Origin of the sequence: Pseudothermotoga sp. U03pept (assembly GCF_051235805.1) — a bacterium.
Taxonomy (GTDB): domain Bacteria; phylum Thermotogota; class Thermotogae; order Thermotogales; family DSM-5069; genus Pseudothermotoga_B.
The window spans coordinates 460,200-517,870 of record NZ_JBPNXV010000001.1 but is presented as its reverse complement, the minus strand read 5'-3'; the positions used below and the strand labels follow the sequence as shown (position 1 = coordinate 517,870).

The window sequence follows — 57,671 nt, the reverse complement described above, 5'->3', positions numbered from 1 at the left end:
CAAACCTTTGATCTTCAGTAAAGGCACTCTCTCGAACATGAAAATTGGGTCAAGAACAACATTCAAAACAGCGCTTGTACCCATTATTACCATCGGCAGTCTTGATTCGCCAGTCATTCTTTGTGCGGTGTAAGTTGAGTACGTAGCAAAGAATATCGGCATGAAGAAACTTCTCCAGTATCCATAGTCAACCCCAGCTTTAACAACTTCAGGATCCTTGCTGAAAACAGTCATCAAAGGTTTGAGAAATACAATCATTAACGCAGAGGCAATTGCGGCAACAAAGATTTTGAAGACTATCGTTTGCTCAATCACTCTGTTCGTGCGCTCGTAATCCTTTGCTCCGTAATTCTGGGAAATCAACGAAGTAGAACTCATTCCAATGATTTCGTTGAGTACTTCGACGAGCCAGAAGATAGTAGAAAAAACAGTGACACCGGCGATTGCCTTCGCCGAAATCCGTCCTATCCAAAACATATCGACGATGTCGTACAATCCTTGTAAAGCAAAACCGCCCATAGTGGGCAGCGCCATGTAAAAAAGATTTTTAGTTAAACTGCCTTGCGTGAGGTCTCTACTCAACCACTTCACCCTTGCATTTCTGTTTTCTAACCGTAAAATTATAGCACTTTGCCCGAGATTTGCAAAAAACATCTTCTTGTGTACCTTTAGTTATATCACCGAGATTTTACCCGAATCCAAGAGCTTCACAGAGAAAATGGTAGAAAAAAGCATATAAATGTGAGTGGTAATACCATTTGCTTGATTATCAATAGACAAGGCGATTGTTTTCACTTGACAGAAACCACAAGATAATGTAATCTCAAGTTGACCATTCTCGGTAACGTTACCGGGAAGAACAGGGAGGTGCTCTCATGAGGCGGTTTCTCTTCATCTTTCTTGCACTGTTGATAGCGTTAACAACCATGGCGAAAGAAAAGATCATCGTAAACAGCTACATGTCTGATCCAGCACCCAGGAAAGCTTTTGCTGAACTTGTAGAAATCTTCATGCAGAAGTATCCAGACTACGAGATTGTGGTAAACACCTTCGCTCACGAGGATTTCAAAACCCTTCTTAGAACTTGGCTTGCCGCACCAAAGGGTACAGCAGACGTCGTTACATGGTTTGCCGGTGAACGAATGAGGTATTTCGCGCAGATGGGATTGATCGCACCAATTGAAGAAGTCTTTGCCGAAACGAAGTGGGAAGAATACTTCCCAGCCTCTTTCAAGAGTACTTGCTCTTACAACGACAAAATCTACTTTGTGCCGCAGAGTTGGTACTGGTGGGGCGTGTACTACCGAAAGTCCCTTTTCGAAAAACTGGGTTTAAAAGAGCCAAAGACCTGGGCTGAGTTCTTGGATCTTTGCGAGACTTTGAAGAAGAATGGTATCACACCTATTGCGATTGGTACTAAGTTCCCATGGACGGCAGCCGGATGGTTTGACATACTAAATCTCAGAGTCAACGGTTTGGAATATCACATCAAGCTGACTGCGGGGGAAGTACCATACAACGATCCAAAACTGATGAAGGTCTTTGAGTATTGGAAACAGCTCATAGACAGAGGTTACTTCCTTGCAAACAACGCTGCGTACGAGTGGCAGGAAGGTGCAACCTTTCTGTTCCGTGGACAAGCGGCTATGTACTACATGGGACAGTTCATCAAAGATGTTGCTCCTGCGGAAGTCAAAGACGATCTTGACTTTTTCAGATTTCCGATAATAGATCCTTCGGTACCGCTTTACGAAGAAACACCTATCGATGGTTTCATGATACCTGCCAACGCGCCCAATAAAAAGGGAGCTGTTCTATTTCTCAAATTCATAGCCTCCAAAGAAGCTCAAGAAAAGTTTGCCAAAGATCTGGGAAGACTCGCTGCAAATGTTGAAGTAACTCCACCAGATGATCATGCAAAGAAAGGACTTTCTATGATCGTGGCTTCTTCTGGCGTTGCACAATTCTACGACAGAGATACCAATCCAGAGATGGCAGAGGTTGGTATGAACGCGTTCATAGAGTTCATGCAAAATCCGACGAGAATCAGTTCAATACTCGACAGACTCGAGCAAGAAAGAAAGAGGATCTATTCTAAGTGATTCATTCCTGTGGGCATTTGCCCACAGGATTCATCCTTTGGGGGAAAACAAATGACTCGAAGTAAACTCACACCTTATCTATTCTTAGCAGTACCACTTTGCATGTATTCGATTTGGGTCATCTTTCCCATACTTCAAACCTTTGTTGTCAGTTTCATGAAATGGGATGGAATGACCAAAATGAGGTTCGTGGGCTTGGAGAATTTCAAAAGATTGATCACAGACAACTACTTTGGTCTATCTCTCATGAATAACATCAAATGGATGATAGGTTTTGTCGTACTCTCTATACCCATTGGATTGGCACTTGCCATGCTGATGGATCAAAAGTTTCCTGGTCACAAGATCTACAAGTCATTGGTCTATCTGCCGATGGCTCTGTCTTTTGTCGTGATTGGTCAGATCTGGTCATGGGTACTCGAACCAACAGGTGGCGTTGTTAACACATTCTTCAGATCTATAGGTTTAGAACAATTCGCAAAACCTTGGTTGAGCGATCCGAAGATAGTAACATATTCATTAATAGCGGCAGCTCTCTGGAGGCAGATCCCGTATGCAATGGTTTTATTTCTTGCCGGTTTGAAGAATGTCTCAAAGGAATTAGTCGAGGCAGCAACAGTCGATGGTGCAACCACAATTCAAAGATTTTGGTACGTCATCTTACCAGCACTCAGACCTGCTGTAGTAATAGCCACAACTGTGAACATCATAGATTCACTCAGAGCCTTTGACATAGTCTTTGTCATGACTCGTGGTGGTCCATTCTACTCTTCAAGTGTCATGGCAAATTACATGTACGTTCAAGCATTCCACAACTACCGAATGGGATACGGAGCTTCGATAGCAGTAGTGCAATTTGCTATAACCCTTGGTTTCATAATAAGTTATCTGCTGAACGTCCTCAAGAAGGAGGAAAAAGAGTGAAGAGAGTCTCGGCGATGATTGTTTTCTATACGCTCTGTACTCTGGTAGTTATCGTGTGGATGATTCCGCTGATGGTGGCATTTTTTACAGCTTTTAAGACAATGGATGAGATATTCATGCTCAGAAATTTCTGGTCTGCCCCAACAAAGTGGTCAGCAGAGAATTTTAAGACGGCATGGATCGAAGGAAGGATGCAGAGATACTTTGTCAATACCTTCATCGTAACCGTTTCGTCTGTGGCAGCGACTCTTTTTCTGTCAAGTTTGAGTGCCTTCGCACTTGCTTGGTACAATTTCAGAATGCGGAATTTGATCTTGATAATCTTCGTTGCGGGTATGCTCATACCTTTTCAGATGCTCTTAATACCAGTCTACAGATTCTCAGTTGTAACTGGTTTGTACGATTCACTCTTGGGAGTAATACTCTTTCACATTTCCTTTCAAATAGGTTTCTGCACTTTCTTTCTTCGCAATTTCATGGTAACTGTGCCCAAAAGTTTATTCGAAGCTGCAAAGATCGACGGTGCTAATGCCTTCACTATCTATTCTCGTGTCATAATGCCGTTGGTAAAACCTGCGATAGCTGCACTATTCATCTTAGAGTTCACCTGGATTTGGAATGATTACCTTTGGTCTCTGATACTGCTTCAAAGCGATGCGAAAAAAACTGTGACTATAGGGCTTACAGCCCTTCAGGGTCAATGGATCTCAAGCTGGAATATCATTGCCGCAGGTGCCCTTTTGGCAGCAGTTGTACCCGTTACGGTATTTCTGATCTTCCAGAGATACTTCATCGAAGGCTTGACCATCGGCAGTGTCAAAGGATAGAATATCTTCTAACAAAGATCTGAGCATTCTCACACATAAGGAGGCTTCTATCTTTGAAAAAATTCATTACTATCAAAGACATAGCACTCAGAGCAGGTGTCTCGATAAACACCGTCTCAAGGGCATTGAACAACAAACCAGATATAAGTCCCCAGACCAAGCAAAAAGTATTGCAGGCAGCAAAAGAACTTGGATACATAAGAGACTTGAATGCACTTTCACTCAAAAACAAGACTACAAGAACCATCGGTGTTGTTTTTGAAGATAGTTCAAACCCTTTTTACGCAGAGGTATTTAAAGGCATAGAGTACGGTGCGAGAAAATATGACTATCAAATAATACTCATGAACACAGAGCGCGATTACATCAACGAAATAGAAGCCATAAAGACACTGATAGAAAAGAGGGTAGACGGAATCATAATCTCTCCCACGCAATTTGACAATGAAGATATCGAGTATCTGACGACTCTGAATTATCCTTTTGTTATCCTCGGTGTTCATTTCGATAACTCTCAGCTCGATGAGGTCTACTCAGACGACTTCAAAGGTGGCTACATCGCTACAAAGTACCTGCTGCAGAAAGGTAGACGCAAGATTCTGATGCTCAACGGTTATATGTACAAATCAGTTGCAAGAATGCGTTATCTTGGTTATGTTAAGGCGTTACAAGAACACGGTCTGCCACCTTATCATATGGTAGAGATAGAAGAAGGCTACGAATCTGCCTTCAACAAAGTCGTTGAGTTGAAAGATCTTGATTTTGATGCAATCTTTTGCTTCAACGATGTCTTTGCAATTGCTGCCCTGAAGGCTTTAAGAACTCTCAAGAAAAATGTTCCAGAAGACCTGTCAATCGTCGGATATGACGATATATCTTATGCATCCTTTGTTCACCCGGCTCTCACTACTGTGAGGATCGACAAGTTTAAAGAAGGCAGTATCGCCTTTGAACTACTCTATGAAAAACTGAGTCAGATGAGAAACAATCCAAAACAGGTGGTCTTAGACGTCGAACTTGTGCCCAGAGAAAGCGCCTAAGACTTCAAATAATGGTACCTCATCTCTCGATTGAATGGTAATTCTAAGATTGCCATCAACACATCTTTCACTTGTTTGTATGATCTTGTCCTTGGATCTCTCAGAAGGATTTCCTCTAAGATACTAATGTCACCTGTCTTGAAAGCCTCAAGAGCCCATTTCATTTTCAGTATTCTTGGCATCAGGTACATTTCCTTGATCCTCAAAGTCAGATCTGGTTCTATTTTCTCGGGATGAATGCCGTCTTTGTCGACAGTTACTGGTATTTCTACGACAACATCGTCAGGTATTCCTTTGATCGCTCCTCTGTTTTCTATATTCAGCACCAATCGTGCCTTCTTGTTGTTGACTATCGCATTTATGAAGGGAATGTGTTGTTCCTTACTCTCGGTGTTCTTTGTGAAGACAGACGGCATGATTTGCGTAAGAGTTATTGAAGGATCTTGCCGTAACTGCTGAGCAACTTTGATCAGATTTTTTCTTGTCTGTCTCAACTGTTCGTAGAACTTTGGTCTCTCTATTTCGTTGTCTATGCCTCCGAATCTTCCATACCATCTCTTCTTCGTTTCAAGATTGTAGTGATATTTCCACGTACCACATCTGACGGTGTCACCTACAGGCAACATGCCGTAAAATCTGTACATATCTATCGCCGCTGGGGAAAGATCCACATCCCACGGATCTTTCGGTTGCCATTTTTGTGATTCTTCTCTAATCCATCTCTCAAGTATCTCATAACCATTTTGATCATCAGATTCGAATCTATTCAGCCATATTGCGTGGTTTACTCCAGCCACCTGCCATTGTATTCGATCGGGATTCAAACCTATTTTGCTTGCCAGATCGAAGATGTGAGCATAACCATGACACAATCCCACAACCTTTACTTTGGTAAGATCCTTTATCATTTGTGTGATTTCAAAAACTGGGTTTGATGTCTGCAGAAGCCATGCATTCGGGCAAATACTTTCAATAGCTCTTGCTATCTCAAGGTTCATCTTCAAATGGTTGTAATTGGTCAGAGTGTAATAATCCGAAACCATGTTGAACTCTTGGCTATCGATACCTCTGTAGTAACCGTGTCTCTCGCCGATCTCTCTTGTGATCTCATACTGCACATAACCATCCTCGTGTCCTTGAGATCTCGCAAGTGCCGTGTTAATAACAAAATCAGTTTTTTCCAACGCCTTACTTAAATCGGTCGTACTTTCGATCTGAAAGTTTCTCCCCAGTTCTGTTGTGTACTTTTCAATCAGCAAATGCGTTGCCTCGAGCCTTTCTTTATCTATGTCCATGAGAGATATCACAACATCCTTCAATTCTTCTGCATTTACAAGATCACTGATCAGCTTTATCGTGTATCTGACGCTCCCAGCACCTATAAGAGCTATCTTCACAGTACCTGACATATTTCTACTACCCTCCCAGTGTCTGCAGATTCTCTCGCCTTTAGAGCAATCTCAGTTGCGAGTATACTGTCTCTCGGTGTTACCATACAAGAGCCTGTACCTTTTATCTGAGAAAGGAACTCGGAGAATATCTGCTTTTCAGCAACCAGAGGTACCTCTCTTTCACCTTTGTCGTCAAGAACTATCACCTTGCCCCTGGTAACTTCGAGAATTCCCTTTGTCCCAACAACTCTCACTCTATCATCGTCGTGAGTGAGTGCCTGCTCTGGTCTCAGATAATCAATACTCACGCAAGCAAAAATCTCCTGATCAAGTACGAAGTGACAAAGAGCAGTCATTTCAAGATCTCCGTGATCTTTGTTGTCAATCTTTGAATGAGTTGCATAGACAGTCAAGAATTTCGTACCTGTAAACCAATTTATCCAATCTATAGCATGTATTCCAACCCAAGGAATGGTTCCACCGTAAGTAGATCTCTTTGTATAAAAACTGTGCCTCTTGCCCAGTTTGTAGGACTTCTGTGTGTTTAGGAGTCTTATCTTACCAATTTCACCCGAGTCTATCAGAACTTTTGCGGTTAGAAAATGAGCTTTGTACCTCAAACCAAACATTGCAGTGAAAAAAACGTCCTTCTGAACACTCTCGTACAGACTCTTTATCTGATTTAGATCCTCAAAGGAAATCGCTATTGGTTTTTCAACGAAGGAGTGAATCTTTCTTTGAAGCATTTCGATCAGAATCTTGGAGTTCACACCAAAGAAACTGTTTATGGCCACAGCATCTGGCTTTTCAATATCGATCATCTTTTCGTACTGCTCGTACTCCCTAACGTGCAAATCTAACTCTTTCAAAGCCTTCCTCAACGGTGTCATCTCTTCACCAGCAGACCCTGGTGCAATTGCAACAATTCTTGTGTCTTTGTGAAGACCTCTCAGAACGTACTGGTAATGTCCAGATGAACCTATTATGCAGATCCTCATCTGCCTTCATCCTCTGTACCTTGAAAATCATCAAGGTGAATGACCTTACCTTCTTGTGCCCATGGAAGACCAAGCTCCGAGAAAAGCTTGTTACTCTCAAAGGCTTCTTCTATAAGAGTATCTATCCCTTCGACGTAAACAAGTTCTTGCTCCGTCTTGATTATTTTTTCTGGAAAGTTGATTATCTTTGAAGATCTGTGCGCAGCATTTATAACCAGTGTGTGTGAAAGTGCAGATTCCAAAGAACAAATCACTACCTCTTTGCCTTTTGCAGTTTCTATTGCATGCCAGAGTTTTCCCATACTACCATGATCAACAGCACCATAGTTGTGAGTTTTGCCATCTTTGTAAAAGGCAACCAGCTTGTTGTCACTGACATTTGGGCTGCCGAAGACAATCTTTGCTTTCTCGAATTCGTAGACGAAGTATGGACCATTCCTCTGCTTACAAGCGTGTGTTGCGTAGAAAAGAATCTCCACATCTTTTACCAATATTCTCATACAACAGGTGTCGAAACTCTCTATCTTGTTTGCTCTGTACAGTTCAGCCTGCACTGTTTGTGGAGATGCTGCCTGCGATAGATGATTTCCAAGTACAAAGAGCATACCATGCAGGAAATGAGCAGTGGCGTTGTTCGCAACACTGTCTAATACCCATCTATCATTCACTTTAAGCCGCCCAGCCCACGATGATCTTGTATAATAAGTACTATCCCTTGGCCAGAGTACCATAGTTTTGAGCCGCACAGGCTTTCCAAACTTGCCATTTGATATATCTTCTTTCAATCTTAAAAACGTGGGATCATAAGCCCACTGGAAACCTATCATCACATGTCTTTTGAATCGATCTCTGTACTCAATCATTCTCTCAACTTCACTGACAGTAGCTGCCGCTGGTTTTTCGCACAAAACATTGCTACCCTGTTCCAACGACAAGCAGGTCTGTTCACAGTGAAAATGAATAGGAGATGATATTACAACCAGATCGGCTCTATGATGTGTATAAAAGTCATTCAAATCTTCAAAGACTGGGATTTTCATATTGATTAGGGTCTCGTGAAATTTGCTCCTGTTGGGCTGAGGATCGACTGCCCCTACTATCTGAGCTCCATGATCTATTCCTTCCTTCAGCAAGTATTCAACATACTTCGCCCCGTACCCACCTATGCCAACCAGAAGAACTGAGACGTACTTGCTCACCACGTTCATCCCTTCGAACCTCAGTATTTCAATCCACCAGCCATGATGCCCCTCATGAAGAATCGCTGGAAGAGTAGAAAGATAACCAGTGTAGGAATTATTGTAAGAGTGGAAAAGGCAAGTATTGTATTCCATGAAACGCCACCATATTCGCCTTGAATTACCGCTAATGCAAGCTGCAGTGTGTAAAGACTTCTCCTGTTGACAACGAGTAACGGCAGCACAAAATCATTCCATCGCCAGGTGAAGGAAAATATGGCAAGTGCAGCGACCAAAGGTTGCGAAAGCGGCATGACGATCTTCCAGAAGATCTGCCATTCGTTAGCTCCATCGATTTTTGCACTCTCAAGCATTTCGTCTGGGATATCCTTCATGTACTGTATTGCTGTGAACATGCCTGTTGGTGTATAAACGGCTGGCAGAATAAGACCCCAGAGATTGTTGATCAATCCAAGTCTCCTTATTATGACAAACAAAGGTACCATTATCACTTGGGCGCTGATGAACAAAGTCATCACTACCAATCTGTTGAGAGCGAATCTGCCAAGAAATGTTCCCTTTGCCAGACCATACCCTGCCATTACACACACCATTGTGGTGATTAATGTAGCAACCAACGATACGAAAAGTGTGTTTCGAAGATATGTTAAGAGCTCCTGATTTTTGATTGCCTCTTGATAACCTTGGAGTGTGGGAGACTTTGGAAAGACAGTGGGGGGATAACTGTACACCTCTTGCAAACTTTTGAAAGAAGAGGCTATCGAATAATAGACAGGCAACATGTAAAAAACAAGTGCTGTGATGAGAAAAATCCATTTTATGACTTTCGCCATTGAATAACCTCCTCAGATCACTTGGCTTCGCGTACCCTCAGAGTAAAGATTGCAATCACGAAAGATATGAGCAAGAACACCGTCGACATTGAATAGGCGTACCCAATCCTAAATTGTGTAAAAGCACTGTTGTATATGTACAACGGAGTCACCATAGTTGAATATCCCGGTCCACCACCGGTCAGCACATAGATACCCGCAAAATCTCTGAATACGTGCGCTATGGCAGTTGTCAGAACAAGCAAATTCGTGTTTTTCAGAAGCGGAAATGTTACATACCAAAAGATCTGCCATCTATTTGCTCCATCGATTTTTGCCGCTTCGTGATACTCTTCAGATACATTTTGAAGACCAGTGATGAACATCATCATCAGAAGCCCTGTCATTGCCCAGGTTCTGAGAATAGCTACTGCGAACAAAGCCGGCAAAGGTTTCAACAACCAGCCCACAGGGCTCATTCCCACAGATTTGAGAATGTGGTTGAACAACCCAAGATCGTAAGACAAAAGCCATTTCCACATAGTGGTTCCTGCCACGGCAGGCATCATGTAAGGCCAGTAGAAGAATGCTCTGAGAGTCTTTGAAGATTTTGTCTCTTTATAAAGAGCAACGGCGAGAGCCATTGGGATGAAGAAAGTCATCGGAACCGTTAGAATGAGCAACTTTATCGAAACCCATATGGAATTCCAGAACCATTTATCGGTCATCATCAATTTGAAGTTGTTCCAACCCACAAATTTTGGAGGTGTCAGCAAGTTCCAGTTGTAAAAACTCATCGTAAAGATACTGACGATAGGGATCAAAATGAAGATCAAGAGGAAAACAAGTGCTGGCAGAACAAAGATGAATCTACTTTTTACAAGATTCTTCAAAGTTCTCCTCCTCCATTAAATAACAAAGGGGACTGTCAGCCAGCCCCCTTGGTCATTTCTTGCTACCGAGCTCCGAAAGCAGCCTGTCGTACTCTTTTCTGAGGTTCTTTATCATCTCATCAACGCTGATCTGACCGGCAATGGCTGCGGAAGCTTGGTTTTGAATCGCTGTTTGCATGTTAGAGTAAAGCGTGGAATTTCTGATCGTTACAACCCATTCTGGTGTGACTTCTGCGAGCCTTCCACAAACGGCTTGAACCAAATCCATTATTGCATTATCATACTTAACCATATGTTCTTTGTAGGCTGACATGTGATAAGTCTTCTGCAGGTAGATGTCATAACCGAGTCCTTTCCATCCGAGCCAGAGTGCAAACTTCGCTGCGGCTTCTTCTCTGTCCTTCTTGCCTGTCTTGAATGCACCGAAGAATCTTCCGCCCTCTAAGCTTAACCACTCTGCATCCTTGGGCAAGTAGGCAGGAGCAAAATTCTTTCCAGCTTTGAGAAGATCCAGCGTGCTCCAACTTCCAGCCCAGAGTACCGCAGTCAACCCTCCGGTGAAAGCCATGTTTGGATCTTGGTTGGATATCCACTCTGCTGGCACCATGAGATTTTGTTTGAAGAGATCAACAAATTCTGCAAGCATCTGCTTTGCCTTCGGATCTTTGTCGAGTGTGAAGTCCAGATTCTCGTCAAGGATCTTTACTCCTCTGATGCCAAGATAATTGAACAATCTCTCGGCGGTGCGTTGCATCGACATGGCGTATGGAATATTGTTGGCTTGCTTAACCTTCTTGAGAACATCAATGAACTCAGCCCAAGTCCATGGATCAGCTCTACCTCCAAACGGTGGATAAGCAATGCCAGCTTTCTTAAAATAGTCAACATTCACCCACAGACACTGCATCGTGAAATGCAACGGAACGTATCTGACTGCGTCTCCCTCAGTAACACGTACTCTTACGACATCATACATGGCATTCTTGAACTGCTCAGGAGTCGTTCCAAGATATTTCTGCACATACTGAGTAAGATCAATCATGTACTGCATATAGCCAGGGGCGTACGGGTAGGTTATCGTCACAAGATCGGGAAGGTCGCCACTCATAATACCAAGTCTGACCTTTTGTTCATATTGAGCATACGGTACGTCAACAAGTTCAAAATCAACATCAGGATTCAGTTTCTTATACTCAGTTATGGCGGCCTGAATACCTTCCCTTTCCGTTCCGCCACCGCACCAGACAACAAGTTTGATAGCCCCCATACTTGAAGCAGCAAGAAGTGCAATCAAGAATGTAACAAACCAACGCTTCATAGAAACACCTCCCTCATGAAATGGTGAACTAAAAAAATTTTATCAAATTTCACCATAGATTTCAACCAAGGTTGTGAATCTTTACACCCACACAAAAAAACGAAATAAGTATCATCCAGAAAGACAATTAGCCTTAAAGACAAGTTGAAAAAACTACATGATCATCTGAATGAGTATTTCGCTATGACATAAAACTTTTTGCCACTTCAGAAGAATCACTGAGTTTTCTCTTTGTAGTTCTTTCAACAACAAAGATCTACAAACAGACGCGTTGTCCTTTCATAGACTGCATGAAGTGATCGAAATTCTGCACACAATCACTGTATCTTGATATAATTCGAAGATCTTAGTCATCTGCAAATATTCCAAGCAAGCTCCTTTTCTCTGCAGGTGTGGACTCAAGTTCATCAAACTGTACAGCATTTTCATCGTTTGAACTTGAAGCTGTGTGGTACAGTTTATCAGTGTTCAAGTCCAACCATTCGTGACCACTCTATAAGGAAATGCAATTTGTAGCTTCATTGTAAAATCACAACTGTAAATTGGTTTTTCAGTCAGATGATCAGCGTTAATTTGCTGTTAGGAGGTGAACTTCATGGATCTTGAAAGAATGATTCTGCAGGGAGTATCTCGACCTACGATACCAAAAAGAGAGTTTCTTCTCACAGAGTTTGGCGCTATTGCAGACGGCAAAAGTGATTGCACCGACGTCTTCAAAAGATTAATCAAGGTTGTATCGGACCTTGGTGGAGGAAGAATTGTGATACCAGCTGGAGAATATCTTACAGGTCCAATACATATCAAAAGCAACATTGAACTTCACCTACAAAGTGGTGCAATAATAAGGTTCATTCAAGATCCAGATAGATATCTGCCAGTGGTTCTGACAAGATTTGAGGGCATGGAGCTGTACAACTACTCACCCATGATATATGCAAATGATCAAGAAAACATAGCGATAACTGGTGAAGGCACACTCGATGGGCAATCTGACAACAATCATTGGTGGTTTTACAAGGGAAAAGTGGAATTTGGTTGGCGTGAGGGTCTGCCCGAACAGTCAGCCGACGTGAAGTTGTTGCATCGTATGGCAAGAGAACAAATCCCAGTGAAAGACAGAATCTTTGGACCGGGGCATTACTTAAGACCAAGCTTCATACAATTTTACAACTGCAGGAATGTAATGATAGAAGGAATCACAGTAGTACGCTCACCAATGTGGTGCATACATCCAGTGATGTGCAAGAATGTGATTGTCAGAAACGTCACGATTCAAAGCCGAGGACCCAACAACGATGGAATTAATCCAGAATCGTGCAGTTACGTGTTGATAGAAAACTGCCGCTTCGATACTGGTGACGATTCAATAGCTATAAAATCTGGAAAAAACGAAGATGGTAGAAGGATAAACATACCCTCTGAGTACATTCTCATAAGACACAACCTTGTACAAAGCAAGGACAGCCATGGTGGTATCGTAATAGGTAGCGAGATGTCCGGTGGTGTTAGAAATGTTCTGGCTTATGGGAATCTTCTCATCAACCCTGAAAGAGCCTTGAGAATCAAAACCAACACAACAAGAGGGGGAATAATAGAGAACATATTCTTCATCGACAACGTAGCTGTGAATCTCTCACAAGAAGCAGTGATCATAGATTCACTGTATGACAACGAAGTTGGTGATCATCCACCGATCATAAGAAAGATCAACGTGAAGCACTTCAAGTGTGTCAACGCGGAATGTGGCATTGTGGTAAGAGCAGCAAAGGAATGTAGGGTAGAATCCATCACATTGGAAGATTCACACTTTTTGTCGGTGAAAACTGCGTTGTGCCTTGAAAATGTCGAGCAAATGATCATTCATCAAAGTACTTTCAACAATTTCTCCATCAATCATCTTGTTGTCTCTGGTAATCTCAGTTCTCTGTGAATCTTTCAAGATTAAGACTTTCGGTACAAATTTGACACAGTCACGGTATCGTGGTATGATCATAGTACCAAACTCGGGAGGTGAAACCATGAGGCGGCTTTCTGTTGTACTTTTCTCAATCTTAGTGGGTGCAACGATCTTTGGGGCAATCACTCTTACGATGGTCGAGACAATCACAAGTCCTGCTCGCACCGAACTGCTCAGGCAATTGCTCGATGAATTCGAAGCCACACACCCTGGCATCAAGGTGGAACTGATCTCTCCACCGTACGAAAGTTCTGATCAAAAGCTTATCATGATGCTTAACACGAAGCAGAAGGTTGATGTCTTTGAAGTGCGAGACAACTTTCTTGCAATCCATGTGAACAACAAAAACTTGCTCGATCTCAATGAGTTCGTCAAGCAGTGGGATGGTTGGAACGATCTTCTCGATCTTACCAAAACTGCAGCAACAAAAGTTGAAGGCAAGACTTATTACATTCCTTACGGATTCTTCATCAAGGCTTTGTTCTACAGAAAGGACATTCTTGAGAAGAACAACATACCTGTACCACAAACGATGCAAGAGTTGTACGAGTACGCAAAGAAACTCACCAATCCAGCCGAAGGAAAGTACGGTTTTGCTTTCCGTGGTGGCGCGAGTGAACATTCTTTCTCTGAGATCGTCATAATGTCCTATGTTCCAAACATCGATCCAAGGGCCGACAGAGGTTATCTTACAACAGACGGTGTGCCATACCATGACACACCCGGTGCAGTAGAAGGATTGAAGATGTGGATAAAACTTTACAATGACTGCTCACCGAAAGATTCTTTGAACTGGGGTTGGGCAGAACAGGTCAACGGATTTGTCTCTGGCATGACACCTTTCTTGATTCAAGACCCAGACACAGTTCCAATAGTTGAAAGAAGACTTGGTGATCCAAATCTTTACGGTGTTGCACCTATGCCAGTCGGTCCCCACGGAAAGGTCTATTTGGACTACGGAAACGCAGGTTGGGGTATAGCCTCTTACTCAAAGTATAAGAACGAGGCTTGGGAATTGATCAAATTCCTCTCTTCACCTGAAGTGAATGCAAGATTCTCTCAACTCAACGGTACAATCCCAAATTGCAAATCTGCTTTCGCAGATCCTTACTACTCGACTGGTCCTTACAAAGCATGGTATGAAGAGCTCACCAATCCAGATAAGTACGTTTTCTACGAAAGACCCGTACACATGTCTGGCTTCCCAGCGTATGCTGAAAAACACAAGAACGATATACAGAACATAATCCTTGGCAAGAAAGATTTGAATCAAGCGGTGAAAGAATGGGCTGACTTTTGGAAAAAGGAATATAACATAACCAAATGAGCCATGCAGGGGCGTTAGCCCCTGCTTTTTGAGGAGAGAAGAATCTCATGGTTAAAGATAGAAAATTCATTTTCTTCATGATTTTGCCAAGCTTTTTGTTCATCTCACTTGTCATCTTCTTGCCGGCAGTTAGATCGGTTTTTATGGCATTTCAAGATTACAACATGTATTTCTTGACTAAGAAGTTCATTGGCTTTAAGAACTTCTCTGATGCCTTCAGTGATTCGGTGTTCATTCAGGCTTTGAAGAACACTTTGATTTGGGTTCTGTTGTCCTTGACCTTACAGTTCACCCTCGGTTTCTCATTGGCGCTGCTGCTGAGAAAACCATTCAGGGGCAGAGGTATATACACAGCACTGGTTTTCTATCCATGGGCTGTTTCTGGTTTCGTAATAGGTCTACAATGGCGGTGGATGTTTCATGGTTCTGCCGGCGTGATAAATGACCTTCTTCTTAAAGCTGGATTGATAAAAGAAAGAATTGCCTTTCTTTCAGATCCAAATTATGCACTTTATTCTGCCATTGTTGCCAATATATGGTATGGAGTGCCATTTTTTGCCATCATGTTACTCGCTGCACTTCAATCTGTCCCACAGGAACTCTACGAAGCTGCGAAGATCGATGGGGCAAACGCCTTCAAGCAGTTTGCCAATATAACGATCCCATATGTAAAACCGGTGATAATAAACACAACATTGATTAGATTCATATGGATTGTGAACTTTCCCGACATAATCTTTTCGATGACAAACGGTGGACCTGCTGGCAGTTCTCATATTCTTTCAACGCTCTTGATCAGTAAAGTCTATAACGAGTATAACTACGGAGTTGCCTCTGCAATAGGTGTCATCATAATGCTCATATTAGTAACATACGCATACATCTATCTGAAGGTCAACCGCAGCGAAGGTGGTTTTTGATGAAGAAATTACTCACTACGCTTAGATTTTTGGCTCTGAGTCTTTTTTTGATCTGTGCACTCTTTCCACTCTATTGGACCTTAGTAACTTCTCTCAAGGGACCAACGGAGATGTACACCTATCCCATTACTTATTGGCCTAAACACGTGACCTTTGAAAACTACAGGTATCTTTTGAAGTCTTTGAATTTCACTAAGTACACAATGAACAGTGTATTTGTCTCTTTGCTGTCTGCCCTTTTAGCCCTCATAGTCGCATCATTCAGTGGATATGTACTCGCCAGGAAAAGATTTTCTGGCAACAGGCTGTTCTTTTTTCTTCTGTTCATAACACAGATTATCCCAGGATTTATGCTGATGTCTTCGATATATGTAATGTTTGGTCCTCTTGGACTTGTTGACAAATTGCTTGTTTTGGTATTCCTTTACACCGGAATAATGGTGCCGTTTTCATCGATTATGATGAAAGGTTTTTTTGAGAGGATACCAGAGAGTATAGAAGAAGCAGCTTTGATAGACGGTTGTAGGAAATTACAGATGCTCTTCAAGGTCGTTTTTCCTGTCACAGCACCTGGACTCGCTGCAACCTTCTGCTTCGCTTTCGTCAATTGCTGGAACGAGTTGTTCTTGGCGATCATGCTGTTGAACAGCGAGTCGAGAAAGACCATTCCCGTTGGACTCAATTCCTTTGTTGGAAAGGCTGATATAGATTGGGGTGCCATGGCTGCAGGTGTCTTGATCGCTCTGCTGCCAGCCATGTTGATCTTCGCCTTTGCTCAGAAGTACATAGTTCAAGGATTGACGCAAGGTGCTGTCAAAGAATGAGAGGAGGAAGAGTAATGAACATCACCGAAATACTTCACAGCTATGGAGAAGAAGGTTTTTCTTACAACCCGGTTAGTGTTCCAATATATGAAACATCAATCTTTTCTTTCAAGAGCTTTGAAGAATTTCAAAACTCACTGCTCAATGAATTCGAAGCACACCTTTACAGCAGAGGAAAAAACCCAACAGCAGAAGTGGTAGAAAAGAAGATCGCCGCACTCGAAAAAGCTGAAGATGCAAAGTTGTTTGCTTCTGGCATAGCTGCTGTTAGTGCAGCAACGATGGCTTTTTTGAAGAGTGGTGACCACGTGATTTGCGTGAAAGATGCCTACGGATGGACAAACAAACTCTTTTCACAGTACTTGAAAAGATTTGAAGTTGAAGTCACGTTTGTTGAAGGAACAAACCTGGAAGACTTCACAAGAAACACCAAGCCTAACACGAAACTTTTCTTTCTCGAGAGTCCCACGACCTTTACCTTTCAACTACAAGACCTCTCAGCTATAACAAAATTCGCAAAAGAAAACAGAATTAAAACTGTAATCGACAACACTTGGGCAACTCCACTCTATCAAAATCCTATTGAGCTGGGTGTAGATATCGTCGTTCACTCAGCGAGCAAGTATATAGGTGGACACAGCGATGTAGTCGCAGGTGTTGTGGTTGGAAAAAGTGAAGATATAAGACACATCTTCAACACGGAATTTATGAACATAGGTGCTACCATAGGGCCATTCGAATCTTGGCTGTTACTGCGTGGGCTTCGCACGATCCACGTGAGAATGAAAAAACATATGGAAAACACTCTGAAGGTCATCGAATACCTTCAGACAGTTCCCCAGGTAGATGAGATATACTATCCGTTTTACGCCAAACATCCACAGTACGAGCTTGCCAAAAAACAGATGAAGGGTGGAAGTGGGCTATTCAGCATAAAGCTCAAAGCACAAAGTTTACAGCAGATAGTAGCCTTCACCAATGCATTCAGAATCTTCAGAAGAGCTGTGAGCTGGGGAGGATACGAGAGCCTTGTCATACCATATGCTGCAACAAACAGAGATGGACTTACAGAGAAAAACAAAATCGTGAGACTTCACATTGGTTTAGAAGATCCTGAATTGCTCATCGAAGATTTACAGAGGGCTTTTGAGGCTATGAAGAAAGCAAAACTTTGATATCTGTCTCGATTATCATTCTCACCAAAGATCTTGCTTTGGAAACATCCTTCTGTACAATGGCATCGAGCAACTTTACATGGTAGGGCAGACTCGCCCTACCAAAGGTTCTTTCTACGAAAGGTGGATGCCATATCGCACTCAAGAGATCGTAGAAAGCCTCAAAAAAATTCAACAAAACCGTGTTGCCAGACAACTCAAAAAACTTCTTATGAAAGGTCATATCCTCGTCTGGATCTATCAAATTCAAATCTTTCAGGGTATTTGCAAGAGCCATAAGTTCTTCTTGCGAAGAGTTTTTAATAGTTAACTCCACTGCTAATTCTTCCATAACTCCTCTGACTCTCAAAAGATCGATTATGAAATCTCGTGATGGTGTGAATTTCACTGACAAGGAAACATCAAAGGAAAGCTCGTGTAGATCACTTGCCACAAAAATCCCCTTTGGCGCATCGACCTTCACTACACCTCTTTCTTCCAACTTCTTGATCGCCTCTCGAACGGTTGTTCGACTCACCTGAAAGATTTGAGCAAACTCTCTCTCTGATGGAAGTCTGTCTTGTGGTCTGAGCCCCATTCTCACGATGTATCTGATTATCTCGTTTTTCAACCAGTCTGAAGAGGTCTTTCTCATTCACATCACCATGTGTACGCCATCGTTGCTTTGAATTCTTATCAATGAAGGTCTTTTCTTGAAGTTCCTCAGATAACTTTCTTCAAGCCTTTCGAAGACACCCCCCAAATAACCCTTTCTGGCGAGCACCAAGATGCTCCCACCAAATCCTCCACCGACCATCCTCGCCCCGAGTATTCCGAGTTCTCCTTTCAAGAAACCAACTATAAAATCTGTTTCATCACAAGATACTTCATACAGATCTCTCAAACTCACATGTGATTCAAAGAGCAAAGACCCGAGCAAAGCAAATTCCGACCTTTTCAGCGCTCTGACGGCAAGAGAGACACGCTTGTTTTCATCAAGTACATGTCGTGCCCTCCTACGGAGGACATCATCAAGTTTCGGGAGATCTTCATATGTAACCTGCCTGAAAGAGCCTTTGCCAAGTTTATTCAGAACTGCTTCGCATTCCTCACGCCTTTTGTTGTATTCAGATGAAGAAAGTTCGTGTTTTGTGTTGGAATCGACCAAAGCCAATTCGAAATCTTTCAATTCCAACGGTACGTACTCATAATTCAATGTTGAAGTATCCAAGAAGATGGCGTGATCCTTCTTTCCAAAGACTGCCGTGAACTGATCCATCACTCCGCATCTGACCCCAACAAACTCTCTCTCAGCCTTCACGCCCACTTCGACTAATTTCATTTTGTCCAACTTCAAATTGAACACTTCATTCAGACCGTAAGCCAGTGCTATCTCTAAGGCTGCTGAGCTTGAAAGACCAGCCCCTATAGGAAGATTTGAAGAAACATTGACCTCAACGGGCTCAGTTTTGTAACCCAGTTTCTCTAAAGCCCATATCACTCCCATTAGGTAATCTGTCCATTTGCCAAGTCTCTCATACTTCTGCAGTCTAACTTGTTCTTTCATCTTTTCAGAGGTGAAGACATATTGACTACTTCGATTGATCTCAACTTCCACATACTTGTCGATGGCAAAGGGAAGGACGAACCCATCGTTGTAATCTGTGTGTTCACCGATGATGTTCACTCTACCTGGTGCTCTGAATTTAGGCATCGAACCCCTCCACTTCGATTTCTCTCAACATCTTTGCAGCTTGCTCGGGTACAACAGGGTTTATGAAGGTCCACGTACCTGTCTCGACACTCGCCATCCATTTGATTTTGTCTTTATCTCTTTTCGGTGGATTGAACTCAACATGAAAATGAAACAATTCATCATCTGCAGGGATATTGAAAGGTTTTTGGAAGAACATCATCATGTATGGAAACTCTTGATCAAAGAGCTTGTCGTATTTCGAGGTAATGACCTTCAAAACCTGTGCAAACTCGGTTCTTTCTTTTGCAGAAAATTCAAACAGAGCCGTAACGTGACGCTTCGGATAGACGTGTACCTCGAATGGAAAACGCGCATAGAATGGTACAAGTACTAAAAAGGAATCCGTTTCGTAAACAATCCTCTGTTGTTTTTGCAGTTCTTTCTCAACGATTTCGCATATGAGACAGTGATTTTTTTCTTTGTACCAGTTTTTCATCGCCTCAATCTTTGCCAAGATTCTCTTTGGAAGAAATGGAAAGGCGTATATCTGACCATGTGGATGAGGTAAACTTGCACCAACTTCCTTTCCTCTGTTCTCGAATATGAAGATGTACTTTACAAAGTCGTGTTTTGAGAGTTCAACGGTCCTATCTATCCACATTTCGATCAATTTTTCGATCTGTCTGATCGGCATACCCGGTAAGGCTGTATCGTGATCCTTGGTGTAGACTACAACTTCACAAACTCCGAAGGATCTCGCTTTCTGAAAAAAATCATCCTCTTCAGCGATCTTTGGAGGTTCTTTCTTGAGCGCAGGGAATCTGTTTTCAAAGCTGACAAGATCGTAATCTTCAGGCAGTTCGATCCCTCCAACACAGATCGGACAACTCTGCTGAGAAGGCTGTACAGGTCTTTTTTGAGTTTCCGCTGAAACTATTATCCATTCATCGGTCAACGGATTGTATCTGAGTTCAAGCAACTTTATCACCCTTCACTGTAGAAACTGAAAGATCTTCCGTCTTCACGAATCTTGACCTTCTTCACAAGGCGAACTGTTGGTTCAGATTCAACTTCAAGTAATTCGTTGCTCAAAATCAGTTTTCTGTAGATGTTGTCTCTGTCAAGATAAAAGATCTCAAAGGCGTTCTCAGAGATTCTCTTTATCGAAGAAAACCTTGCATAATCGACTTTTTCAAAGTTTCCATCGAAGATCACACCGATCTTCAAAGCACCACAGAGCTTTAGAAGCTTCTCATCAAAGGTGAGCAACTCCACATAAGGACGCACGGCACGGCAAATTGAACTGTAAGTGACAAACTCTCTGAGCTCAGCAGGTTTCTCAACAATCAAGCCATCAACCAGTCCAGCCGCGCTGAGAATCGACAAGCCTTTTGCAACAAGGACAGACCCTCCCAAGTTCTTTCTAACCTGTTCGACTAAAGATCTGCAGTCTCTTTCAAAAGAGACCACAAAGAATTCAAAGCCCATCTTTCGAAGTCTTTGAAGTTCTTGTAAGTCATATGAAATTGCAATACCTGGTACAAGACCTTTCCTTCTACAAATCTCCAAGAAGCTTTCTGCCATCTGTTGATCTTTCAAAACTACAACCAGAGACCTTTCCTTATCAATTTGATCTGCTTTATTCAGATCTACATAAACTCCCGCAAATGGCTCAGAGACAACCTTCACTTTGTTTTCCAAACCAACAAGCCTCAAATAGTTTTCGACCAGAAACTGTTCGGACTGACCCTTCAAAACAACAAAAGAATCAAGGTCAACACACTCTGAATCTCTTTCGTAAAGATCAATGTACCCAACATACTCATCTTCTTCTTTTTCAATTCTTACCTGTCCACTCTTCTGTGAGAGAAAACCTACAAGAGTGTTCTCGTTGAAGATGTAGATACCACCAAAAACTTTCATACCTGCTGAACTGATCCTGAAAGCCTCTACTGTTTGCGTATCACCACAAAGCCGGGCATCCACCTTCTTGCCAAAATCAATTTCCTGAACAGAAAGAAAAAGTTCATACAATTCCTTCTTCTGAAAGATCATTCCATCGAGAAAACTCAGTCCGTAGACCTGCACAATTCATCGCCTCTTCGACTAAAAACTCTACACTAACAATATATCGAAAGTTTTTAGCGTGTGTTTCAATAGCGATCAAAAAACCTCGAATTCTGCCAACAGGTTTATATCATCATTATCAAAGAGTGTACATATCACTTGGTACTTTCCTGGTTCAAAGGCTTCATTAATCTCAACGAGTACAGCTGGGTAGGTTATTGCCTGCGTTACTGGTGTGGAAGCAGACGGAGAGACAAGGTGTGCCTTAATCTGAAGAACTCTTCCAAGTATATCTACCGAGTCTACAACAACCTTATAACCACCTGTTTTTCTCATGCCGGCAGAGATCTTCACCAAAATCTTCTCGCCCGGTTTGAAAACAGCCGTTGGCTTGCCATCTTCATTCAACAGGGTCAGAGAGATCGAATCATCACCATGGGTTGTTTTAACAGTGTAACTGAGAGCCGTCAGCTTAATTTCGAACCCATTCACCAAGATCTTCGTGATCTCTTTTGGAAGAACAAAGAGATGTTGCATCATGTATGTGTAGATGCCGCTTTTCTTTGCCGGTAAGTCAACTTCATAGTTTATACCCGAACCAACGATCCTCACCTTGAATGGTTCAACGTCTCCGACTTGGATCGGTGAAAACAACCAACCTTTCAGAATAAGAACTATTTGCTCTGACTTTGAAAGAACTATATATTGAAAACTGGCAGACTTGGTGCCTACTGCTTGATACAGATTCTCAGGAAAAACAAACTCAACGGGTGTGTAATAGATCATGCCAGCCAAAAGACTCACTCCAAAGAAGAGCAACAAAAAGATGAGCACGCGCATATGACTCGCCTCACAGTTCGATTGTTTCTCCAGGTCTCATTATCTGACAGCTTACTTGGAGCTTTTCTACCTCTTCTTTGAATTTCTCTGGATCTGATTTGATCACTTCCCAAGTGTCGAAGTGTATTGGTACGACCAATTTTGGTTGTATCATCTTAACAGCCTCTACAGCATCCCAGAGATCCATGACGAAGTTGCCGCCTATCGGGATGAATGCAAGATCTACCCTTTCTTTCTGCAGTAATTCCATATCTTTTGTCAAACCCGTGTCTCCAGCGTGATAGACTTTCTTGCCTTCAGCTTCGATCAAGAAACCACAGGGATTACCTGCATAAACAGGAAGATCTTTTTCGATCAAGCTCGAACCATGCAGAGCTGGTGTCAACTTAACAGCTCCAAACTCAAAGACATACCTTCCTCCAATGTGCATCGGATGAGTTTGAATTCCATGTCTGGATATGTAGCTGCAAAGTTCGTAATTTGCAATAACCGTAGCTTTATCACTCTTTGCAATCTTTATCGTGTCTCCAAGATGATCTGCATGACCATGCGTGACTAAGATATAATGTATTCTTGGTAGATCTTCCAACTTAACAGGACAGCAAGGGTTTTCGCTTATGAATGGGTCGATTATCAGATTCTTTTCCTTGAGCTGTATGAGCACCGCCGAATGACCAAGGTAACGTACTTTCATTCTGACACCTCCCACCCTCTATTTTATATTTATTTTACACCAATCGTGCAGATAGGTTGTTCGTCACACAAATGATCTGTTGACATGGACTGAAACAATGGTATAATTCATTCGGAAAGCGAATATGCGCATAAATCTTTTGGTATGGTGGAGAATAGGAGAGGACCATATCTTTGTATGAGGTATGGTCCTTTATTTTTGCAGAATGCGAGGGAGGTGTATCTATGCGGAAGAGTCTCAGCTGGGTTATCTTCTCACTACTCATTGTTTTCATCGGCGCTCTGATTGCGTTCTTGGTACAAACTGACTTCGGAAGGGTTCAAGTCAAAGAACTGAGAATCGCAAGTAGTGACGGGAAAGTTCTCAGTGCATTGCTCTTTGTTCCAAAAGGTGTCAGTGCAGAGAAACCAGCTCCTGCTGTTCTGACGATGCACGGTTACATCAACTCAAGGGAAACACAAAGCGGTTTCAACATCGAATTTGCCAGGCGAGGTTATGTTGTGATGGCAATGGATATGGCTGGTCACGGCTACTCCGAACAAATCAAAGGTGGCCTTGCAAATCCAGCTCGCGGTGCGGCAGATGGATTGCTCTATCTGGCAAGTTTACCGTTTGTCGATAAAAAGAACATAGCTGTTGAAGGGCACTCAATGGGTGGTTGGTCTGTTTTAAGTGCTGCAGGAAAGTATCCTGATCTTGTGAGAACAGTAATTCTGGAAGGTTCATCATCTGAAACCTACGGTTCACCGAAGGTCACTGCTGAAACACCGTTCAACTTTGCAGTCGTTTTTAGCAAATACGATGAGTTCAGCAGACTCATGTGGGGAGTGGAAATTCCATCGGACATAGTTAAAACGCAGAAGCTGAAGACAGCCTTTGGTACCGACGAGGACGTGATTCCAAAGAAACTCTATGGTTCTTTCGAAAACGAAACAGCCAGAAAACTCTACATCCCGAACTGTACACACCCAGGAGATCACCTGTCGAAGGAAGCAATCGGCTACGCAATAGAGTTCCTGCAAGAGTCGATAACTCCACCCAAGTTCATCGATCCCAACAATCAAATCTGGCAATGGAAAGAATTTGGAACTCTCTTAGCACTCATAGGCGGTATCATCTTCATGCTCAGCTATGGATATTATTTGCTGAACAGTGGTTACTTTTCCAGTTTGAAAGGAAAACCCGCTGGTTTTCAAAAAACAACCAAGCCTTTGAGCATCATCGTATGGCTGATTGGCTTTGCATTGGTGACAGCGATCCCAGCCTTCACCTTTTTCAAGTTTCAACAACCTGGAGGAAAGACCCCTGTACCAAACGCATTCTGGCCACAGAGTTTAACGATAGGCTTTGCCAGATGGGCAGCCTTCAACTCTCTCATTGCAATTGGTTTGTTCATCGTCTGGCACTTTGTCTACCACCGCAGAATTGGCGGAAATCTCGTAACTTATGGACTTGCAACAAACTCTGAAAAACCCAGATTTTCTCTAAAACAGTTGTGGAAGGCATTTGCACTCGCAGTTTGTGTTGTTTTTGCAACTCATATTGTTCTTTCAATAGTTCAGTGGGCTTTCAAAGTAGATTTCAGATGGTGGGTTCTGGCTCTGAAACCAATGGATATAGCAAGATTTTGGATATTCATAAAATTCTTGCCTCCATTTGCCTTGTTTGCGTTTGTGAACGCGCTCGTGCTCAACGGACAGCTCAAAGCGATAGAGTTAAAGAACGAGGCGCAAACAACAGCAATATGGATGATCAGCTCAGCTCTTGCAAACTGTCTTGGTATATCCATACTCGTGATGCTTCAAGTTGGAAAACTTTTCTCAACTCAGACACTCTTTTTCCCAACACAGTCATTACTCGGCATAGTTGCATATCAATTTGTCTTTTTGACTGCCGTTGTGGGAACTGTTTCTTCCTTTTTCTATCGCAGAACTGGTAGCATATATGTAGGAGCCTTTGTCAATGCATTGTTTGTAACTTGGTACATCGTAGCAGGCCAAGCGATACAATTTGTCGCATAAGGAGGTATTGAAGGTGGCTGGGAGGTATCTTCTTGCACTCGATCAAGGGACGACCAGTTCAAGGGCTATAATTTTTGATCATAACGGCAAAGTCGTTCACATGGTAAATCAAGAATTTCCCCAAATATACCCAAGAGCTGGATGGGTGGAACATGATCCAATGGATATCCTTGAATCACAGATAAGTGTTGCAAGAAAAGCTCTGAGAAACGCAGGAATAGAACCAGAACAGATCGCTGCAATAGGAGTTACCAACCAGAGAGAAACAACGATACTGTGGGACAGAAAGACAACTAAACCTGTTCACAACGCAATAGTCTGGCAGTGCAGGAGGACTGCAAATATCTGTGATGAGCTCAAGAACAAAGGCTATGCTCAAAAGATAAAGGAAAAGACAGGTCTTGTTATCGATGCTTACTTCTCAGCCACCAAGTTGAAATGGCTTTTGGACAACGTAGAAGGAGCAAGAGAGAAGGCAAAAAAGGGTGAACTGCTCTTCGGTAACGTTGATACCTGGCTCATATGGAATTTAACGGGCGGAAAGGTTCACGTGACAGATTACTCGAATGCATCGAGAACGATGCTTTTCAACATACACACGTTGAGCTGGGATGAAGAACTGCTTGAACTCTTTGACATACCAAAGGCTGTGCTTCCCGAAGTGAAACCATCGAGTTTTGTCTATGGCTACACAGCCGAAGAAATCTTTGGAAAAAAGATCCCAATCTCTGGCGATGCAGGTGATCAACAAGCTGCATTATTTGGACAAGTGTGCTGTGAGCCAGGTATGGTGAAGAATACCTATGGCACAGGTTGCTTCATACTCATGAACACAGGAGAAAAGCCTATAGACTCCCATTCGGGGCTTTTGACGACCATTGCTTGGGGTTTGAAAGAAAAGAAGGTCTGTTACGCACTTGAAGGTAGTGTCTTCGTTGCAGGTGCAGCAGTCCAGTGGCTCAGAGATGGCATAAAGCTGATTGAGAAAGCCTCTGACACGGAATACCTCGCTTCGAGTGTACCTGACTCCAACGGTGTGTATTTCGTGCCAGCCTTCGTAGGACTTGGAGCGCCTTACTGGGATATGTACGCACGTGGAACGATCGTTGGCATAACAAGAGGCACTTTGAAAGAACACATAGTGAGAGCAACCCTTGAAGCCATAGCTTATCAAACCAGGGATGTCGTAGACGTCATGTCGAGTGAGTCAAAGATAAAGCTCCGTTCACTCAGAGTCGACGGCGGTGCATCTGTGAACAACTTTTTGATGCAGTTTCAATCAGATATCTTGGGAGTACCTGTCGAAAGACCTGAGGTGAACGAGACCACGGCACTCGGTGCAGCGTACCTTGCAGGGCTTGCAACCGGGTATTGGAAAGATCATGAAGAGATCAAAAGACAGTGGCAGATCGATAGGAGATTCGAACCAAAGATGAACCAGGACGAAAGGGAGAAACTGTACTCAGGTTGGAAAAGAGCTGTCAAGAGAGCCACCAAGTGGGTGGAAGAATGACGAACTACTTTGTCTTTCCAATAGTTCCGGCAATAAGGGAAGATTCTCAGATACAAAGGGCTCTGACGAGCAAAGCGAGTTCTGTTTTCTTGCTCACGGGAGATATCATGGAACTGAGCCAAGTCATACAACTTTTTCACAGCAGTGGTAAGTATGTTTTCGTGCACATCGACTTGGTCAAAGGTCTTGGAAAAGACGAAGCGGCACTCAAATTTTTGAAAGTACAACTCAAGGCAGATGGCGTCATAACAACTAAGGGTAACCTGGTGAGCTACGCAAAAAAGATCAATTTGGTTCCAATTCAGAGGATCTTTCTGATCGACTCGCAATCACTTGTCACTGGCATCCAGCAAGCAAAGTCGCACAGTCCTGACTATGTGGAAGTTTTGCCAGGTCTCTTGCCCGATCTCATAAAACAGATCAAGGACGAAACAGGGATACCACTCATCACAGGTGGACTGGTCAAGACGATCGGTCAAATCAGAGAGGCGCTGGACAAAGGGGCAACTGCCGTCTCGACCAGCCAAGAATCACTTTGGAGCATTGCAATTTGAGTCTTTTAGAACCGTTCTCGTTGCAACAACATCAACGCCGGTGTCGAAGACATTATTTAGAATGACGTCCCCGACCCTTACGGGGGCGTTTATTTTTATTTCCTTGAGTTTTTTCATCAACTGTGGAATGTATTTCTTTGGTATGGGTGCAGATGTCTTGACTGAAACAAGTTCGTACTTTCCTCCGACAACCTTCACACTCGTTGGTACAACCCTTTTTGGTTCTCTCAGTTCATCTTCAAGATAAGAAAGCCCTCTTGGGCATCTATTTCCCTCAACTTTGGCTATCTTCCCATCTACCAATTCGAATCTTATCTTGCATCCAACAGGACATTGCACGCAGACGACTCTGTCCATCTTCATTCCTCCTTGAGCGAAACTGTTATTTTCTGGGCAGCTGTTAACTTACCTTGTGGTATCTTAACTCTGATCATCTCGCTCGGCATAACGTCCTCAAATTTCTTTTCGAAACCATTCACGATCAAAGTTGCCTTTTCCATTGGTTTTTTACTCCTCAGATATAAAACTAAATCTTCTCCAGTTACATATCTTCTTGGGAAAACTATGCCAACGTTTTCTCCTGTTTCTATAGGTGTGCCTTTATCAAAACTCTCGCCTTTAGCATATAAGGCCGCATATTTTCCAGCTTTTTCACCTTCCATTGTTACGTAATCAACAAGATCGTAGATAACATTACAGTTACCTGCAGAGAAAATCCACTCGTTAGAGCTCTGTCCTATGTTGGAAGAGGAAACACCCTTTGAAACAGGATCAAATTCAACCAGACCTTGGAGCAACTCAACCTGCGGTATCAAACCGACTGAAAGAACGAGTGTGTCAACTTTGAAGATCTTCTCAGTACCAGGCACCGGTTTGTAATTTTGATCTACCTGTGCTACAACAACTTCTTCAAGTCTATCTTTCCCTCTCACTTCGACAACTGTGCTCGAGAGGTACAAAGGTATGTTGTAGTCTTCAAGACACTGAATCACATTTCTCAAAAGTCCGCCTGAATAAGGTAGCCTTTCTACCACTGCAACAACCTCGACACCCTCGAGCGTTAGCCTCCGCGCCATGATCATACCAATATCGCCAGAACCAAGTATCAAAGCCCTTTTTCCAATAAGTCTGTTCTCTATGTTCATGTACTTTTGAGCAACACCAGCTGTGAAGATCCCAGAAGGTCTATCTCCAGGAATCATAAGAGCTCCAAAAGGTCTTTCTCTCGCACCAGCAGTGTAAACAACAGCCTTCGTTTCAAGTTCAAAGACACCCTTTGGAGAAACCAATATGGCTCTTTTGTCTGGATTTACCTTATGAACATGACAATCAGTCAAAAGATCTATTTCAAAATTACTGAGTAACGTCGAGAACCTCTCCGCGTATTCAGGACCGGTCAATTCTTGCTTGAAATAATGAAGCCCGAAACCGTTGTGTATGCACTGATTGAGAATCCCACCGGTTCTTTCATCTCTATCAACAAGGGTAACCTTTACTCCACTCTTCGCCGCGCTCAAGGCTGCAGCCATTCCAGCGGCACCAGCACCTATTACAAGGACATCGGTTTTCATTCTCTCACCTTCCCATCAACGATCCAACTTCCAGGTGATTTGAGAACAACCTCAGACATGTCTTTGCCAAGTTCCCTCTCTAAGATCCTCATGATCTTTATCGAACAAAAACCTCCTTGACACCGACCAAACATCGCCCTTGTTCTGAACTTGACACCGTCGAGTGTCCTCGCACCTCTTCTTATAGCCTCGATTATCTCTGCCTCTGTTACTTCGTTGCAGTAACAGATCAGTCTGCCAGCGGCAGGATCTTTCTTCACGATTTCCTGCCACTCTTGCAACGACAGCTCAACCATCTTCTTTATACCCTTCCTGAATGGATTGAAATTCCTTTTGGTTGTCAACTGAAATCTGAGTTCTTCTTGAATAATGTTTTCAACAAGATGCTGAGCGATCGCTGGTGCTGCTGTCAGTCCTGGTGATCTCATCGCCATTAGGTTCACAAAATTCTTCACTTCTTTGCTTGCACCGATGAAGAAATCTTTCTGGGGACTCTCAGGTCTTAAACCACAGAAGGTCTTAACGGTCTGAGAAAGATCGAGCGAAGGGACGAGATTTCTTGTGAAATTCTTTATTTGTTCTAAACCTTCCTGTGTCGTTTGGAAATCCTCTTTCATCTCGGCTGGTAAATCAACAGCCGTTGGACCAAGCAGCAAACCACCGTCTATCGTGGGCAAAACGAGTATTCCTTTTGATGTCTTAGTCGGCGTTGGAAAGATAACTGAGCTAACAGTTGAACCGACTTTTTTGTCCAAGAGTATGTACTCACCACGGCGTGGATGTAGAGGTACATACTCTGCACCGGCAAGTATTGCTATCTTGTCTGCAAAAAGACCAGCTGCATTAACAACCAGATCTGCTTCGTATGAATTCTTGTTAGTGATCACCTTAGTGATCTTGTTATTGTTCTTTTCAAAACCTATAACTTCTTCGTTCAAGACGAGTTTTGTCCCGTTAGCTAAGGCATTTTCTACAGCGGCTATCGCAACCATCCAAGGCTCTGTTATACCCGCTGTGGGTGCCCAGAGACCACAAATCACATCTCTGTTGAGATTGGGTTCTTTCTCAAGCAAAGTTTTTCTATCGTGAATCTCTAAACCAGGTACTTTGTTCATCAATCCCTGTCTGTAAAGTTCCTCTACAGTTTTTGATTCCTCGTTGTTTAAAGCGATGACATATGAACCAATCCTCTTTATTTCAAAATCGAGTTCCTCAGAGAGTTGAGTGTACAGCTCGTTACCTCTTGCACAGAACATGGCACGTGCTGATCCAATTGGATCATCGTAGCCTGCATGCAGTATTGCTGAGTTTGCCTTAGTGACTCCCCAACCTATGTCGAGGTTTTTCTCAATTATGGTTAGATCAAGATCGTATTTGCTCAGCTCTCTTGCGGCTAAGCTGCCAACAACTCCTGCACCGATCACGACAACTTTCATTCAAACACCTCCAAAGAAAAAAGCCACACCCCAAAAGGGATGTGGCTTTCTCCAGGGCTCTGACCACACCAGTATTATTTTATCACAAAAGATTGCTCGATCAACACATAAAAGATGAATGAAATCACACTTTCAGATAAAAACTGATGAAGAAATAATTTAGCAGACGCAAACAAATCTTTCTAATGATCTATCCACTGATATAATAAGAATCGGAGGGATTGATGTGATGCGTATAATGCTCAAATCGAAGTTACATATGGCAACGGTGACAGACAAGAACATTGCCTATGAAGGTAGTATAGAGATAGATGAAGAGCTCATGAAAGCCGTTGATCTGAAAGAAAACGAACAGGTACTGGTTGCAGATGTGAACAACGGTGAAAGATTTGAAACTTACGTGATCACGGGTAAGCCAAAGAGCGGAACGATTGCACTGAATGGCGCCGCTGCAAGGCTCGTTGAAAAAGGTGACAAGGTTATAATAATGAGCTTCGGTCTCTTTGAAGATAGTGAGTACAAGGGTCCCAAGGTGGCAATACTCGGTGAAAGCAACCAGATTCTTCAGATGAAAGGTGAATCAGGTTGCTGTTGAAGAAGGCAATCTACTCAGTCAAGATTCATCATTGATGTTAACTGAGCGTTGTCTACCTTGAAAGATCGAGATAGACCGAGAAAGCAGAAGAAAAATAGAAATCTGCGTACTTTCCTACACATTGTGAGTATTTAAGCCCACTTTTTAGTTCTTGCGGTCCACAGAGGGTGTAGAATAGATTTGACATTCTCTCATATCTTAGCTACTATCTATATTAGTAAACTCGCTTAACTAACCGGTGCTTGTTGTTGAACATCCAGATCATTTCAGCCCGAAAGCGCTTAGAGTGCTTTTGCCTTTGAGTACTGAGAATGGTAGGAAAGCTTGGTTTCCAAGGAGGTGATGAGACACACCTCAATCTTTGTGTAATTCAAAAATCTTCTAACCTTAAGGAGGTGGCTTTATGAAGAGGTATTTGATGGTTTTTCTGACAGTCTTATTACTCCTATCGGTAATGACTTTTGGTAAGGTAAAAATCGTCTATTGGCAGTATTATTTTGAGACAAAGGTAAAGGCTATCGACGAGATCATCAAAGAATTTCAAAAACTCTATCCAGACATTGAAGTCGAGCATGTAACCTTTCCCTACGAATCCTTCAACGAGAAGGTAGCGGCATCTGTTCCCGCTGGAACAGGACCTGATATTGTCAATCTGTACTATGGGTGGATACCGAAATACGTTACATCAGGTTATCTACAACCTCTGCCTGAAAGTGAATTTTCTGAAGAGTATCTGAACAAAAACTTCTTCGCGTTTGTCGCAAAAGGTGTCGAGTTCATGGGTAAGCGTTATGCGCTGCCAATAGCTGTGCGAAGTCTGGCGCTGTTCTGGAACAAAGATCTCTTCAAAGAAGCGAAGCTTGATCCGGAAAGACCACCGAGAACCTTGCAAGAACTGGTAGAGATGGCAAAGAAGCTCACAAAGTACGACAAACAAGGGAACATAGTTCAAGCTGGTATGGCAACCCAACCATCTGGACAGGGACACCACTGGATAAGAGAGGTACTAACCAGACAGTTTGGTGGCGCACCTTACAACGAAGATTACACAAAGGTGACCTATCAAGATGTACCGGGAGCTCTGAAATTTTACACAGATCTGATAACCGTTCACAAAGTTGGGTACCCTGGCTTCATGAACGATGATATAACTGCCTTTACATCACAGGCTGCAGCAATGAACATCGATGGATCTTTCAGAATCGCAGCACTCAAGAAGGCAGGTATAAACTTCGGTGTTGCTGAACTGCCTGAATACAACGGGATTAAATCGAATTTTGCTTCTTTCTGGGCTAATGGAATCACGAAAAACTGTACAGGAGAAAAATTGGATGCTGCGATCAAGTTCCTAAAATTCCTTTCAAGCGAAAAGGTGATGGAGCTCTGGCTCGAGAAAGTTGGAGAACTGCCAGCAAATCCAGCCGTCGCTCAAAAGTACTACAACGATCCAATATACGGTCCGTTCCTTAAAGGACTTGAATATGCACACGCAACCATGTTCGTGGATGAAACAGCACAAAGGCAGGTCATGATGGATGCGGTCGACAGAGTCTGGTTGAAGGGAATATCACCTGAACAGTCCTTCAAAGAAGCGGCGCAGACTGAACAAGCCATTTTAGACAAATTCTGGAATTCATTAGGCAAATGAAATATGGGCGCGACTTTGTCGCGCCCATTTGAGGTGAGAACATGAAGCTGAGACACAAGAAAACCTTGACAGCATACCTGTTCCTCTTGGTACCGCTTACATTCTTTGCTTTCATACGTTTTTATCCAATGATATCTGCTTTCTATATAAGCTTCACTGATTGGAACATAATATCGCCTGTTAAGAACTTCGTTGGTTTTTCAAATTATGTGAACATATTCAAAGACCCAGTTTTCAGAATCAGTCTGTTCAATACGTTGAAGTATGTTGTTTATGGTGTGCCGAGTGTGATTATCATCTCATTAGCACTTGCCCTTCTGCTGAACAACATAACCAGATTTCAAGGCGTTTACAGACTGATCTACGTCATGCCTTACATCACACCACTCGTTGCCACAAGCTGGGTTTGGCGTTGGATGTATCAAAAACCGCCTACTGGCGTAATAAACAACTTTCTCAACTTCCTTGGTTTATCGACCAGAAGTTTTTTGATGAGTACGACTGAAGCTTTGCCATCGATAGTTGCAACGACTGTCTGGATTGAGGTCGGTTACTGTGTGATCATCTTTCTTGCAGGACTTCAAAACATACCAAAGGAATACTTGGAGGCTGCAAGGGTCGATGGTGCAAACCGAAGACAACTGCTCTTGAAGATAACTATTCCTCTGCTGAACCCGGTGATAGTTTTCCTCTCTGTGATGGAGACAATAATCTTTTTGAGAATATTCACCCAGGTGTACAACATGAGTGATCAAGGTTCTGGAGGTCCGCTGAACTCCACTAAACCACTGGTGCTCTACATATACCAAAAGGCATTCAAGTCCTTCGACATGGGCACAGCCACAGCCGCAACCGTTGTACTCTTTCTGATAATACTCATGATCACCATATTGCAGCTCAAAGTGCTGAACAAAAAAGTCCAGTACTGAGGTGATGAGATGACCAGGTCAGACAAGATCGTTAAGGTAATAAGCTACATCGTTTTGACTGCTCTCATAATAGTTATGGTCTTTCCATTTTTCTGGATGGTTCTATCCTCTTTGAAACCATTCAGAGAAATATACAGACCATATTTGTTTCCAAAGAACCCCACCTTAGATAACTACAAACAGATAATGAGTTCTTCACTCTTTCCAAACTGGTTTTTGAACAGTCTACTCGTTGCTCTCTCGACCACCTTTTCTGTGTTATTCTTCGATTCACTGGTTGGGTACACCATTGCGAAATATCGCTTTCCGGGGAGGAATATAATATTCATCTTCATCTTGAGTACTTTGATGATTCCCACAGAGATGCTGATAATACCATGGTATGTTATGTCTTCCAGGCTTGGATGGACAGACACATATTGGGGCGTTATGTTCCCTGGTATGATAACTGCCTTTGGAATCTTTCTGATGAGACAGTTCATGGAAACGATACCAGATGATCTCTTAGATGCAGCAAGAATCGATGGCGTTTCCGAGTTTGGAATATTCTGGAAAGTAGCCTTACCACTCGTTAAACCTGCCTTAGCTTCATTAGCGATTCTGAACTTCATAGGCAACTGGAACGCTTTCCTCTGGCCATTGATAGTCTCTTCAAAGCCCAAGATGTACACCTTGCCTGTGGGATTGGCTTACTTTTCAAGTGAGAATTTGATGCACTGGGAACTGATAATGACTGGAGCAACTATTTCAACAATCCCGTTGATAATCGTCTTTTTGATCTTCCAAAAACAGATCATCAGAGGAATAATGCTCTCAGGATTGAAAGGATGATCTTGATGAGATTGATAGACTCGCATGTTCACTTTCCTGTTGGTCTTGTAGCAGAATCAGAAGACGATCCATGGCTGAAAAAAGAAAAAGAGCGATGGCTGCAGGCGTGGAACTTTCCAAAGCCAGTGCCAATCGATGACTTTGATGAACTTTCTATGCTCTGGTACAAAGAGGCAGAAGATCAAAACATAGACAAGATCGTCTTTGTGACAGCCAAAGGCAACGAGAATATGTTAAAGCTTGTTCTGTCTCACCCAGACAGATTCATCGGATATGCACATCACGATCCATCTGCCAAAGATGCAGCACAAGAACTCGAAGATTGCATCAAGAAAGGGCTCAAGGGATACAAAATACTCGGACCAAAGGTCAGCATACCTCTGAATGACAGATCGCTTTACCCAGTTTGGGAGGTTGCAAATGCCTATGAGATACCGGTGCTGATACACTTTGGTATCATGGGTGCTGCGGGAGGTATCGCGCATCATGTGAACATAAATCCTTTGATAATTCACGATGTGGCAAAACAATTCAAGAAGATAAAATTCATCATCCCACATTTTGGCTGTGGATATCTCTTTGAAACACTGAATCTCTCTTGGGCTTGTCCAAATGTTTATGTTGATACAAGCGGTTCAAACCAGTGGATGAGGTGGATGCCGTACGAGGTGAACTTACAAACGCTCTTTAGAAAATACAGAGAAACGATCGGTGCAGAAAGAATCATATTTGGTACAGATTCAAGTTGGTTCCCACGAGGCTTTTGCAAGCCATATCTGGACGAACAGCTTCGAAGTATGGTCTACGTTGGGTACAGTGAAGATGAGATAGACCGTGTTCTTTACAAAAACATCGCTGTACTGTTGGGGCTGGTAGGATGAACTTCTCTCATTTGTATAAACAAATTGTACTTGATAGTTCCTTCAAGAACTGGAAAAGACTTGCCAAGTACTTTACACAGATCAACAAAGCACATCTGCTCATGCTGACAAAAAGACAGATACTTTCGAAGGAACTCTCTTCACAGATAGCACGCGGTTTGAAGCAGATAGAAAATGAAAAAATACAGAACAAACTGCCAGAGCAAGTGGAAGATCTGGTGATGCTGATTGAAAAAGGCTTATCTGAAAAGATCGGCATTGAGAATGCCGGCTTTCTCCATCTGGCAAGGAGCAGAAATGATATAGACGCAACTGTCTTTAGAATGTGTGTTCGCGATGAGCTCATAGATCTATCAGAGCACCTGATCGATCTGATAGACACAGTGATTGAAAAGGCAAAGACCGATCTGAAGACCCTCGTACTGCTCTACACACATGGACAACCTGCCCAAGTATCAACTCTTGCACATTATTTGATGGCTTTTGTGTTTGATCTCTTGGAAGATTTGAACAACCTTTTTGCGTCTTTGCAGCTGGTGAATATCTGCCCGATGGGAGCAGGTGCAATAACTACCACAGGTTTTAGCATCGATCGAAATATCGTGAGTGAGTATCTTGGCTTTTCAAAACCTGTTGAAAACTCTTACAGAGCAATTGTGACCTCACACTGGATTGTCCATCCTTCCTCGTCTTTGAAGAATCTGATGAACGACCTGACCAGGATCGTTCAAGATTTTATTCACAAAGCTTCTTGTGAGGTCGGTATCTTCCAGTTTCCAGACGATCTTGTCCAAATAAGCAGCATAATGCCTCAGAAGAGAAACCCGGTGATCCTCGAACATCTCAGAATAAGGGCAAATATCGCTTATGGAATCTTCGAATCGATCGAAAGAGTTTTTGTCAACACACCATACCAAGACATCAACGAAAATGGGGATTTCGTTCTGTTTAGATTTATCGAAGGTGTAGAAATAGCTGAAGAATCTTTGAAGCTTGCAAAGGAAAGTATAAGTAAGGTCAGTGTTGATCAAGAGAGGGTCAAAGAGCTTGCACTGAAAACAGGCGCAACGACAACAGAGCTTGCAGACGAGCTGGTGAGAAGATTTGCTGTTAGTTTTCGTCAAGCACATTCTGTAGTCTCACAGTACGTTAGATCTAATATGAACTACGAGATTCTCTGTGAGAGCTTCGAGCGCCTGTGCGGTCAAAGAATGACCTTGACGCAAGAAGAAGTGAACAAGATACTTTCACCCGAAAACTTTGTGAAGGTACGAAAGGTATCAGGAGGACCAGACGAGAAAAGAGTCTTAGAGATGATACAAACGGCAGAAGAATCAAAAGCACTGCTTTGTGAAAAAATCAAGCAAAGTGAAAAACAAATCGCTGAATCTTTCAAAGCTCTTGAAGATCACTTCAGAAGATACTTTGAACTGTGACCTACCAGTCAAAGCAAAAACCCCAGCGGGCATAAGCCCGCTGGGAACCTTAGTAATTACCACCACTTGCGGAATTTGAGCTCCAGCTTCAAGTTTCCACTGTTACCAGTTATTTCACTGTAAACCTGTTTTACTTTGGTCGCGTCAACTGCTCCTGTAAAACTAATCGTCACGGTTGCCTCATCATCTGTAAAAGTGCCCGACTCTAATCCAAACCCAGATGGCACCGAATTCAGGTATCCTGAGGTTACAAGTGTGTTCGTAGAGTCCGGGAGATTTCTTTCAATATTCACATAACTTTCAACAGCGCTCTTGATGTTTCTGAAATTCGATGCAACCTGTGTTGCCTTTGCCTGAGCGACGGCATTCAATGCGATAGGAGTTACAATAGCCATCAAGGCGGCGATAACTGCCAGAACGATTAACAGTTCGATCAATGTGAAACCTTTCCTCATAACGATCCCTCCTCTGTAAAAAGTATTATACACCTGTTTCTGAAAAATGAACATCTGACTTTGTTTTGTCTCGATTATTGCACGATCTTTGAGCTTGTTATCAATGCCAAGTGCAGTGGTAAAGGCTTGTGTTCTCTGAGCTGTGCAAATTGATTTTTTGAAATGATAATCGCAATTTCTTGGATATACTTTTCACGTCTCTCTGAATAGTAAAGCAGTCCGGCTTCGATTGGTTTGTTGATTTTCCCGGCTCTGATAGCCCTGAACTCTTTGTAGAAAGGCGATACATTCAAGTTATAAGCATAACTTCTGACAGAACTCAGGAGATCTGGAAATCTGCAAAGCTCGTAGATCTCACCATCAGGCCTTTCTCTTGGCACGATTCCATTTCCGGGGCTAAAGGTCCACTCACCAAAGATGTTGTTTGCCTCGATCGCAAATCTTGAACTTCCCCAAGCAGATTCGATCGCCGCTTGAGCTAACGCAACCTCTACAGGTATGGTGTCCACCTTTTCAAGTAGCTCCTGTTTTGTCTTTGCTCGGTATTTCTTCAAGTATGGTTCTAACTCCTGACTGTTGCTCGGCAGGCTGATGATCCTTTCCCTTTCTTGTGCAATTTCCTCGTTCACCATTAATATTATCGGCAACATCATCTTGACGAACAGTTCTTTTTTCATCTCAACATCTCTTATCTGTGCCATGTCTTGAGGCAATCTTTTTAAGATAACTGCCGGCACAGTCTTGGAACTCAGTTCGTAACCTATCTTTTCAAAGAACTCGACAACTTCCGTGTAGCTGCTAAATTCCACCTCGACAATTCTTGCCTCTTCTGGCACCGAATCTGTGAAAAACTCAAACTGCTCAAGAGTAAACTTGCAAGTGCTCGCAAACAGTGCAACAAAAACAAAAACAGTTACGATCTTTTTCAAGTGAACCACCTCTGTGTACAGATTCATTCACCCTGTGCGTAGAAAAGAAGATAATACCTTAGGTATTCTTTCTGTGTGTCGCGCGCGCTGATCATCAATCTGTTGTACTTCTTTGTCAGTTTTGTCGTACCAGAAATGATATCTCCATTCAGATCGCTTTTGATCAAACCTTTCTCTGACACGTACAGGGTTGCGTACCTCACCTCCTTCGGGACGAGTATCCTCAGATTTACAGTTAGTATATCATTTTGAAGTGAAAATGGTGTTCCTTCAGCAATCAGAGGCTCTCTGGATAGAATGTATCTGAGATGCTTCTCACTTGCCCAATCGTCTATAAGTGGCTCTCTTGGGATCTCAAATGCACCATAAGCTCTGTCGTAAGGACCAGGGTCTTGGGTAAAGCCAAGAACAAGGTTTTCTTCTTTTAGAACGTCTATCATCTGTGGTATGTAATGTCCATACGGATATGCGTAGTATCTCAAAGTAACATTAGTTTTTTCTTTGAACAACTGCTGTGATTTTCGAAGATCTCGCCTGAAGTATTCCAAAAGCTCTTTCTCTTCCATCTTTGAAAGAAGCATTGGAAAATCAGAATGGCTGAAAGAATGGTTGGCAAACTCAACACCGTCTTTGATCATCTCGTTTATCATTTCCCAGTTTAAGTAGTCTGGATAACCAACAGCACCAACCTGTACAAAAACACAAAAAGGAACGTTGTGTTTCTTGAACACACGGTAAGCATGATCGTAAACTGAGCGATAGCCATCGTCTACTGTAAAAACAACGGCATCCTTTGTGCTATTCTTTCTACGATAGACATAATCTTCCAAATCTTTCATAGTCCATATATCAAAACCAAGTTCTTTGACAGTTCTGATATGATTCTCGAGTTCATTGATCCACGTGTTCGTCGAAGGATACCTTGCATCCTCAAAACGGTGGTACAAAAAGATGACCACCTTTGCGTTCACAATGACGGAAAGTGTTAACATCAAAAAGAGACCAAGTAGCAGTATTATTCTTTTCATAGCATTTATTATACACCATTTGCGTAATCGAGTATAATCACAAAGGGATGGTGATACGATGAGATATTCGGTACTTTTTATCCTTATTTTATCTCTTTCTTTGTTTGCTCAAATACTTTATTTTTCACCTTATGGAGATCTTGCTTTAACGATCTACGATCCTTTTGTCACAACCCAGCCTTCACATCCAAATGAAATAGGATCTTTCAAGGTACTTGCGAACAACGCTCTACTGCAGATACTATCAGTTCAACTGAATCAGTCAACTGATCTACTCGTCTTTGCCAAACTCATAGGCATGCAACTTGTCGGAATGGAAGAAGAGCACAACGGTTTAGTTACGATTGGCGATCTTGAGATCTTTTTCAGAAGATTTTCTCTAACTCTCTCAGGTGCAAAGATAGAAGGATTTCAGACCATCTTCTTGAGATATCAAAAAGGCTACGTGGTGACATACTACGCACCAGAAAGTGATTATTACAGATACTTAATTCCAAGCCTTTTGACGATGTGCAGCGTCAAGACTGCAACTGCCAAACAACTCTACTTGAATGAGGAGTATGGATATGCTTTGAGTCTTGTGAAACCCTTTGAAGCGCTCAAACCAGATAAAGGTGAAATAGGATCTTTTGTATCCATAGAAGAAGACAAAGTAGGCTATCTTCAAGTAGCACAAGAGCAATTGCAAAAGGCTATGAAACCAGAAGAGTATGCGCAGTTCGTTGAGAAAAACTCATTGACAAATCTTTCTAATTACAGGCAACTGGCTGAGGGTGTGAACTTAGTTCAGGGGAATGACCTTTTCTGGAGGATCTTTGAGTTCTCTTCCCAAGGAATTTCATACAGATCTTTACAAATACACAGCATCATCGGTGAGGATGCGTACACACTCACCTACATGTCAAAGGCAGAGAGTTTTGAAAAATTCATCCTCCCAGCCACGTACATGATCTTTTCCTTCAAAAAGATGTGAGAGTTTCTATGTGGCATAATAAATAATGGGAGGTGCTCAGAATGAAAAAAACTTTCGTCCTTTTTATAGTACTTGCCATAGTTTTTGTCAGCGCACAAGAAATCACAAATTACGTCGCAAATTACAAAGACATAGAGTACCGAATAATTTCTGAAAAAGTCACAGACGAGGGATTTAAGCTAATCCACGTTATATTGAGAAGCCAGATTTGGCAAGAGATCCCATGGATACACGATCTTTTGATTGTTCAACCAAAGGAAATATCATTCCAAGATGCCGCTGTTTTGTTCATAACAGGAGATTTTGATCCTACCAGATCAAAAGACGTCGAAGACTATCTTTGGATCGCAGAAAAGTTTGGTGTTTTGTTCATCGTCTTGGGAGATGTTCCCAACCAACCTATCTATGGGCTGAAAGAAGACGATCTGATTGCCCACACCTTTGTAGAGTACACAAAGACTTCAGATCCAAGATTACCACTCTTGTTTCCAATGACCACATCGGCTGTGGCTGCAATGGATGTTGTCGAAGAAATCTTCGGCTCAAAGAAATTTCTGGTAACCGGGCCATCGAAGAGAGGCTGGACCACGTGGCTTACAGCCGTGGTAGACAAGCGAGTTTTCGCAATCGCCCCCATCGTGTTTGACAATCTGAACTTTCCAAAACAACTCGAACAACAATTGAAGATGTATGAAAAGTACAGCGAGAGCATAGGTCCATATGTGAGAAGAGGCTTACCAGAGATGGTCAACTCTGAGGCTGGGCAAAGACTTTTGAAGATGGTTGATCCGTATACCTACAGAGAAGAGTTGACCATGCCAAAATACATAGTCAACGCCACGAATGACGAGTACTGGACGATATACTCGAGCAATCACTATTTCTATGACTTACCTGGGCAGAACTATTTGCTCTATGTACCAAACAACCAGCATGGCATAAAGAACATACCGTATGTTGTTGACAACGCTTCCAATTTTTTCAAACTCTCGCTCTCTGGCAAGCTGCCGAAATTTGAGTTTTCCACAGAAGGTAGTAGAATAGTCATACCTCAAAACCCGCAGATCAAAGAAGTCTACGTTCACAGAGCAGTCTCCGACACAACTGATTTTAGAGGATCACTCTGGATAAAATTGCCAGTTTTTGCTGATCAAGGAAGTTATTCGGTAGATATAGATCCACCACAGTCTCGACACATTGCTTATTACGTAGAGTGTGTTTTCGAAGTTGAGGGGCTCACAATAAGTTTCTGTACACCTGCTGTTTATAAATGAGAAATGGAGTGAGAAGATGAAAAAAGTGGCTGGAATAGTCGGCGGTATGGGTTCGCTCTCCACGGTAGATTTCTTGAAAAAGGTTGTTGAGCAGACTAAAGCCGAAAAGGACCAAGAGCACATCAGAATGGTTGTCGACTTCAACACATCGGTTCCAGACAGAACAACAGCACTCTTGCACAATGGGGAAGATCCCACACCTTACTTGGTTGAATCGGTGAAAAGGCTCGAAAATGCTGGCGCTGATTTTGCCGTCTTTATCTGTAATACGGCACACGCGTTTCTTGAAAGAGTCAGAAAGCAGGCAAAGATACCAGTGTTGAACTTGCCAGAACTCGCCCTGATGAAACTCAAAGAAAATGGCATCAAAGAAGCATGGTTAACCGGAACCAAAGGACTTATAAAGAGCGGTGTGTACCAAGAGGCGGCAAGAAAGGCTGGAATGGTTCTACACATACCAGATGCGAAGGTACAAGATTACCTAATGCAAGTCATATATTCCGTCAAGGCAGGAGAAGTAGCCAAAGCGGAGAAAATCTGGCTGGATGGTGTGGAACCGTATTTGAGCGGGAATGTTTTGCTTGGCTGTACAGAACTACCCGTTGCTGCGAAAAGTGATAGATTGAACTTGATAGACTTGAATTCAGTTTGGGCAAGAATTACAATAGAGCTCTGTGGTGGGATCGTGAAGTAGTCGCACCAAGGAGGTGGAAAAGTGAATATCGCAAGAGAGTCAGCAAGAAGACCCATCGCGGTGTTCATGTTTCTCTTCACTCTAGTTGTAGTCGGAATAATCGCACTTCAGAGATTGCATGTAGATCTTTTGCCTCAGCTCGAATACCCGTACGCTGCAGTCTTTGCCACCTACATGGGTGCAGGAACAGAAGAAATGGAACAGTTAGTCACAGAACCAATTGAAAAGATCATTGCAACCGTTCCTGGTGTAAAGAACTTCACCTCGGTCACACAACCTGGCTTGTCTTTGATTCTTGTTGAGTACGAATGGGGCGTTGATGTACTCAATGCATCTTCCAGGCTTGAAAGGTACTTGAACATCGCAGAAGCAAACCTGCCAGAACAAGTAAAGCCAACAGTTGTGGAGTTTGATCCTTCTATAATTCCCGTGTTCGTCTTCTCAACTTCTGAAGATCCAGATTTGTTCACAGATAGAATAAAACGCCTCGTCGATGTAGCACAGGTTGAGAACCTGGGAAAAACGCAGAAGATCGTGAAGGTCACAATAGATCAGAAGAAAGCACAAAACTTGGGATTAGATCTCTCTTTGCTCGACCTCTTTTTGGCTGGTAATGTGGTTTATCCCATGGGACAGGTCTCAGATGAAAATGGGAGTGTATACGCAATCACAGTCGATGGAAGATTCAAAGACATCGATGATCTCAAAAATGCCATAATCGGTTTTCGAGGACTTTCTTATCAGATGGCTATGGCTGGACAACTACCAAAGCTGCTTGTACCAATAAGGTTGGGACAAGTAGCACGTGTTGAAATAGCAGATCAAGAGATCAGGGGATTGGTCAGAGTTGATTCAGAAAAGGTGAATGTTGTTTCGATTCGAAAAAGAGCGGGTGCAAACACTGTGAAAACAGTCAGAGAAGTGAAAAAAGTCCTCGAAGAGTTGAAAGTACCATACACAAAACTGATAGACCAGTCGTATTACACAGAAAGGGCGATCAACGACCTGTTAAAGAATCTGGTCTTTGGATTGATTGGCGCTGCGGTAGTGGTAATGATATTCGTAGTCGATCTGAAAAGCACGGCTATAGTCTCCTTGAGCATACCTATATCGTTAATGATGGCAATCGTACTAATGTATTTTTTCAAAATAAACATTGACCTGCTCACACTTGGTGGATTGACGATGGCGGTTGGAATGCTCGTTGATAACGCAATCGTGGTCTTTGAGAACATATACAGGCACAAAACTGACGGCTTGGCTTACGATGAGGCTGCTTCAAAGGGTACGAAAGAAGTTTTCGGTGCGATCTTTGCTTCCACCGCAACAACGGTGATAGTATTCCTTCCTCTGCTCTTCACGGAAAGTTTTGCAGCCACGATGTTCAAGTACTTTGCAGCAACGCTTTCACTTTCCCTTGGTGCATCACTCTTGGTAGCCGGTTTCATAGTACCGGCTGGTTCAAGATGGATAAGATCTAAGAGGATGCAAAGTTTTGACAGGATCAGAAGATGGTATGAAGAGGCTTTGAACAAAATCCTCGATATGAAATGGGTGATCATATTAACGGTAGCTGTGGGGGTGATCATCTCGACATATTATGTGCTGAACAGACCAAGGAGTTTTATTCCAGAGTTCGCCACTAATACTGTCACAATAACCATCAAAGTCGCAGATCAGGCTGGATACCAAAAGACAGCAGAAATCGCTAAACAGATCGAGGATTTTCTTCTGAGCAAGAAAGACGAGTACAAGATTGAAACGATCTATTCAGATATAGGAGTGACAAGCACATTGTCACAAATTGTGGGTGGCGCGAGTGAAGATAAAGCAACTATCAACGTGTGGTTTTCCGGAAAGCGTACCGAGTATCTGCGAAGCAAAGAACGTTTACTCAGAGATCTCACAACCTTGAAGATGGAAAAAGCGGAGATTCAAGTAACTGATACCAATGTTCTTTCGGAAGTCTTTGGTTACCCATTAACAGTCGAACTTACTGGGAAAGACATCGAAAAACTGATGGACACTGCGCACAAGTTGAAGGAAAAACTTCTCAAGGAGAAAATTGGTGAAGTTGCTGTTAGAGGAGAAGCAACTGTTGAAACGATTTTGGTCGATATAGATAGATCGAGAACGATATTCTCTGGTTTATTACCAGCACAGTTGTTCATGGATCTGCAGTACTACACCGTCGGTAAACAGTTCGGCATCCTGAACACAGACCAAGGAGTGTTACCAATCTATTTGAAGACAGGAGAAGTTCAAAAAGCGGAAGACGTTCAGCAGATACTCTTTAAAACTTTAAGAGGTCAGGATCTGCCACTTGGTGTTTTTGCGCAGATTGACAAAAGAACGACACTCGGTTCAATTTCTCACAAGAACGGGAAAAGGATAGTCTATGTGGATATTGTCAGTTCAAACTATTCGATATCGCAACTGACAAAATTGGTACAGAGAGTCATTGAGGAGTTGAAAACTCAAGGAATTGACTTTGCCCTGAGTGGACAAAAAACATCGCTCGATGTTCTCATGAAGGAATTCAAAACTATATTGATCGTTGCTGCACTGCTTGTTTACATGCTTCTGAGTGCACAATTCGAATCGCTGACGATACCTCTGATAATCTTCACAACCGTTCCGGTTGCGATCATAGCTCTTGCCATCGTCATGGCGATCTTTGATTATGCTTTGAACCTACCGGTGTTAGTTGGTACTTTGACCTTGATCGGCGTTGTCGTCAACAACGCGATAGTGATGATAACATTCATCCAACAAAGACTCAAAGAACAAAAAACTTTACGAGCGACAATATTGGAAGCCGCTGGGCTCAGACTGAGGCCGATACTCATGACAACCCTGACAACGGTGATCGCCTTGTTGCCAGTCGCTCTGAGTAAAGGTGAGGGATCCGAACTCGAATCACCCATATCTTGGACTATCGTCTTCGGCTTAAGCATAACTACTCTCTTCACACTCTTCGTAGTACCTGCGTTAGCAGAGATCTTTTCCAGAGATAAAGCAAACTAACTCATAAGGGGTAAACTTTATGTTGTGGTAGATTCTCTTGCTTGTGTTTTTGAAATGATTGAAAGATATTCAAGTTATTTTGACTTATGGAGCACTCTGTGGTAATTTTTACGATAGGGAGGTGTATGGTTTATGAAAAAGTTTGTCTTGTTGCTCTTGGTCCTTTCTACTGTCTTTGTCTTCGCTCAGTCTAAATTGGTCATCTGGTGCTCAGAGAAACAAGTAGACATCTTGCAGAAGTTAGGAGACGAGTTCAAAGCAAAGTACGGTGTAACAGTAGAGGTTCAGTACGTCAACTTTTCAGACATCAAGCCCAAATTCCTGACGGCGGCTCCCGAGGGGCAGGGTGCAGATATCATCGTCGGTGCTCATGACTGGGTAGGAGAGCTTGTGGTGAACGGTTTGATCGATCCAATTGCAACCTTCCCAGAACTCGGTCAATTCTATGAAACAGGGCTAAACGCTTTCTCCTATGGTGGCAAACTTTATGGGCTCCCATATGCACTCGAGGCAATCGCTTTGATCTACAACAAAGATTATGTACCAAATCCACCAAAAACCGTTGATGAAATGATACAGATGGCAAAACAGATCGACCAGGAGTTTGGCAAAGAAGTTAGAGGATTCATCACTCCTACAGCTGAATTCTACTACGCAGTGCCGTTCATCCAGGGCGCAGGTGGATATGTCTTCAAAGAGACTCCAAAGGGATTAGATCCAAAGGACATCGGACTTGCAAACGAAGGAGCTGTCAAAGGAGTTAACTTGGTCAAGAAATTCGTCGATGAGAAGATACTCGATCCAAGCGACAACTATCAGATAATGGATTCAATGTTTAAGGAAGGCAAAGCCGCCATGATAATCAACGGTCCATGGGCTATAAAGGATTACAAAGACGCAGGTATTGACTATGCTGTGGCTGTGATTCCAAATATCGATGAGAAACTCGTTGCAAGACCATTCGTAGGAGTACAAGGGTTCATGGTGAACGCAAAATCACCCAATAAGTTACTCGCGAAAGAATTTTTGACGAACTTCATCGCCAGAACAGATACCATGTACAAGCTGTATTTGGGTGATCCCAGACTACCTGCAAGAAAGGATGTGCTCGAACTCGTGAGAGACAATCCTGATATCGTGGCATTCACACAGAGTGCTGCAAACGGTGTGCCAATGCCGAATATCCCAGAGATGGGAGCTGTTTGGGGAGCCATGAACGACGCTCTGAACCTCGTTGTCAACGGAAAGGCAACGACTGAGGATGCTCTGAAGACTGCGGTTGAGAGGATTAAAGGACAACAGTAACAACCATTGCCCGGCTCGCGCCGGGCTTTCATTCCTCCAAGGAGGCGAGTAGATAACAGATGAAGTATTTGATCAAAGTCATCCTTTGGTCTTTGCTTGGGTTGATGAATGTTTTCTTCTTTTGGGGAGCAACCTTCCTGATTCGAAATGCCTACTATGAATTGGGAATAGTCTTCTTGATACTGACGTTCTTGATCGATTTTTTCATCTTCAACCCGCGGGCATACCCTTACAGGTATATCGCACCTGCTCTGGTTTTGCTCTTTGTACTCGTTTTGTATCCGATATATTTCACGGTGAGAGTAGCTTTCACCAACTATGGTACAGGTCATTACATGACAAAGCAAGAGGCTGTGGAAAGGCTTCTTTATGACCCGAATTATACCTATACAGTTGAGGAAGAGCAAGAAAGCGATTACAAGGTTTTTGTAGTCTACGATGGTGTTAATCCCACCGAAGACTTTCTCATACTCTTCAGCTTGAACGGTAGGTTGTTTTTAGGTGAGAAACCTGCACCAGTTAGGACAAAAGGTAGAGAAATACTTTTGTCTGAGTCTTTTTTGTATCCAGTGACTGGCGAATATCTTCAAGTGGAAGACCGAACTTACAACATACTTTCACCAACAGGTGAATTAGACGATGTGAAAATAATAACTCTGAAAGATAAAACTTATAGACCCTTCTATTCTCCAACAGATCAACTCTTACAGATCAACTCACCCTATTTCAAAAGCAGAATAGCCCAACTATATCTCTACAAAGCAGACTTCGTAGACCAAGACGGCAGAAGGTATGCTCTGCGGATCACATCTGAGGGTGAATGGAAGTTTGTGAGAGTTGAAAGATTGTACCGACTCGGGTACGAAGAAAGTTACGAAAACGGGAGATTGAAAATGAAGATGGTTTTGTACAACAATAAAACTAATGACAAAGTGATAGAAAGGGAAGGATCCTTTTACGACAGAGGCAAAGATGGAGAAGAGATCTTTCTGATGGGTTTTATAGACAACGTTGGCTCAAAGAATTTTGTTAGGATCTTCACAGACCCGAAGGTCTCTGGACCATTCCTACAGATCTTCATCTGGACCTTTCTATGGGCACTCTTGAGTGTTCTGCTGTCACTTGCCGTCGGGTTGCCTTTTGCCTTGATACTCAACGACAGAACTTTGAAAGGGAGAAACATCTATCGAACGCTGTTGATAATCCCCTGGGCTATACCTGTTTTCATTTCAGCGCTCGTTTGGAGAAATGGACTTCTGAATGAAAGCTATGGACTGATCAACAAATTCTTACTCCCACTATTTGGTTTGAACCCCATAAGGTGGATGAACGAAGCCTTCTGGGCAAGGGTTGGTGTCTTGTTAGTCAACATCTGGCTCACCTTCCCATACATGATGACGATCTCTTTGGGAGCGTTGCAGGGTATACCACCTGAACTTTACGAAGTTGCTATGATAGACGGTGCAGGTAAGTTCAGAAGATTTACAGCCATAACCTTTCCCTTCATAATGGCAGTAATCGCTCCACTACTGGTGAGCAGTTTCGCCTTCAGCTTCAACAACTTCACTATAATTTACCTGATCACCGCAGGAGGACCTCCTATACCCGGTTCAACCACTCCAACTGGCTACACAGATATTCTGATTTCATACGTTTATAAACTTGCCTTCGAAGCTGGCAGAGGTCAGGACTTTGGCTTTGCCAGTGCCATTTCAATAATGATCTTCTTTTTAGTTGGAGGCATCAGCTTTCTGAATTTCAGATTCTCTGGTGCCTTTGAAGAGGTGGGAAGATGAGAAGACTGATCGTTCATTTCGTTCTTATCTTTTTGATCGTTGTGATCTTGTTTCCCACCGTTTGGGTGATGACAACCTCTTTTAGAAGAGATGAGGCTGCTTTTTCAAGTGAACTTTTTTCAAGCAGATTGACCCTGCAAAACTACATAGACCTCGTTGTGCCAGAGAAGAATTTGCCAGTTCTCGTACAAGAGTTGCACAGTTTGATCTCGCGAGCTAAGCCCTTCAGTGAACTCGATCCGAAGAAAGCAAGGCAAAAGATCGAAGATGACCTTCAGAGATTTCACAGATATCTGCAGGAAAGTTCTTCGCGATACATTAAGGCAGAAGAGTCGTATCGAACGATCGATGATTATCTGAAAAAGAACGCACAGACCGTTAGAGATCTCACTGTGAAAAATCTCGATGGGTTGAAAAAAGTCCTGCTTGAAGAGACTAAAGGCTTTGAAACAAATGCCATAGATCGTTACTCAGTCGTACTGTATGAGTACCTTTCCAAAGAAAGGTTTGATTCTCAGATCTTCAAAGTCTTCAAAGAGGATCTTCAGAAAATAGTTGGTTCTGAGATCAAAAGTCCTGAAGAGTTCAACGCAGCCATCGGAATACTAAAAGAGCGATACGATGATTACATAGGAAGGCTAAAGGAGAATCTGAACGAAATTTCGGCAGAACTTGACCAACTGAGGAAAACTTCGTCGAAGTTGAAAGATAAGGTCTCACCGATCCAAGATCAAGTTCTCAAAACAGACCTGGTCTTGAAAAATGCACTACTACCCGAACTTGAGAACACAGTTGAAGCCCTACAGAATTTGAAAAATCTCAAAGACAGCGTTAGAGGTAGTTCTACAAAAAGGATTGTGCCGCTGGACGACTCATTTTTCCTTGAAAGCCTCTTTGCATCGTCAGAGAGAATTGAGAAGATTCTGCAGAAGCTCGAAGTGTTGGTTGATTACACAGCATTGAAGAAATCTGTGGAGAGAATGGCTGATCTTTTCAAAGAACTATCCAACATAGATGAAGCAAATGACAGGTCAAAGATGCTGTACTCAGATTTCATCAAGGGCTATCAAGAAGTTCAGCCGAGAATTGAAAGGATTTTGAACGATCTTGATAGTACACTATCTAACCTTGAAAACAGTGCAATATTCTTGCACGATGCCAACGAACAGTTGATACAGATAGGCAGAGAGATGAGCTTACTTGAACAAGAAGAGACAAAACTCCGAGAAGAGATCAAAAACCTTGAAACTCAGCTGGAAGCACACAGAAGACTATGTCAGCTGAAGGTCTTCTTAGCTGAACTGGATCAAAGAATCTCAACTACAAGCTCCATAACTTCCTTTGGTAGGACAGACCTTGTGAGATACTCAGCCCTGATAAGTTGGTTGAGGAATTTCATGAATTCGTACTCACTCAAAGATGAGATCTACTCAAGATTGAGAAAGACTGTTGATGATTTGAGATGGATAGAAGAATACAGAACCTTCTCGACCAGATTTGAAAATGTCTCGAAGAACCTTCAAGAGGTCTTGGGCCAAACAAACAACTTGTTGTCAGATTTCGAGAAAAGCTGGAGTTATCTTCTTGATCTTTCCTACTCTGGCGTTTTCGTGAGATCAGAACACCTGAGCAGACTCGACGATGTGGTGAGATCGGAGTTTGTGAACAAGGTCAGGTCAGACCTCGCTGTTGTGATGAGAAAAGCCGGGGTTTTGATGAATCTCACACCCTTTGCAGATCTCAAGAATCACTTTGAAAGAATAGACAGAGAGCTGTACAGAATAGATCAAATTTGGAAACAGAAGACAAAACATTACTTTCTCAGATGGGTTTCGAACTCAGTAATCATTTCACTGATCGTTGCCTTGATAACCACCTTTGTGTGCGCTGTTGCTGCATATCCTTTCAGCAGAATGAGATTTGCAGGCAGAAGGTATGGCATAATGGCTTTCCTGCTCATTCAGATGTTTCCAGGTGTTATCTTCATGGTTGCAATCTACAACCTGCTCAACTTTCTTGGAAAGTATGTGACTTTCTTAGGAGTAGACACAGTAGGTGGGTTGATCTTCGCTTATCTAACGAACATATCTTACAACATGTATCTGATAAAGGGCTTTTATGATCTGATACCGAGTTCTCTGGAAGAGGCTGCAATAGTAGATGGTGCAACGAGATTTCAAAGTTTTTATAAAATCGTCTTGCCCTTAGCACGACCCATTTTGACCGTTGTCTTTTTGCTGGTCTTCATAGGGACATTCAATGAGTACGTTGTGGCAAGAATCATCCTTCAGAATGTTCAAAACTACACCTATGCGCTTGGGCTTCAGTCTTTCGCCGTTGGTCCATACGAAACAGAGTGGGGGTTGTTCACCGCTGCGGCTCTGCTTGGTATGTTGCCGATGGTCATACTCTTCCTGTCTTTACAAAGATACTTAGTCAGCGGCTTGACAAGAGGAGCGGTAAAGGAATGAAAGGAGATTCGTTCGATGAGATCAACTATCTTGGTGTTGCTTTTGATTTCTCTTTCTTGTATGGGAATCATGAAACCAACTGAAGAGTTCATAATAGGTGTAGACCTTTCCATGCTGTATGAAATTGAGAGATTAGGAGGCAAATTCTACGAGAACGGGCAACAAAAAGATTGTCTGGAGATTTTAAAAGACAAAGGTGTGAACTGGATAAGACTCAGGGTCTGGAACGATCCGACAGATGAAGATGGAAAACCACTGGGTGGGGGAAACTGCAGTCACGTTAATATGACAGAGATCGCAAAGAGAGCTAAATCACTTGGTATGAAGGTCCTGCTGGACTTTCACTACAGTGACTGGTGGGCTGACCCGGGCAAACAAAACAAACCAAAAGCATGGAAAGATTTGCACGGTGAAGACTTAAAAGATGCAGTGTATGAATACACAAAAGATGTGCTCACCTATATGAGAGAGCATGATGCATCACCAGATATGGTGCAGATTGGCAACGAAGTGAACAACGGCTTTCTCTGGCCCGATGGTCTGATAGTGGGTGCAGGAGCTGGAGGCTTTGAAGGTTTCACAGGATTGTTGAAAGAAGCAATAAGAGCTGTGAGAGAGTTTGACCCACAGATAACGGTGATGATACACCTTGCAGAAGGCGGTAACAATGAACTGTTCAGATGGTTCTTCGATGAGATGATTAGACGAAATGTAGATTTTGACCTGATAGGCATTTCTTTCTATCCTTACTGGCATGGTACTTTGGAAGATCTGCAAGAAAACTTGAACGATCTTGCAAAGAGATATGGCAAGAAGATTGTTATTGTCGAAACTGCCTATGCCTGGACGCTTCAAGATGCAGATGAACATCCCAACATCTTTGGGCACATCTCGATGGCTGAACAGGCTGGTTATCTTCCTACGATTCAAGGTCAAAGATCGTTCTTGATAGATCTGGCTAAGGTTCTCCGACAGGTGCCGAACGATCTTGGAGTTGGCTTTTTCTACTGGGAGGGAACATGGATACCAGTCAAGGGAGCTGGCTGGAAGACCAACGAAGGTAATCCGTGGGAGAATCAGGCTTTGTTCTATTTCAATGGAGACGCATTACCATCTTTGGATATCTTCTCTCAGATTCTGAAAGATGAAGTTTATCTTTCCCCGCAAGTTTTGCAAGCCGACGAGCCTTCCATCGAAACAGCTCTTGGGCAAAAACCTCAGCTGCCTGAAGAGATCAGAGTTGTTTTCTCGAACGATTCCATCAAGACAGTACCAGTACTATGGGATCTTTCTTCGCTCGAAGAGATGATCTACAAACCTGGAGAATATCTCTTGAAAGGCACGTTGAACGATGGCACAGAACTGAGGGCAAAGGTAACGGTGAGAGGAACAGCGAAGGCAGACGCCGTGGAGAATTATCTTGTAAATCCGAGCTTTGAAGCAGCTTCACTCGATCCCTGCAAGGTTGAAGGTGAAACAAAAGCGGTGAAGGTAGTCATAGCAAGTCCACCAGTCAATGCGCACAACGGAAAGTATGCGCTGAACTACTGGCTTGACAAACCCTTCAATTTTAAACTCTATCAGACCGTAGAATTACCCAATGGAACCTACAAACTTTCTTTTTGGATTCACGGTGGCGGTGGAGAAAATCATCTTCGCCTGATAATCAGCGAATATGGTGGTGAGGAAAAGACTCTAAACATAACAAACACAGGCTGGCTGAAATGGAACAATCCAAAGATTGATGAGATAAAGGTGACCAGTGGAAGAATCACAATCACCATAGACGTGGACGCAAACAGCGGTAACTGGGCGTGGATAGACGATTTTGCGTTGTTGAAAACAGACTGATCTTTCTCAAACGAACTACCCGTTCAAAGAGCGATTTTTTCTACAAGAGAAAGGCACGAATCTTTTGAATTCTTGAGCTTCACAGTTCTTTGTTGGAAAGCTCAGCTTTCTTGTTTCATCAAAGACAAAACTGCCTCTAAATACCCTCTTGTTCACCGCAGAACTACCCAATAAATTGGGTAAAATACTCATAGAATCTATAAGATTTGAATTACACTTTGCGGTAGAAACTGTCTTGAGGAGGTCTGATGATGTACGAATGGGAAAACCCACAGCTGACCAGTGAAGGCAACGAGAGACCACATTGCACTTTCATACCGTACTTCAACTTCAAAGAGATGAAGTGGGAATATCCAGAACAGTTCATTTCTTTGAACGGAAGATGGAAATTCATCCTTGCCAAGAACCCCTTTGAGGTTCCAGAAGCTTTTCAAGAAAAAAACTTTGATGACTCTACTTGGAATGAAATAGAAGTACCATCCAACTGGGAGTTTCAAGGTTATGACAAACCTATATACACAAATGTCGTATACCCATTTGCCGCCAACCCACCGTATGTTCCACATGATTACAACCCAACAGGTGTGTACAGAAAGAGCTTCATTGTTCCCAATGATTGGTTTGACAAAGAGATCTTCTTACACTTTGAGGGTGTGAGATCTTTTCTGAAGGTTTGGATCAACGGAAAGGAAATCGGTTTCAGTAAAGATAGTTGTACCCCTGCCGAGTTCAGGGTGACCGATTTTGTAGAACCTGGGGAAAACCTGTTAACAGCACTGGTTTTGAAGTGGTGCGATGCAAGTTACTTGGAAGATCAAGACATGTGGTGGTTTGCAGGAATATATCGTGATGTGTACCTGTATGCCCTTGCGAAGGTACACATAAGAGATCTTTTTGTGAGAACAGAATTGGATCAAAACTATGAAGATGCAAAGATCTTTGTTGATATTGATTTGAGGAACTTGCTTGGTAAAAAGAAGCAAGAAACTCTAATCTTATCGCTGATAACTCCAGAAAACAAGAAAGAGGTTCTTTTGAAAAAAGAAATCGAAGTGGAAGGTGAAGAAACTCTCTCTTTTGCTTTCGATGTGAAAAAGCCTCTGAAGTGGTCCGCCGAGACACCTTGGCTGTATGTCTTGTGTGCTGAGCTGAGTGAAGATAGAAAGAAGATCAACTTTGGTTTTCGAAAAATAGAAGTGAAAGATGGCAAACTTCTTTTCAACGGAAAACCTTTCTACGTGAAGGGTGTGAATCGCCACGAATTTGATCCACAGCGAGGGCATTCAGTAACCGTTGAGAGAATGGTGCAGGACATCAAACTGATGAAGCAACACAACATAAATACCGTCAGAACATCTCACTATCCCAATCAAACGAAGTGGTACGATCTTTGCGATTACTATGGACTCTTTGTGATAGATGAGGCAAATGTTGAATCTCATGGCATTGGTTGGGACGAAAAGATCACTCTCGCAAACAAGGTTGAGTGGAAAAAGGCACATCTTGATCGAGTTCAGCGCATGGTGGAAAGAGACAAAAACCATCCGAGTGTTGTCTTCTGGTCTCTTGGCAACGAAGCAGGAGATGGTAAGAACTTCGAAGAAGCATCACTTTGGATAAAATCAAGAGACAACACCAGATTAGTTCACTATGCACCCTTGGGGACTGACAGACCAGGGAATGGATATTACTTGGACGTAGTCTCTGTCATGTATCCTTCCTTCGACGAACTGCTGAAATACGCCTCTGAGGAACAGAGAAGACCATTGATAATGTGTGAATATGCACATGCAATGGGCAACAGTGTTGGAAATTTGAAAGATTACTGGGAACTGATTGAAAACAATCCTTATCTGCACGGTGGGTGCATCTGGGACTGGGTAGACCAAGGCATAGAAAAAGTTGATGAAAAAGGCAATAGATTCTGGGCATATGGTGGAGATTTCAACGATCAGCCGAATGATGGTAATTTCTGCTGTAACGGTGTCGTTTTACCTGATAGAACTTGTGAGCCAGAACTTTTCGAGGTCAAGAAAGTATACCAGTACATCGACATTGAAGCTGTCAGTAGGAATACAATCAAGATCAAGAACAAATATATCTTCACCAATCTGGAGAACTTCAAAGGAATTTGGCGTCTGAAAAAAGACGGTGAAGAGATCGCAAACGGTGAATTTAGAATAAATCTACCACCAGGTGAAAGTACTTTGCTGCAAATTGATCTTCCTTCTCTTCAAGAAGATGCAGAGTATTTCTTGCAGGTCGAATTTCTCACGCTTAAAGAAGAACCTTGGGCACCGATGGACCATGTGGTTGCCTGGGAACAATTTCATTTGAAAGCACCTGTTTTTGAGAGAAAGCTCATCATGGAAGAGGTGAATCTTGAAGAAGACTCTAATCATTACCTTATTAGAACAAAAGAGATGATCGTGAGGTTTTCCAAACTCAGCGGTCTTCTCGAAAGCATCAATTTCAAGGGCAAAGAGCTCTTGTATGAGCCTTTAATGCCAAATTTCTGGAGAGCACCCACAGACAATGACATTGGGAACAGAATGCCACAAAGACTCAAAGTTTGGAAAGACGCAAGCTCCTCAAGAAGGCTTCAGAAGATCCTCTGCCAGCAAACAGGGAACAAAGTGATTCTCTCGACAGTTTATCAACTGCCGCAAGATTCTTGGCTGTATTTGACATACACAATCTTTGGCAGCAACGATATCTTGGTAGATTATGTTATCTTCCCAAATAAAAACTTGCCAGAGATTCCAAGAATTGGCTTGCAGTTGAAGATGCCTAAGGACTTTCGAACTGTGAGATGGTATGGCAGAGGACCACACGAGACATACGAAGACAGAAAAGAAAGCGGTATCTTTGGAATCTACACAAGCACGGTGGACGAGTTCTTTCACAGATATGTGAGACCTCAGGAAACAGGCAACAGAAGCGATGTGAGATGGTTTTCGATAACAGATAAAAGTTATGCTCTTTTTGTAGGGGGACTACCTACCGTAGATTTCAGCGTGCTGCCGTTTTCCATCGAAGATTTGGAAAAAGCCAATCATACAAACGAATTACACATGCAGGACTTTGTGAGTGTGAACATTGATTACAAACAGATGGGACTTGGAGGAGACAACAGCTGGGGAGCATTACCGCATAAAGAATACATTCTAAGAGCAAAACCGTATCACTATGCTTTTAGGATAAAACCAACAGAACTCTCAGATGAAAGAAATCTGTGGAAGGTTCAACCAGCTATCTCAGAAGAGATCAACTGCTCGATGGTTTTGTCAAAGAGATTGTTAAATGTGGGAGAAAAACTATCAATCTGGCTGACAATCAAAAACCAAGGAGTGCTTTCTTTTGAAAAAGAAGTCGCTGTTTATGTTGAAGAAAACCCCGCTGAAATCAAGCATTTGATCGTACCTCCACTCGAAAGACAGAACGTCTCTTTCACTCTTTCTCTGACACAACCTGGAGATTATCTCATCTGGACAAACTTGGGCACAAGAGAAACAGTTTTCGTGAGATGAAAGAAGGTAAGGCCACGCCCGTTCTGGGCGTGGCCTTTGTTGAATCAGTATCCTGCTACAGAACCAGTCTTTGGGAAGTTGATGGTATTCAAAGATGTAACCTTCAAAATCAATCTGGCTATGTCTGTGTTGTCCATGAAACCAGTAAAGATATTTGCACCTGGTCCAAAGGCATAGACGGGGACAACCCCAGCAGTGTGATCGAAGGTCGTCCAACCAAAACCGAGTTTTTCACCAACAAATCTTGCCAGTTCTCTTCTTATTAGATTGTTCGGAGAAATCTTGGAAAGGCTCTCATATTCAGAATCTTTCAACTCTATTCCATACCATTCTTTCAATCCAGCGACGAACTTTTCTTTGTCAGCAATGTTGTACTGTTTCAAAAACATTGTGGTTGTACCCTTTGCATTCCTTGCCTGAGCAACGTTTATGGTGTAACCTCCCTTTGACAGCGAAAGTCCACCGGTTTCATGATCTCCGGTGACAACAACAAGAGTATTGCCATCTTTTCTTGCAAAATCTAATGCCACTTTCACAGCTCTGTCAAATTCCACAACTTCCTTCCAGACACCGTAGAAATCGTTTGCGTGAGCCTCCCAGTCGATCTGTGAGCCTTCAACCATCAGCATGAATGGTCTATCGTCACTTGAAAGCAATTCAATCGCCTTTGCTGTCATCACGTCGAGTGTGGGTTGATTAGATGGTCTATCGGAGACTGGCTCAAGGTAATTCTTAGCAAAGAGTCCCAGAACCTTTTGGGCAGAAATGGTCTTAAGCTCGCTTGCATTTGTTATGTACTGATACCCTTTTGATTTGAGCAGCTCTATCAAGTCAAGACCGTCTTTTCTAACGCCACCCTTGCTTTCGGGCAAGAACCACTGCCAGCCTCCAGCGAAAGCAACATCAACTAATCCAGAATCGGCAAACTGTTTTGCTAACGTCAATTCATCGTTTCGATCTGAAACATGGCCATAGACTGCTGCCGGTGTCGCATGAGTTATTTGACAGGTCACTACAACACCGATTCTGTAGCCTGCGTTCTTTGCAATCTCAAAGATTGATGGTACTGACTCGCGATTTGGAAGAACACCGATCGCCTTATTCAAAGTCTTGTAACCTGCAAAGAGCGCAGTTCCAGCTGGAGCCGAATCGGTGACCCATGAATCTGAGGAATAGGTGGTCATCAAACCAGTGTAAGGCAGTGTCATGGTTGTAAGAACTCTTGCTTCAAGTATGCTTGCGAGGAGTAACTGATTTGCAGCCATTCCATCGCCGACCAAGAAGATCACGTTGAGAGCGAAAACAGCCACGTTGAACAAAACTACCAACACCAGAACCATGAACAACTTAAACCTCACAACCTTCACCTCCTCAATTTGATTGACAACCTCATCTTCAATCTACTGAGCGGATTTTTAGACCACATTTAGAAAGATCAAGAAATTTTGAAATGAGAGCTTTCAGAGTCTCTACTTGGTTCCCATCGTTCCTCAAAGGATGAAGGAAGTAAGGGTGAGGAAAAATAACTCACAATTCAAGGATTTCTCGAAAGGATTCTTGCAAACGCAGAACGGTTGTACAACTGGTTTGCTTCAAAGATCGTGGATTCACCAGCAATCCATAGCTACGAGCAATGAATAGAATATTCATCCCCCCAAAGATGGATGTGTAAGTTTGATTGTAACACTCCGTTGCAACCTTACGAGAGGACTAATCACGCTTGTTCAATTTTTGACTTGCAATATCGTTCTTTGAATGCGTTCAACAACGCGTTCTTTGCCAAGTACAGCTAAGGTCTCAAAAAGACCAGGCGTGACGAGCTTGCCAGTTACTGTGCCCCTGAGCAGTTGAAAGACCTTGTTTTTAGAAGCAATCTGAAGCTCTGAGAGTGATCTACAGACCTTCTCAGTACCTTGAACAGACCAATCATCGAGCTGACT

48 protein-coding genes (2 of these 48 cut by a window edge) are annotated in these 57,671 nt (G+C 42.7%); 27 read left to right on the top strand and 21 right to left on the bottom strand.

What is annotated here, in order from left to right:
• Positions 1-591, bottom strand: the start of a protein-coding gene (locus tag ACSFC1_RS02580) for an MATE family efflux transporter (RefSeq protein WP_435564565.1). It extends 783 nt beyond the left edge of the window; the window shows 591 of its 1,374 coding nt (coding positions 1-591); it begins with the start codon at positions 589-591; its stop codon lies off the left edge, out of view.
• Positions 592-875: 284 nt separating this feature from the next.
• On the opposite strand from ACSFC1_RS02580, the gene ACSFC1_RS02575 reads away from it, so the two are divergent.
• The 4 genes from ACSFC1_RS02575 to ACSFC1_RS02560 are packed head-to-tail and all read left to right on the top strand — an operon-like array spanning position 876 to position 4,893.
• Complete coding sequence (locus tag ACSFC1_RS02575; protein WP_435564564.1) at positions 876-2,102, top strand: ABC transporter substrate-binding protein; 1,227 nt, start codon at positions 876-878, stop codon at positions 2,100-2,102.
• A gap of 51 nt (positions 2,103-2,153) precedes the next feature.
• On the top strand, positions 2,154-3,026 hold the full coding sequence (locus ACSFC1_RS02570; protein WP_435564563.1) for a carbohydrate ABC transporter permease: 873 nt from the start codon (positions 2,154-2,156) through the stop codon (positions 3,024-3,026).
• Positions 3,023-3,853: a carbohydrate ABC transporter permease gene (locus tag ACSFC1_RS02565; RefSeq protein WP_435564562.1), complete on the top strand. Its 831-nt coding sequence runs from the start codon at positions 3,023-3,025 to the stop codon at positions 3,851-3,853. Before ACSFC1_RS02570 ends, ACSFC1_RS02565 begins: the two co-directional genes overlap by 4 nt.
• Positions 3,854-3,906: 53 nt before the next feature.
• Complete coding sequence (locus tag ACSFC1_RS02560) at positions 3,907-4,893, top strand: LacI family DNA-binding transcriptional regulator (RefSeq protein WP_435564561.1); 987 nt, start codon at positions 3,907-3,909, stop codon at positions 4,891-4,893.
• Here the strand turns inward: ACSFC1_RS02560 and aglA are convergent.
• From aglA to ACSFC1_RS02530, 6 genes are read right to left on the bottom strand one after another with little or no spacing between them, the layout of a single operon-like run.
• Complete coding sequence (aglA, locus tag ACSFC1_RS02555; protein WP_435564560.1) at positions 4,890-6,302, bottom strand: alpha-glucosidase AglA; 1,413 nt, start codon at positions 6,300-6,302, stop codon at positions 4,890-4,892. The two genes, ACSFC1_RS02560 and aglA, sit on opposite strands and share 4 nt — an antisense overlap.
• Positions 6,287-7,282 carry a Gfo/Idh/MocA family protein gene (locus ACSFC1_RS02550; RefSeq protein WP_435564559.1) on the bottom strand — a complete coding sequence of 332 codons (996 nt, stop codon included), beginning with the start codon at positions 7,280-7,282 and terminating at the stop codon, positions 6,287-6,289. The genes aglA and ACSFC1_RS02550 overlap by 16 nt, the downstream gene beginning before the upstream one ends.
• Positions 7,279-8,490, bottom strand: a complete 1,212-nt coding sequence (locus ACSFC1_RS02545; RefSeq protein ID WP_435564558.1) for a Gfo/Idh/MocA family protein — start codon at positions 8,488-8,490, stop codon at positions 7,279-7,281. The genes ACSFC1_RS02550 and ACSFC1_RS02545 overlap by 4 nt, the downstream gene beginning before the upstream one ends.
• An 11-nt stretch (positions 8,491-8,501) precedes the next feature.
• Positions 8,502-9,314 (bottom strand): carbohydrate ABC transporter permease, encoded by an 813-nt coding sequence (locus ACSFC1_RS02540; protein WP_435564557.1) that lies wholly within the window; start codon positions 9,312-9,314, stop codon positions 8,502-8,504.
• A 17-nt stretch (positions 9,315-9,331) separates the two neighbouring features.
• Positions 9,332-10,186, bottom strand: coding sequence for a carbohydrate ABC transporter permease (locus ACSFC1_RS02535; RefSeq protein WP_435564556.1), 855 nt, complete (start codon positions 10,184-10,186; stop codon positions 9,332-9,334).
• A 52-nt stretch (positions 10,187-10,238) separates the two neighbouring features.
• Complete coding sequence (locus tag ACSFC1_RS02530; protein ID WP_435564555.1) at positions 10,239-11,504, bottom strand: ABC transporter substrate-binding protein; 1,266 nt, start codon at positions 11,502-11,504, stop codon at positions 10,239-10,241.
• A 595-nt stretch (positions 11,505-12,099) separates the two neighbouring features.
• On the opposite strand from ACSFC1_RS02530, the gene ACSFC1_RS02525 reads away from it, so the two are divergent.
• From ACSFC1_RS02525 to aar, 5 genes are all read left to right on the top strand, one after another.
• Positions 12,100-13,434, top strand: coding sequence for a glycoside hydrolase family 28 protein (locus tag ACSFC1_RS02525; protein ID WP_435564554.1), 1,335 nt, complete (start codon positions 12,100-12,102; stop codon positions 13,432-13,434).
• Between the two features lie 88 nt (positions 13,435-13,522).
• Positions 13,523-14,788, top strand: a complete 1,266-nt coding sequence (locus ACSFC1_RS02520) for an ABC transporter substrate-binding protein (protein WP_435564553.1) — start codon at positions 13,523-13,525, stop codon at positions 14,786-14,788.
• 47 nt (positions 14,789-14,835) lie between these two features.
• A complete protein-coding gene (locus ACSFC1_RS02515; RefSeq protein ID WP_435564552.1) occupies positions 14,836-15,708 on the top strand; it encodes a carbohydrate ABC transporter permease in 873 nt (290 codons plus the stop codon).
• A complete protein-coding gene (locus ACSFC1_RS02510) occupies positions 15,708-16,532 on the top strand; it encodes a carbohydrate ABC transporter permease (RefSeq protein WP_435564551.1) in 825 nt (274 codons plus the stop codon). The genes ACSFC1_RS02515 and ACSFC1_RS02510 overlap by 1 nt, the downstream gene beginning before the upstream one ends.
• A gap of 14 nt (positions 16,533-16,546) precedes the next feature.
• The gene (aar, locus tag ACSFC1_RS02505; protein ID WP_435564550.1) at positions 16,547-17,707 is read left to right on the top strand and encodes a bifunctional L-alanine/L-glutamate racemase; all 1,161 of its coding nucleotides are present in this window, start codon (positions 16,547-16,549) and stop codon (positions 17,705-17,707) included.
• Here aar and ACSFC1_RS02500 read toward each other — a convergent pair.
• From ACSFC1_RS02500 to ACSFC1_RS02475, 6 genes are all read right to left on the bottom strand, one after another.
• Positions 17,685-18,341, bottom strand: a complete 657-nt coding sequence (locus ACSFC1_RS02500) for a FadR/GntR family transcriptional regulator (protein ID WP_435564549.1) — start codon at positions 18,339-18,341, stop codon at positions 17,685-17,687. The two genes, aar and ACSFC1_RS02500, sit on opposite strands and share 23 nt — an antisense overlap.
• Positions 18,342-19,400 carry a galactokinase gene (locus ACSFC1_RS02495; RefSeq protein ID WP_435564548.1) on the bottom strand — a complete coding sequence of 353 codons (1,059 nt, stop codon included), beginning with the start codon at positions 19,398-19,400 and terminating at the stop codon, positions 18,342-18,344. It lies immediately after the preceding gene.
• Positions 19,393-20,361, bottom strand: a complete 969-nt coding sequence (galT, locus tag ACSFC1_RS02490; RefSeq protein WP_435564547.1) for a galactose-1-phosphate uridylyltransferase — start codon at positions 20,359-20,361, stop codon at positions 19,393-19,395. Before galT ends, ACSFC1_RS02495 begins: the two co-directional genes overlap by 8 nt.
• Positions 20,362-20,366: 5 nt before the next feature.
• On the bottom strand, positions 20,367-21,470 hold the full coding sequence (locus ACSFC1_RS02485; RefSeq protein WP_435564546.1) for a hypothetical protein: 1,104 nt from the start codon (positions 21,468-21,470) through the stop codon (positions 20,367-20,369).
• A gap of 75 nt (positions 21,471-21,545) precedes the next feature.
• Positions 21,546-22,289 (bottom strand): protease complex subunit PrcB family protein, encoded by a 744-nt coding sequence (locus tag ACSFC1_RS02480; protein WP_435564545.1) that lies wholly within the window; start codon positions 22,287-22,289, stop codon positions 21,546-21,548.
• 10 nt (positions 22,290-22,299) lie between these two features.
• On the bottom strand, positions 22,300-22,983 hold the full coding sequence (locus ACSFC1_RS02475) for a metal-dependent hydrolase (RefSeq protein WP_435564544.1): 684 nt from the start codon (positions 22,981-22,983) through the stop codon (positions 22,300-22,302).
• 224 nt (positions 22,984-23,207) lie between these two features.
• Between ACSFC1_RS02475 and ACSFC1_RS02470 the strand changes: the two genes are divergently transcribed.
• Genes ACSFC1_RS02470 through ACSFC1_RS02460 form a run of 3 tightly spaced genes read left to right on the top strand, consistent with a single transcriptional unit; the run spans position 23,208 to position 27,071 of the window.
• On the top strand, positions 23,208-25,004 hold the full coding sequence (locus ACSFC1_RS02470; RefSeq protein WP_435564543.1) for an alpha/beta hydrolase family protein: 1,797 nt from the start codon (positions 23,208-23,210) through the stop codon (positions 25,002-25,004).
• A gap of 13 nt (positions 25,005-25,017) precedes the next feature.
• Positions 25,018-26,517 carry a glycerol kinase GlpK gene (gene glpK / locus ACSFC1_RS02465; protein ID WP_435564542.1) on the top strand — a complete coding sequence of 500 codons (1,500 nt, stop codon included), beginning with the start codon at positions 25,018-25,020 and terminating at the stop codon, positions 26,515-26,517.
• Positions 26,514-27,071 (top strand): glycerol-3-phosphate responsive antiterminator, encoded by a 558-nt coding sequence (locus ACSFC1_RS02460; protein WP_435564541.1) that lies wholly within the window; start codon positions 26,514-26,516, stop codon positions 27,069-27,071. Before glpK ends, ACSFC1_RS02460 begins: the two co-directional genes overlap by 4 nt.
• Here ACSFC1_RS02460 and ACSFC1_RS02455 read toward each other — a convergent pair.
• Genes ACSFC1_RS02455 through ACSFC1_RS02445 form a run of 3 tightly spaced genes read right to left on the bottom strand, consistent with a single transcriptional unit; the run spans position 27,048 to position 30,078 of the window.
• Positions 27,048-27,428, bottom strand: coding sequence for a DUF1667 domain-containing protein (locus ACSFC1_RS02455; protein ID WP_435564540.1), 381 nt, complete (start codon positions 27,426-27,428; stop codon positions 27,048-27,050). The genes ACSFC1_RS02460 and ACSFC1_RS02455 overlap by 24 nt on opposite strands.
• A 2-nt stretch (positions 27,429-27,430) precedes the next feature.
• Positions 27,431-28,642: an NAD(P)/FAD-dependent oxidoreductase gene (locus ACSFC1_RS02450; protein WP_435564539.1), complete on the bottom strand. Its 1,212-nt coding sequence runs from the start codon at positions 28,640-28,642 to the stop codon at positions 27,431-27,433.
• Positions 28,639-30,078 carry an NAD(P)/FAD-dependent oxidoreductase gene (locus tag ACSFC1_RS02445; protein WP_435564538.1) on the bottom strand — a complete coding sequence of 480 codons (1,440 nt, stop codon included), beginning with the start codon at positions 30,076-30,078 and terminating at the stop codon, positions 28,639-28,641. Before ACSFC1_RS02445 ends, ACSFC1_RS02450 begins: the two co-directional genes overlap by 4 nt.
• A 226-nt stretch (positions 30,079-30,304) precedes the next feature.
• Here ACSFC1_RS02445 and panD point away from each other — a divergent pair, with 226 nt between their 5' ends.
• The 6 genes from panD (at position 30,305) to argH (ending at position 36,398) form a co-directional block, all read left to right on the top strand.
• Complete coding sequence (gene panD / locus ACSFC1_RS02440) at positions 30,305-30,673, top strand: aspartate 1-decarboxylase (RefSeq protein WP_435564537.1); 369 nt, start codon at positions 30,305-30,307, stop codon at positions 30,671-30,673.
• A gap of 403 nt (positions 30,674-31,076) precedes the next feature.
• Positions 31,077-32,321, top strand: a complete 1,245-nt coding sequence (locus ACSFC1_RS02435) for an extracellular solute-binding protein (RefSeq protein ID WP_435564536.1) — start codon at positions 31,077-31,079, stop codon at positions 32,319-32,321.
• Positions 32,322-32,362: 41 nt separating this feature from the next.
• Positions 32,363-33,250 (top strand): carbohydrate ABC transporter permease, encoded by an 888-nt coding sequence (locus ACSFC1_RS02430; RefSeq protein ID WP_435564535.1) that lies wholly within the window; start codon positions 32,363-32,365, stop codon positions 33,248-33,250.
• A gap of 9 nt (positions 33,251-33,259) precedes the next feature.
• Positions 33,260-34,081 (top strand): carbohydrate ABC transporter permease, encoded by an 822-nt coding sequence (locus ACSFC1_RS02425; protein ID WP_435564534.1) that lies wholly within the window; start codon positions 33,260-33,262, stop codon positions 34,079-34,081.
• Between the two features lie 5 nt (positions 34,082-34,086).
• The gene (locus ACSFC1_RS02420) at positions 34,087-34,962 is read left to right on the top strand and encodes an amidohydrolase family protein (protein ID WP_435564533.1); all 876 of its coding nucleotides are present in this window, start codon (positions 34,087-34,089) and stop codon (positions 34,960-34,962) included.
• Positions 34,959-36,398 (top strand): argininosuccinate lyase, encoded by a 1,440-nt coding sequence (gene argH / locus ACSFC1_RS02415; protein ID WP_435564532.1) that lies wholly within the window; start codon positions 34,959-34,961, stop codon positions 36,396-36,398. The genes ACSFC1_RS02420 and argH overlap by 4 nt, the downstream gene beginning before the upstream one ends.
• Positions 36,399-36,454: 56 nt before the next feature.
• Here the strand turns inward: argH and ACSFC1_RS02410 are convergent, their stop codons facing one another.
• The 3 genes from ACSFC1_RS02410 to ACSFC1_RS02400 all read right to left on the bottom strand — a co-directional run bounded on the left by ACSFC1_RS02410 (position 36,455) and on the right by ACSFC1_RS02400 (position 38,810).
• The gene (locus ACSFC1_RS02410) at positions 36,455-36,853 is read right to left on the bottom strand and encodes a type II secretion system protein (protein ID WP_435564531.1); all 399 of its coding nucleotides are present in this window, start codon (positions 36,851-36,853) and stop codon (positions 36,455-36,457) included.
• A 74-nt stretch (positions 36,854-36,927) separates the two neighbouring features.
• The gene (locus ACSFC1_RS02405; protein ID WP_435564530.1) at positions 36,928-37,782 is read right to left on the bottom strand and encodes a glucosaminidase domain-containing protein; all 855 of its coding nucleotides are present in this window, start codon (positions 37,780-37,782) and stop codon (positions 36,928-36,930) included.
• Between the two features lie 23 nt (positions 37,783-37,805).
• Positions 37,806-38,810, bottom strand: coding sequence for a polysaccharide deacetylase family protein (locus tag ACSFC1_RS02400; protein WP_435564529.1), 1,005 nt, complete (start codon positions 38,808-38,810; stop codon positions 37,806-37,808).
• A gap of 58 nt (positions 38,811-38,868) precedes the next feature.
• Between ACSFC1_RS02400 and ACSFC1_RS02395 the strand changes: the two genes are divergently transcribed.
• The 9 genes from ACSFC1_RS02395 to ACSFC1_RS02355 all read left to right on the top strand — a co-directional run bounded on the left by ACSFC1_RS02395 (position 38,869) and on the right by ACSFC1_RS02355 (position 55,731).
• Positions 38,869-39,783, top strand: a complete 915-nt coding sequence (locus ACSFC1_RS02395) for a hypothetical protein (protein WP_435564528.1) — start codon at positions 38,869-38,871, stop codon at positions 39,781-39,783.
• A 41-nt stretch (positions 39,784-39,824) separates the two neighbouring features.
• Positions 39,825-41,057, top strand: a complete 1,233-nt coding sequence (locus ACSFC1_RS02390) for a PhoPQ-activated protein PqaA family protein (protein ID WP_435564527.1) — start codon at positions 39,825-39,827, stop codon at positions 41,055-41,057.
• Between the two features lie 16 nt (positions 41,058-41,073).
• Entirely contained in the window at positions 41,074-41,751 is a 678-nt protein-coding gene (locus tag ACSFC1_RS02385; protein WP_435564526.1) for an aspartate/glutamate racemase family protein, read from the top strand.
• A gap of 21 nt (positions 41,752-41,772) precedes the next feature.
• The gene (locus ACSFC1_RS02380; protein WP_435564525.1) at positions 41,773-44,778 is read left to right on the top strand and encodes an efflux RND transporter permease subunit; all 3,006 of its coding nucleotides are present in this window, start codon (positions 41,773-41,775) and stop codon (positions 44,776-44,778) included.
• Between the two features lie 132 nt (positions 44,779-44,910).
• Positions 44,911-46,083 carry a maltose/maltodextrin ABC transporter substrate-binding protein MalE gene (gene malE / locus ACSFC1_RS02375; RefSeq protein WP_435564524.1) on the top strand — a complete coding sequence of 391 codons (1,173 nt, stop codon included), beginning with the start codon at positions 44,911-44,913 and terminating at the stop codon, positions 46,081-46,083.
• 59 nt (positions 46,084-46,142) lie between these two features.
• Complete coding sequence (locus ACSFC1_RS02370; RefSeq protein WP_435564523.1) at positions 46,143-47,879, top strand: DUF4896 domain-containing protein; 1,737 nt, start codon at positions 46,143-46,145, stop codon at positions 47,877-47,879.
• The gene (locus ACSFC1_RS02365) at positions 47,876-50,350 is read left to right on the top strand and encodes an ABC transporter permease subunit (RefSeq protein WP_435564522.1); all 2,475 of its coding nucleotides are present in this window, start codon (positions 47,876-47,878) and stop codon (positions 50,348-50,350) included. Before ACSFC1_RS02370 ends, ACSFC1_RS02365 begins: the two co-directional genes overlap by 4 nt.
• Positions 50,351-50,365: 15 nt before the next feature.
• Entirely contained in the window at positions 50,366-52,201 is a 1,836-nt protein-coding gene (locus ACSFC1_RS02360) for a glycosyl hydrolase 53 family protein (protein WP_435564521.1), read from the top strand.
• 248 nt (positions 52,202-52,449) lie between these two features.
• Positions 52,450-55,731 (top strand): glycoside hydrolase family 2 TIM barrel-domain containing protein, encoded by a 3,282-nt coding sequence (locus ACSFC1_RS02355; RefSeq protein ID WP_435564520.1) that lies wholly within the window; start codon positions 52,450-52,452, stop codon positions 55,729-55,731.
• 44 nt (positions 55,732-55,775) lie between these two features.
• On the opposite strand, the gene ACSFC1_RS02350 is transcribed toward ACSFC1_RS02355, so the two are convergent.
• Together ACSFC1_RS02350 and gltX are read right to left on the bottom strand one after the other, a co-directional pair.
• Complete coding sequence (locus tag ACSFC1_RS02350; protein ID WP_435564519.1) at positions 55,776-57,089, bottom strand: alkaline phosphatase; 1,314 nt, start codon at positions 57,087-57,089, stop codon at positions 55,776-55,778.
• Between the two features lie 366 nt (positions 57,090-57,455).
• Positions 57,456-57,671, bottom strand: partial view of a glutamate--tRNA ligase gene (gltX, locus tag ACSFC1_RS02345; RefSeq protein ID WP_435564518.1) — the end only. It continues 1,188 nt past the right edge of the window; the window shows 216 of its 1,404 coding nt (coding positions 1,189-1,404); the start codon falls outside the window, past its right edge — the gene reads right to left on this strand; the stop codon is at positions 57,456-57,458.

Excerpts from the sequence above, each read along its gene's own strand:
- ACSFC1_RS02575 (WP_435564564.1), top strand. The coding sequence starts at position 876 with ATGAGGCGGTTTCTCTTCATCTTTCTTGCACTGTTGATAGCGTTAACA.
- ACSFC1_RS02570 (WP_435564563.1), top strand. The coding sequence starts at position 2,154 with ATGACTCGAAGTAAACTCACACCTTATCTATTCTTAGCAGTACCACTT.
- aglA (WP_435564560.1), bottom strand. The coding sequence starts at position 6,302 with ATGTCAGGTACTGTGAAGATAGCTCTTATAGGTGCTGGGAGCGTCAGA.
- ACSFC1_RS02550 (WP_435564559.1), bottom strand. The coding sequence starts at position 7,282 with ATGAGGATCTGCATAATAGGTTCATCTGGACATTACCAGTACGTTCTG.
- ACSFC1_RS02545 (WP_435564558.1), bottom strand. The coding sequence starts at position 8,490 with ATGAACGTGGTGAGCAAGTACGTCTCAGTTCTTCTGGTTGGCATAGGT.
- ACSFC1_RS02540 (WP_435564557.1), bottom strand. The coding sequence starts at position 9,314 with ATGGCGAAAGTCATAAAATGGATTTTTCTCATCACAGCACTTGTTTTT.
- ACSFC1_RS02530 (WP_435564555.1), bottom strand. The coding sequence starts at position 11,504 with ATGAAGCGTTGGTTTGTTACATTCTTGATTGCACTTCTTGCTGCTTCA.
- ACSFC1_RS02525 (WP_435564554.1), top strand. The coding sequence starts at position 12,100 with ATGGATCTTGAAAGAATGATTCTGCAGGGAGTATCTCGACCTACGATA.
- ACSFC1_RS02520 (WP_435564553.1), top strand. The coding sequence starts at position 13,523 with ATGAGGCGGCTTTCTGTTGTACTTTTCTCAATCTTAGTGGGTGCAACG.
- ACSFC1_RS02515 (WP_435564552.1), top strand. The coding sequence starts at position 14,836 with ATGGTTAAAGATAGAAAATTCATTTTCTTCATGATTTTGCCAAGCTTT.
- ACSFC1_RS02510 (WP_435564551.1), top strand. The coding sequence starts at position 15,708 with ATGAAGAAATTACTCACTACGCTTAGATTTTTGGCTCTGAGTCTTTTT.
- aar (WP_435564550.1), top strand. The coding sequence starts at position 16,547 with ATGAACATCACCGAAATACTTCACAGCTATGGAGAAGAAGGTTTTTCT.
- ACSFC1_RS02500 (WP_435564549.1), bottom strand. The coding sequence starts at position 18,341 with ATGAGAAAGACCTCTTCAGACTGGTTGAAAAACGAGATAATCAGATAC.
- ACSFC1_RS02495 (WP_435564548.1), bottom strand. The coding sequence starts at position 19,400 with ATGCCTAAATTCAGAGCACCAGGTAGAGTGAACATCATCGGTGAACAC.
- ACSFC1_RS02480 (WP_435564545.1), bottom strand. The coding sequence starts at position 22,289 with ATGCGCGTGCTCATCTTTTTGTTGCTCTTCTTTGGAGTGAGTCTTTTG.
- ACSFC1_RS02475 (WP_435564544.1), bottom strand. The coding sequence starts at position 22,983 with ATGAAAGTACGTTACCTTGGTCATTCGGCGGTGCTCATACAGCTCAAG.
- ACSFC1_RS02470 (WP_435564543.1), top strand. The coding sequence starts at position 23,208 with ATGCGGAAGAGTCTCAGCTGGGTTATCTTCTCACTACTCATTGTTTTC.
- ACSFC1_RS02460 (WP_435564541.1), top strand. The coding sequence starts at position 26,514 with ATGACGAACTACTTTGTCTTTCCAATAGTTCCGGCAATAAGGGAAGAT.
- ACSFC1_RS02455 (WP_435564540.1), bottom strand. The coding sequence starts at position 27,428 with ATGGACAGAGTCGTCTGCGTGCAATGTCCTGTTGGATGCAAGATAAGA.
- ACSFC1_RS02450 (WP_435564539.1), bottom strand. The coding sequence starts at position 28,642 with ATGAAAACCGATGTCCTTGTAATAGGTGCTGGTGCCGCTGGAATGGCT.
- ACSFC1_RS02445 (WP_435564538.1), bottom strand. The coding sequence starts at position 30,078 with ATGAAAGTTGTCGTGATCGGTGCAGGAGTTGTTGGCAGCTTAGCCGCA.
- ACSFC1_RS02435 (WP_435564536.1), top strand. The coding sequence starts at position 31,077 with ATGAAGAGGTATTTGATGGTTTTTCTGACAGTCTTATTACTCCTATCG.
- ACSFC1_RS02430 (WP_435564535.1), top strand. The coding sequence starts at position 32,363 with ATGAAGCTGAGACACAAGAAAACCTTGACAGCATACCTGTTCCTCTTG.
- ACSFC1_RS02425 (WP_435564534.1), top strand. The coding sequence starts at position 33,260 with ATGACCAGGTCAGACAAGATCGTTAAGGTAATAAGCTACATCGTTTTG.
- ACSFC1_RS02420 (WP_435564533.1), top strand. The coding sequence starts at position 34,087 with ATGAGATTGATAGACTCGCATGTTCACTTTCCTGTTGGTCTTGTAGCA.
- argH (WP_435564532.1), top strand. The coding sequence starts at position 34,959 with ATGAACTTCTCTCATTTGTATAAACAAATTGTACTTGATAGTTCCTTC.
- ACSFC1_RS02410 (WP_435564531.1), bottom strand. The coding sequence starts at position 36,853 with ATGAGGAAAGGTTTCACATTGATCGAACTGTTAATCGTTCTGGCAGTT.
- ACSFC1_RS02400 (WP_435564529.1), bottom strand. The coding sequence starts at position 38,810 with ATGAAAAGAATAATACTGCTACTTGGTCTCTTTTTGATGTTAACACTT.
- ACSFC1_RS02395 (WP_435564528.1), top strand. The coding sequence starts at position 38,869 with ATGAGATATTCGGTACTTTTTATCCTTATTTTATCTCTTTCTTTGTTT.
- ACSFC1_RS02390 (WP_435564527.1), top strand. The coding sequence starts at position 39,825 with ATGAAAAAAACTTTCGTCCTTTTTATAGTACTTGCCATAGTTTTTGTC.
- ACSFC1_RS02385 (WP_435564526.1), top strand. The coding sequence starts at position 41,074 with ATGAAAAAAGTGGCTGGAATAGTCGGCGGTATGGGTTCGCTCTCCACG.
- malE (WP_435564524.1), top strand. The coding sequence starts at position 44,911 with ATGAAAAAGTTTGTCTTGTTGCTCTTGGTCCTTTCTACTGTCTTTGTC.
- ACSFC1_RS02370 (WP_435564523.1), top strand. The coding sequence starts at position 46,143 with ATGAAGTATTTGATCAAAGTCATCCTTTGGTCTTTGCTTGGGTTGATG.
- ACSFC1_RS02365 (WP_435564522.1), top strand. The coding sequence starts at position 47,876 with ATGAGAAGACTGATCGTTCATTTCGTTCTTATCTTTTTGATCGTTGTG.
- ACSFC1_RS02360 (WP_435564521.1), top strand. The coding sequence starts at position 50,366 with ATGAGATCAACTATCTTGGTGTTGCTTTTGATTTCTCTTTCTTGTATG.
- ACSFC1_RS02355 (WP_435564520.1), top strand. The coding sequence starts at position 52,450 with ATGATGTACGAATGGGAAAACCCACAGCTGACCAGTGAAGGCAACGAG.